This is a genomic window from Shimwellia pseudoproteus (genome assembly GCF_016415625.1).
Taxonomy (GTDB): domain Bacteria; phylum Pseudomonadota; class Gammaproteobacteria; order Enterobacterales; family Enterobacteriaceae; genus Shimwellia; species Shimwellia pseudoproteus.
Window position 1 is genome coordinate 1 of sequence record NZ_WBXP01000028.1, and the last position, 51,145, is coordinate 51,145.

The following is a 51,145-nucleotide window of genomic DNA, read 5'->3' on the forward strand; positions in this document are numbered from 1 at the left end:
TTCGATGTGTTTGCGGGAAAAAAATCGGCCCAGATCCGCGAAATTTTAATCAGCGAGTCAGCTTGGGAAGAAATGACCTGCTTATTCGCACCTTCCCTAGATGAAAGTAAAGGGAAAAAATTAAATTTTCCCACTAAATTTCGCTATAAAAAATAACAACCCCTAAAGCGATAAAATTATTATGCAAGAGGGTTAATTTTTTTATTAAAAAATACTCACTAAAGGGTAGATTATCGGTTAATACCGCCAGATTTGATTTCGCGCAAGGTCCCCACTCTGCTGACTGTTATTTTCGCTGCGCTCAATGTAAATAAAAATGAGGTAAGCAATGGACGTCAGCCGCAGACAGTTTTTTAAAATCTGCGCCGGCGGGATGGCAGGTACAACGGTTGCCGCACTCGGGTTTGCGCCGAAAACGGCACTGGCAGAGGTGCGTGAATACAAATTACTGCGGTCTAAAGAGACCCGTAACACCTGTACCTATTGTTCCGTAGGCTGTGGATTACTGATTTATAGCCTGGGAGACGGGGCGAAAAATGCCCGCGCCACCATCACCCATATTGAAGGGGATCCTGACCACCCGGTAAGCCGGGGGGCACTCTGCCCGAAAGGCGCCGGTCTGCTTGACTATGTACACAGTGAGAACCGCCTGCGCTACCCGGAATACCGCGCGCCGGGGTCCGATAAATGGCAGCGTATCAGTTGGCAAGAGGCCACCACCCGCATCGCCCGCCTGATGAAACAGGACCGCGACAGCAACTTTATCGAAAAAGACAGCCAGGGCACCACCGTCAACCGCTGGCTCTCCACCGGGATGCTGTGCGCCTCTGCCGCCAGCAATGAAACCGGCCTGCTGACCCACAAATTTGCCCGCTCCCTCGGGATGCTGGCGGTAGATAACCAGGCGCGCGTCTGACACGGACCAACGGTAGCAAGTCTTGCTCCAACATTTGGTCGCGGTGCGATGACCAACCACTGGGTTGATATCAAAAATGCCAACGTCGTCGTCGTGATGGGCGGTAATGCCGCTGAAGCACATCCGGTGGGATTCCGCTGGGCGATGGAAGCCAAAAATAACAACGATGCCACGCTTATCGTGGTCGATCCGCGCTTCACCCGCACGGCTTCCGTGGCGGATATCTATGCCCCGATCCGTTCCGGCACCGACATTACGTTCCTGTCCGGGGTGATCCTGTATCTGATTAACCATCAGAAAATTAACGCCGAGTACGTTAAAAACTACACCAATGCCAGCCTGCTGGTACGGGACGATTTTAGCTTCGAAGACGGCTTATTCAGCGGGTATGACGCCGACAAGCGCCACTATGATAAAACCAGCTGGAATTACCAATTCGGCAGCGACGGTTATGCCCTGCGTGATGACACGCTCCAGCACCCGCGCTGCGTATGGAACCTACTCAAAGCGCATGTCTCTCGCTATACCCCGGACATAGTGGAAAAAATCTGCGGTACGCCACAGCAAGACTTCCTGAAAGTGTGCGAAGTGCTGGCCTCGACCAGTGCCCCGGATCGCACCACCAGCTTCTTGTATGCCCTGGGCTGGACCCAGCACAGCGTCGGTTCGCAGAATATCCGCACCATGGCGATGATCCAGCTACTGCTGGGGAATATGGGGATGGCCGGGGGTGGCGTTAACGCCCTGCGCGGCCACTCAAATATCCAGGGGCTGACCGACCTTGGCCTGCTCTCTACCAGCCTGCCGGGTTATCTGACCCTGCCCTCGGACCAGCACACCACTCTGGAAAGTTATCTGGCGGCCAACACGCCGCGGGCCACGTTACCCGGCCAGGTAAACTACTGGGGCAACTACCCGAAATTTTTCGTCAGCCTGATGAAAAGCTTCTATGGCGATCAGGCCCGCAAAGAGAACCAGTGGGGCTTTGACTGGCTACCGAAGTGGGATCAGTCTTACGACACGCTGCGCTACTTCGACATGATGGATAAGGGCCAGGTGAATGGCTATCTTTGCCAGGGCTTCAACCCGGTAGCCTCCTTCCCGGACAAAAATAAAGTGGTGGCCACCCTCAGTAAGCTGAAATACCTGGTCATCATCGATCCGCTGGTAACGGAGACCAGTAACTTCTGGCAGAACCACGGCGAGATGAACGATGTCGATCCGTCCGCCATCCAGACGGAGGTCTTCCGCCTGCCCTCTACCTGCTTTGCAGAAGAAGACGGCTCTATTGTTAACTCCGGCCGCTGGCTGCAGTGGCACTGGAAAGCGGCAAGCGCCCCGGGGGAAGCCCTCAACGATGGCGCAATCCTCGCCGGGATCTACCACCAGTTGCGCACCCTGTACCGCAATGAAGGCGGCCGCGGCGCAGAACCGCTGCTCAACATGCGCTGGGATTATCATCAGCCGGACAGCCCGGAATCTGAAGAGATAGCCAAAGACAACAACGGCTATGCGCTGGCCGACCTGTATGACACCAGTGGCGCACTGGTGGCGAAAAAGGGCCAGTTGCTGGACAGCTTCGCCCTGCTGCGTGATGACGGCACCACTGCGTCATCCTGCTGGATCTGGACCGGGAGCTGGACCGAAAAAGGCAACCAGATGGCCAACCGCGACAACAGCGACCCTTCCGGGCTGGGTAACACCCTCGGCTGGGCCTGGGCCTGGCCACTGAACCGTCGGGTGCTGTACAACCGTGCCTCAGCGGATCCACAAGGGAAACCCTGGGATGCCAAACGGATGCTGATCCAGTGGAACGGTAATAAATGGGTGGGCAACGATATTCCCGACTACAACACTGCCGCGCCGGGGAGTGGCGTCAATCCGTTTATTATGCAGCCGGAAGGGCTGGGCCGCCTGTTTGCCATCGACAAAATGGCGGAAGGGCCGTTCCCGGAACACTATGAACCCTTTGAAACGCCGGTCGGTACCAATCTGCTGCACCCGAACGTTATCTCGAACCCGGCGGCCCGGGTATTTGCCGACGATGCGAAACGCCTCGGCAGCGCCGATGAGTTCCCCTATGTCGGCACGACGTATCGCCTTACCGAGCACTTCCACACCTGGACCAAAAACGCCCGGCTTAACGCCATCGCCCAGCCGGAACAGTTTGTCGAGATAAGCGAATCCCTCGCCCGCGCCAAAGGCATTGCCAACGGGGATCGGGTACGGGTTAGCAGTAAACGTGGGTTTATCCGCGCCGTGGCGGTGGTAACCCGCCGCCTGCAATCCCTGAATATCAACGGAAAAACCGTGGAAACCGTCGGCCTGCCGCTGCACTGGGGGTTTGAAGGGGTCGCCCGTAAAGGCTACCTGGTGAATACGCTGACCCCGGGGGTTGGGGATGCTAATTCACAAACGCCGGAATATAAGGCGTTCCTGGTAAACCTGGAAAAGGCATAAGGAGCCCATATTATGTCCATGCAATCCCAAGACATTCTTAAACGTTCCGCCACCAACGGGTTTACCCCCCCGGCCCAGGTGCGGGATCACCAGACCGAAGTCGCCAAGCTAATTGACGTCTCCACCTGCATTGGCTGCAAAGCCTGCCAGGTGGCCTGTTCGGAATGGAACGATATCCGCGATGAGGTTGGCCACTGTGTGGGGGTCTATGACAACCCGGCGGATCTGAGCGCCAAGTCCTGGACCGTGATGCGTTTTTCGGAAACCACCCAGAATGGAAAACTGGAGTGGCTTATCCGCAAAGACGGCTGTATGCACTGTGAAGATCCGGGCTGCCTGAAGGCATGCCCGTCTGCCGGGGCCATTGTCCAGTACGTGAACGGCATTGTGGACTTTAAATCCGAGCACTGTATTGGCTGCGGTTACTGCATCGCCGGGTGCCCGTTCCATATTCCGCGGCTAAACCCCGACGATAACCGGGTCTATAAATGTACGCTGTGTGTGGACCGGGTCAGCGTGGGTCAGGAGCCAGCCTGTGTCAAAACCTGCCCCACCGGCGCTATCCATTTTGGCAGCAAGCAAGAGATGCTGGAAATAGCAGAACAGCGGGTGGCAAAACTGCGCCAGCGCGGCTACCCCAACGCCGGGGTCTATAACCCGCAGGGCGTGGGCGGCACCCATGTGATGTATGTCCTGCATCATGCGGACCAGCCGGAGCTGTACCACAATCTGCCGAACGATCCGCAGATTGATGTGCCGATTAATCTCTGGAAAGGCATCCTGAAACCGCTGTCCGCTGCGGGCTTTATTGCCACCTTCGCCGGGTTAATCTTCCACTACATCGGCGTGGGGCCTAATAAAGAAACCGATGATGATGACGAGGAGGAACATCATGACTAAGCAGAGCAAGATGATTGTCCGAACCACGTTTATTGATCGGGCCTGCCACTGGACAGTGGTTATCTGCTTCTTTCTGGTGTCGCTGTCCGGCATTGCGCTGTTCTTCCCCACCCTACAGTGGCTGACAGAAACCTTCGGCACCCCGCAAATGGGCCGCATTCTGCATCCCTTTTTTGGGGTGGTTATCTTCTTTGCCCTGATGTTTATGTTTGTCCGCTTTGTGAAACACAACATCCCGGATAAAGAGGATCTGCCGTGGCTCAAAGGCATTGTTGAAGTACTGAAAGGCAACGAGCATAAGGTTGCCCGGGTAGGAAAATACAATGCCGGGCAGAAAATGATGTTCTGGAGCATCATGAGCATGATTTTCGTGCTACTGGTGACCGGGATTATTATCTGGCGACCTTACTTTGCGCCGCTGTTCCCCATCAAACTGGTGCGCTGGTGCCTGTTGCTCCACGCCACGGCAGCCATTGTGCTGATCCACGCGATACTTATCCATATGTATATGGCGTTCTGGGTGAAAGGCTCCATTACCGGGATGATCGAAGGGAAAGTCAGCCGTCGCTGGGCCAAAAAGCACCACCCGCGCTGGTATGACGAGGTCGAAGCGCAAGAGCAGCAACAGCAACAGCAACAGAAATAACCCGCCTCTGGCGTTAATACCGGAACAGGCACCCCGGCGACGGTGCCTGTTCCTGCCACCGCCCTTCTTTTTACCTTCTCTGGCACCACCGTCTTTCTGGCACCACACATCGGGTATTTGCACAACCGCTTAGCATTCTGGACAATAGCGTTTTAACCAGAGAGTAACATCATGATCCGCCATCCCCTCGAAACCCTGGTCAGCGCAGGAGGCATTCTGTTACTGGCCCTGTTATCCTGCCTGCTGCTCCCAGCCCCGGCCCTGAGCCTCGATCTGGCCCGCTGGCTGATAAACACCTTTCACCTCCAGGATCTTAACCAGCTCTACACCCTTATCTTCTGTCTGTGGTTTCTGCTGCTGGGTTGTGCCGAATACTTACTGATCCGCTTTATCTGGCGGCGCTGGTTTTCTCCCGGGCACCACTGACTGCCCTATCCCCCCTGATGCGCGGTATCTCGTGTCGGTATAACGCCACATCCCGAACCGGTCGCGCATCGCGGGATATTTCCTGCCTGAATAATACGTACAGATGCAATCACACCGTGGAAAATTGCGAGGTGTATCACCCATTATGAGATACCGGTACGTCGTTTTGTGAAGTCAGTGAAAATTGCGGGCGATAAAATATTAAATATGAATACAGCCTAAATAAATAATCACTATCCTGGAAAATAGTAAATTCTATTATTGACGCTTGCACAGAAGATGATTGTCAGCCGGGGAACTATCCCCACCAGACTGATAATGCGGTTTATCATTTTCACAAAAACCCAGGCAATGGATTAGCACCCTTTAATAAATCGCCAACTAACAAAATACACTAAAAATATTATCTATATTTAGAGAATAATGTTTGTAAATTGTTCTAAAATCGTTGCGATACCAAATAAAAACACGCCTAACCCACAAGCAAACCACAATCAACCAATTGATAAATATAGATAAAAAATAAAAAACCTCAAAATGACATTATTCTTGATTGTACAAAATAACGCCATAATACCAATGGCGATTATATTAAACTACGTTACTGTTTCAGCATTTAGTTTTATTTCCCACGGTTCTATACATAATAAAAATTATTTCTTTACATAAAATTAACCATTAATCGTTATTAATATCGCCATTTTGTTTTATGTGATTTTAATCACGCAAGAAAATGAACTTTATATTGATCGACGAAAGGTTATTGGTAGTATTCAGGCATCGGCCAAAAGTTAATACCGATGATAGCAACAATGGCGACAATAAATTACAGCCAGTCTTAATATCAATAACTATAAGCAGAGTGTTATTCCTGCTCTGGATTAATTACGGGTAATCGAATGAAATATAATAAATTGGCAGTGGTTGTTTCATCCCTCCTGTTAGTCTCTGCTGGCGTTGGCGCGGCGGAAATTTATAACAAAGACGGCAACAAGCTGGATTTGTACGGCAAAGTTGATGCGCGTCATCAGTTCTCTGACAACAAAGGCGCCGACGGCGACCAGACCTACGTTCGCTTAGGTTTCCGCGGTGAAACCCAGATTAACGACCTGCTCACCGGCTACGGCCAGTGGGAATACAACATCCAGGGCAACACCGATGAAGGTAACTCCAATACCGCAACCCGTCTGGCATTTGCCGGGATGCGGGTCGGCGACTACGGCGCCTTCGACTACGGCCGTAACTACGGCGTAAACTACGACATCGAAGCCTGGACCGATATCCTGCCGGTGTTCGGCGGTGACTCTTACTCCGGTTCCGATAAATTTATGACCGGCCGCGGTAACGGCATGGCGACCTACCGTAACAATGGTTTCTTTGGCCTGGTTGACGGCCTGAACTTTGCCCTGCAGTACCAGGGTAAAAATGAAAAAGGCAGCGGTGCGGAAAACAAACGCGGCACCAGCACCCAGAACGGCGACGGTTACGGCTTGTCCACCACCTACGAATTTGACGGCTTTGCTATCGGGGGTTCCTACGCGAACTCTGACCGTACTGACGACCAGGTGCGGGTAAAAAGCGGTGACCACGCAGAAGCCTGGAACGTGGGTCTGAAATACGACGCCAACAATATCTACCTGGCGACCAACTATGCGGAAACCCGCAATATGACCGCCTACGGCACAGACTCCCTCATTGCGCCGAAAACCCAGAGCATTGAGGCGGTTGCCCAGTATCAGTTTGACTTCGGCCTGCGTCCGTCACTGGCTTATCTGCAGACCAAAGGCAAACACCTGGCCTCCGGTAAGAGCTCCGAGGATCTGGTGAAATATATCGAAGTGGGCGCCAGCTACTACTTCAATAAAAACATGGCCACCTACGTGGACTACAAAATTAACCTGCTGGACGACAACGACCTGGGTATCAATACTGACAACGTGGTCGGTGTTGGCATGGTTTACCAGTTCTAATCCCGCGCGCATCCTGCGCAGCAACACAGGCCCCCGCCCCGGCATTCCGGTGCGGGGGTTTTGCATTATTAACAATGGTTATCATCATCATAACGATTTATTACTTCCCCCGGCCCGCTAAACCCCGCAGGATACGCCGGGACACCCGGCAACCGCCGGAAAGATTGCCACATATCAGGAAACGCTATGCTACCAGCCACTTATCGCGCCTGGGTATGGACCGGGGGCGCACTGCCATCGGGCCTTGAATTACACACCCGCCCCATGATAACCGCCGCCCCGGGGGACGTTATTGTCCGCCTCAGTACCATTGGCCTGAACCCGGTGGACTGGAAACTGCTGGATATAAAACAACAGCACATCCCCGGGGTGGACGGCAGCGGTATCGTGGTGGCCTGTGGCCCGGGGGTCGACAATCACTGGCTGGGGAAACGCGTGGCCTGGCACCAGAGCCTGCTGCGGGACGGCAGTTTCGCGCAGTACACCACGCTACCGGCCCGGGTGCTGATGACGGTGCCCGATCAACTGGATGATACCCAGGCGGCGGCATTCCCCTGCCCGGGGCTCACCGCCTGGCAGTCACTGGATAAAGTACCTGCCCGGGCCGGGGAAACCGTGCTGATCAGCGGGGCCGGCGGCTCCGTGGGCCATTATCTGCTGCAAATGGCCGTCCGCCGTGGTTTTACCGTGCATACCCTGAGCCACCGCCGCCACTTTGCGCGCCTGAGCGCCCTTGGCGCGGCGGTTACTCTCGAAGAGCCCGCCGTGGCCGGTGGTGATGTCCCCTGGGGTGAGCGTTACTATGCTATCTGGGATGCGGTCCACGAAAGCCGTGCCGCCTGGCTGGGTGAGCACTTACGGGCCAATGGCCATCTGGTCACTATCCAGGGCCGGGCAACCCTCTGGCCCTGGGCGCCGTTTGCTAAGGCTATTTCACTGCACGAAGTGGCGCTGGGTGCATTGCACAGTGCCGGTGACAACCACGACTGGCAGCGGCTAACCCAGGATGGTGATGCGCTGTTACAGCAACTGGCCAGTGGTCAATTAGCCACCGAGCCGCTGGTCACCAGCGCCTTTGAGGCCCTTGACACGGCACTGTTTCGCCTGAAAAACCGGGATTTCTCCGGCAAAATGGTTATCCCACTGGGCTAATGCTGCGCCGGGCAGAGGCAGACCGCTTCTGCCCGGTAACGCTGCCACCGGCTCAGCCGCGGTAAAAGGGTTTATCCCCCAGCACCGTTGCCCGGTGCATAATACGCCGCTGGGGCAGATAGTCGGCATTAGCATAATGCTGGGTAACCCGGTTATCCCAGATAGCCACATCCCCCACCTGCCAGCGCCAGCGCACCTGAAACGCCGGCTGGGTAATATGCGCAAACAAAAAGCCCAGCAGCGCCTCGCTCTCTTTCGGGGTCACCCCCACCAGCCGGGTAGTAAAACCTTCATTCACGAACAGCGCCTCCCGGCCACTCACCGGGTGAGTACGCACCACCGGATGCAACTGCGGCGGATGGTCAGCCACCGCCCGCAACCAGCGCTGATGCTCCTGCTCACTGTGGCGATAGTTGTGCTCCGGGAACGATTTACGAAAGTCATGCTCCCCCTGCAGGCCGCGCAGCAGCGCTTTTACCCCGTCGGATAACGCCTCCCAGGCGGCAATGCCGCTGCTCCACAGCGTATCGCCACCGGTTTCCGGGAGCTGTTTTGCCGCCAGAATAGCCACCGCGGGTGGGGTATCAATAAAGGTGACATCGGTGTGCCAGTTATCATTATCCGGCGGATTATCGTTATGGGTATCGAGCACAATAATCTCATCAACCCCGGGGGCATGAGGATAAACCGGGTGAATATGCAGATCCCCAAAGCGCCGGGCCAGATCCCGCTGCTGTGTCGGCGAGATATCCTGGCCCTTCAGGAAAATGACCTGGTGGCGTAACAGCGCATGGTATAACTGCTCAAACTGGTTATCGCTCAGGGCGCGGCGCAGATCCAGCCCTCCAATGCTGGCGCCGATAGCCGGGCCCAGTGCGTCAATATGGATACGTTCGTTCATTGCATTTCTCCCCGCCAGGGGGTCAGACGGCGCTGTAGCGCCCGCAGCCCCAGTTCCAGAATAAAAGCGATAATCGCAATCACCGCGATCCCGGCCAGCACCACATCGGTGGCCAGGAACTCACCGGCGGACTGCACCATAAACCCCAGGCCACGGGTGGCGGCAATCAGCTCCGATGCCACCAGAGTTGACCAGCCCACCCCCAACCCGATACGTAACCCGGTGAGGATCTCCGGCAATGCGCCGGGCAAAATCACCAGCCACAGGATCTGCCAGCGGCTGGCCCCCAGGGACTGCGCCGCCCGGATACGTACCCGCTGGGCATTTTTTACCCCGGCAAGGGTCGACATCGCCACCGGGGCAAAAATGGATAAATAAATCAGCAGAATTTTGGCGGTTTCACCGATACCGAACCAGATAACCATCAGCGGCAAATAGGCCAGCGGCGGCACTGGGCGGTAAAGCTCAATCAGCGGGTCCAGTACACCGCGCACCGTGGGGCTCAGGCCCATCACCAGCCCCACAGGAATGCCGATAGCCGCGGCAGCCAGCAATGCCACGGCGATGCGCCCCAGGCTGGCGGCCAGATGCTGCCACAGGGTGGCATCCATAAAACCCTGGGGCCCGGCAATCACCACCAGTTTCGCCAGTACCTGCTGTGGCGCAGGCAGAAACAGCGGCGAGATCCATCCCGCCGCGGTCACCCCCCACCAGAGCGCGACCACCGCCAGCAGCGTGATCACACTGATCCGCCCCTGGCGGGAAACGCGCCCCCACAGCAAGCGCTTACGCCCCCGGGCCAACTTGCTTTCCGGTAATACAATACTCATGCGAACGCCTCTCCTTGATCAAATACCCGCCCCAGCACATATTCACGCATGGCAATAAATGCCGGGTCCGACTTTATTGACCGGCAGGGTTCCCCGGCCACATAACGGCGGCCAAAATCAAGGGATAGCCGCTCCTGTACCGTGCCCGGTCCGGCAGACAACAACAGCAGGTCCGTGGCCATAAACAACGCTTCTTCAATATCGTGAGTGATCAGCAGCATCTGCTTGCCGGTGGTATGCCACAGGCGCAGCAACAGGGTCTGGATCTGTTCCCGGGTAAACGCATCCAGCGCCCCGAGTGGCTCATCGAGCAGTAACAGCTGTGGGTCCGCCGCCAGCGCTCTGGCAATACCCACCCGCTGGCGCTGGCCGCCGGAAAGCTGCCAGACAAAACGCCGTTCGGCCCCGGCCAGCCCCACTTTTCTGAGCATGGCGCTGGCGGTCTCCCGCCGTGCAGCCTTGTCTACCCCGGCCAGCTGCAGCCCGAGGGCCACATTGTCCTGTACCGTGCGCCAGGGCAGTAATCCATCATGCTGGAAGACCACCCCGCGATCGGCCCCGGGCCCCTGTATCGCCGCCCCGTTCAGGGTAATACTCCCGGCTTCACAGGGCTGGAACCCGGCAATGATGTTCAGCAAGGTGGTTTTCCCGCTCCCGGAAGGGCCAAGCACCACCAGCAATTCCCCGGGGTTCAGGGTCAGGCTGATATCGTTCAGGACCGGTTTACCGTCATACCAGGCGCAGAGCTGTGAAATGGCTAACATAACAACCTCCGTTTACCGGGCCGCCCCGGGAATAAACTCACCGGTAACAAACTGGCTGTAATCCGCGGCCACGGCGGGCACCTTGCCCTGCGCCTTCAGGAACGCGGCTGTGTCAGCGATGGCCTGGCTCACCGGGCCGGACAGCTGCGCCAGTTGTTGTCTGGCGTCCAGATAGGTGTTGCCCTTCACCAGCAGCGGAATATCCCCCTGGGGCACCCCGCTCAGGCGCGACAACTTATTCAGGTTATCCGGCTGGGCCAGCCAGCCCTGGGGGTTGGCCAGATAGGCTTGCTGGGCATCCAGCGCACTGCGTACAAAAGCGCGGACAATATCCGGGTGCTGGCGGGCGAAATCTTTGCGCACCACCCAGACATCCAGGGTCGGCGAGCCCCACTGGCCCACCTGGCCGGAATCTGTCAGCACACTGCCGCTTTTGGCCAGCTCATTCACTGCCGGGGCCCAGACATAGGCGCCGTCGATATCCCCCCGCTGCCAGGCGGCAATAATCGCCGGGGGCTGCAAGTTGACTATCTCTACTTGCTTCGGGTCTATCCCCCAGTGCTTAAGGGCAGCCAGCAGGCTGTAGTGGGTGGTGGAGATAAACGGCACGGCAATGCGCTTGCCGATCAGATCCTGCGGTGAGGTGATATTTTTCTTTACCACCAGCGCTTCGGAGCTACCCAACTGCGAGGCCAGCAAAAATACCTCAATCGGCACCTGCTGGCTGGCAGCCACCGCCAGCGGGCTGGAGCCAATGTTGCCAATCTGCACATCCCCGGAGGCCAGCGCCCGGACAACCCCGGCACCGCTGTCAAACTTTCGCCAGTCAACGCTGGCACCACTCAGGCGGGCGAAGGTGTTATCGGCCTGGGCCACTTTGGCCGGCTCTGCGGAGGTCTGCCAGGCGACGGTCACGGTAGTGGCCTGGGCCTGGGCCGCCAGCAATGCGAATACAGCCAGCAATGTTGTGGTAAATGCGGTGATTCTTGCCATCTCTCTTCCCCTCTGATTGTTATCGGGGAAGTATTCCGTGGAACCGGGGTGGCAATGAAGGAATCAATATTTATGACTCATAGCCATTTGTACTTAGATAAATTACGCAATAACAAAGTGATTTTTGGTGAATGGGACAGCCCGCTTTTTTTTTCACAACGCCAGCGGATCCGGCACCATTAGCAGCACATTATGAAAGCCGGGCGCAGCGGAGATACGCTATGATTCCCGCTTCCCCGCTGGCTGTCCCTGCAAATTATCTGTTCCGACGTGCCGCCTGCTCCCGCAATGTCCTCCACTGGCCGTGATGCCAGTGCATCGTCATGGCGTGCAGCCCGGGCCGCCACGCCAGTACCACCCGCCAGGACAGCAGCGCTGCCAGATTATGATTATGTTGTGCCGGTGACATGGCAATTCACCGCATTATGCACATGCCAGGGGTAAGCCGTTTATGTTTCGAATGAGTCTGTTATTTCTCTCTTTACTGACCGCCGGTTGCGTGTCACTGGATCCCGACTACCACAAACCGGCCCCGCCGATCCCGGCGGTCTGGTCCGGCACGCAAAACGGCGCGGCGGCCCCGGCAGTACTGCGCGACTGGCAGGAAGTGGTCACCGATGCGCGGCTCAAAAGCGTGGTGCAGACCGCCCTGACCAATAACCGGGATGTCCAAAAAGCCATTGCCGATATCGATGCCGCCCGGGCCTTATATGGCGAACAGCGATCCGACTTGTTCCCGTCCCTCGATGCCGGCCTGAGCACCACCCGCAGCCGCAGTCTGGCCGCCGGTTATGGCACCAGCAGTAGCGCGGTGGGTACCGCCAGCTTCGAACTGGACCTGTTTGGCCGTAACCAGAGCCTGTCCCGGGCCGCAAAAGAGGTCTGGCTGGCCAGTGAATTTACGGCACAAAATACCCGCCTCACTCTGGTGGCCGAAATTACCACCGCCTGGGTCACCATGGCGGCGGACAACAGCAACCTGGCGCTGGCCCAGGAAATCATGAACAGTGCGCAGGACTCCCTGAACATCGTTAAACGCCAGCAGCGCGTTGGTGTGGCCTCGGTGACGGATGTCAGCGAAGCGATGAGCGTTTACCAGCAGGCCCGCTCGGCAGTGGCCAGCTACCGCACCGTGGTGATGCAGGATAAAAACGCCCTCGATCTGCTGGCCGGGCAATCGCTGCCCGCCAGTGTGCTGCCGGGCACCCTGGAAAGCCTGAACACCAACACCATTGTTCTGGTCCCGGCGGGGGTGTCCTCCTCAGTGCTGCTGCGCCGCCCGGATATTCAGGAAGCGGAGCATCAGTTAAAGAGCGCCAATGCGGATATCGGTGCCGCCCGGGCTAACTTCTTCCCCAGCATCTCGCTGACCGGGACAGCCGGCTACGCCAGCGGCCCCCTCGGGCAGCTGTGGGGCCACGGGATGAATATCTGGTCATTTACGCCGTCAATCTCACTGCCTATTTTCAATGGCGGCCTGAATGAGTCCCAGCTGCACTACGCTGAAGCCGAGAAAAAAGCCATGGTGGCCAGCTATGAAAAATCCATTCAGAGCGCCTTCCGTGACGTGTCCGATGCCCTGGCGCGCCGCTCCACGCTGGATGAGCAGCTGGATGCCCAGCGCCAGTACGTTGCCGCAGAACAGCAAACCCTGGATGTCGCGGAACAGCGCTATAAAGAAGGGGTGGGTGATTATCTGACGGTACTGACCGCCCGGCGCACCCTGTGGAGCGCCCAGCGGCAGTTAATTGCCCTGCAACAAACTAACTTTGATAACCGCATTACCCTGTGGCAGTCCCTTGGGGGCGGCGTCAACTGATCGGGCTATCTCTGGCGGTGTCGCGCCCGGTCACGGCCTGCATTCAGGCCGTGATATCAGGCGCCAGGTTCAACTGAGTTTGTACCCCGGCTGGCTCACCTCGGCACATAATGCCCTGATCCACTGGTGGGCCGGGTCCCGGTGGACACGCTCATGCCAGGCCATACTTTTGGTAAAGCCCGGCACCGCCAGCGGTGTCTCCATAATCACCATATGATCGTGGCGGCAGGCCAGGCGGCGCGGCACCACCGCCACCATATCAGTGACCCGTAAAATTTCCGGCAAGACCAGGAAGCTATTCACCGTTAACCCTACCCGGCGGCTGCGCCCCATCGCCGACAGCGCATCATCGGTTGGCCCCCGGAAACTGCCGTGGCTGGACACCAGCACATGTTCCAGGGCGCAGAACGCATCCAGCGTCAGCGCGGCGGCCCCGGCCTGGGGGTGGCTGGCGCGCATCATGCAAACATACTCTTCCTGGTACAGGGCCTGGCCGTGTAAATCCTCCGGGGTGGTCTGTGGGGTAACCAGCGCCATATCCACCTCCCCTTGTTCCAGCTGGCGCGCCAGCCGCGGATGATCCACCGGCACCACCGCCCCCCGGATCCCCGGCGCCTGTTTTTTCAGGGCCGCCATCAGCGGCACCACAATCGTCTTCAGGGCGTAGTCCGTGGCGGCAATGGTGTAGGTCATCCGGGCCTCCCGGGGCGCGAATACCGCCGGTGCCAGCAACACGGAAATATCGTTCAGCACCTGTTTAACCGGCCCGGCCAGGGTCAGCGCCCGTGCGGTTGGCACCATGCCGCGCTGGGCGCGGATAAACAGCGGATCGTCAAAAAAATCCCGCAACCGGGTTAACATCGCGCTCACCGCAGGCTGGGTCAGCGACAACCGCTGGGCAGCCCGGGTCACACTGCCTTCATCCAGCAGGGCATCCAGGGTTTTAAGCAAATTAAGATCGAGGGTTCTGATATCAGAACGCATGATAGGTACCGTGCAGGCTAATAAAAATATGATATGGCTATGCTAGCTAGCTCCGTCTGGCTTGTCCACAACGGGCCCCCTAAAGCGCCCGTTGTGCTACCAGGCTAGTGATGGGCATTGCGGGCGATAGCCACCAGCAGTTTCAGGCTGGCAGAATAGTAATCATCCCCCGCTGTCACCGCCACATCGCCGCTAAGGCTGGCATCCTCCATCACCAGATCACGCACCGCCAGCAGGCCACCCGCCATCATATAAGGCGCGCGCTGATTATTGCTGACATCAACCCAGGCCGGGGTGTGTTCCCGGTCGGTTTGTGACCACCACTGGTGCCAGACCGCCAGGTTGCTATTGGCGGGATCGGCCCACCACAGGTAGAGCGGCACGCGGATGGCATCATAGCTGGACCGGGCAGGCCAGGCTTTTGCCGGTGAGGTATTCCCTTGCGCAGACAGGTAGACCCAGTCACTGGGTAAATGCGGCGATCCGAACTGCATCTTTGCCAGCAGGCGCTGGCTATCGGCAATCAGTTTTTGCCATACCGCCAGGTGGGTATGCCGGGCAAAATCCTGCCAGGCGGGCAGGACAAAATAAGACGGGTTGAGCACAATACCGTTTTGCCGCTTAAACCCTTTTTCGCCGGGTAGCATCACCGTATAACCCGCATAGTTGATCACCATGGATTTGATCAGCGCGGCCTGGATAGCGTCAGAGGCCTGCTGGTAACCCGGCTCCCGCCATTTATCCGCCGCCTGCATCAGCGCCCAGGCAATCAGCGTATCACCGTCGGTGGCGTTGTTTTTATCCGCCACCGGGTCACTGGCCACCGGGTTAAACTGCCAGTAAAACAGACCATTTTGTGGGTTACGCAGATTGTCACGGGTCCAGTTCCAGATGGCATCAAACGCCGGCTTATCATTCGCCTGGAGGGCAAACAGCATCCCGAACCCCTGGCCTTCGGTATGGCTGATATTATGATTACCGCTGTCCACAATGCGGCCATCCGGCATCAGAAAACGCACTTTAAAGTGCGGCCAGTCAACGGTCTCGCCCCAGGAGACAGGGCTGAATAACGCCGTCATCAACAGTGTCAGTAACAATAAAGCCCGTGGCAGCATCTGGCTCTCCTTCAGTGATCAATAGCGTTACCCCTGGTAACGAAACTGGATATCGGAAACCCCGTAGATATGGTCCCGTCGTAATCGCACGTGTGGTGCCGCGCGCAGGGTTGTCAGCCACGCCCCGTACATCCCCTCAAGGATGGCGCTGAAGGCATTACACCAGCGGTGCTGTTCATGGGAGTCCTGCTGCGCCCGGGCCACCGGTAACCCCCGGTGGCGCAGTAACATCCCCTGCCCGGCCAGGTCAATTTCAATGGTGCCCCAGTTAAAATGGGCCAGCAGGCGGTTAATGGCATCCTCCAGATCCCCCACCGTTTCGCAGGCCGGTAGCGGATAGCGGGACGCCATCTGGCAGCCCATGTCCTGTAAAAACGGCCGGCATTCCTGCTCGCCAACATTGCCTATCATCCCGTCGACCATAATGGTCAGCAAATCAAACCAGCCCTCTGGCGTCTGCTGCTGTTGGTAATAGCGCAATAAGGTCCCGTGCAGTGCGTCTGTTGTCATTATTAACGATCCCCGAACATATAGCGGAAATAAACCTGGGCAGCACTCTCGTTGTAATCCCCAAAGGTGTCATAGGTCACTTTGCCGCCGACCATCAGATCTTTATTCACGTTGTAATCGACGTTAGCGTGCAGGTTATAGCCGGTGCCGTTCTCGCTTTTACCGTCGTACCACGCCTCTTTAGCTTGCCCGGCATTGACATAATCCTCCAGCTGGGACTGCAACGATGAATTCCCCGGGAAGTACGGGGCCGAATCCTGGCTGTAGGACTGGTAGCCCAGCGCGCCGCCCACGGACATTTTCCAGTTCGAGAAGGTCTGGCTGTAGTCCACCGGGAAAGAGACGCTGACATAGTTTTGCGGGCTGAAATAGCCCCCGTGGCCATAACTGAAGTTGCTAAGATTTTTCGAGAAATCCATATAGCTGAGGCTAATCCCGGTTTTCAGCTCCCGATCATCTGAACGCAGCGGCCGCAGGTAGAACCCCGCGGACCCGGTGACGCTGCTGTTGCTCTGGATATTGTCACCAATATAGCTCCAGCCGCCGCCCCCCAGATAAAAGCCCGCATCGCCGTCATCGTAACTGAGCTGAACGCTGCCCCCATTACGGGTCACCTGGCCCCAGTGCTTACCGGTAAACTTATCAAACGCCCCCACGTAGCTGAGCAGGCTGTCGGTCACCGCCCGACGTTCACCAGTGAAAATCAGCTTCACATAGTCGGTTAACTGCGGTGACCACTGGACCCCGCCCACCACACTGCTGAGATCCGGCCCCAGCGGGGTAGTACCGATATCCAGTTTATAACTGTCCCCGCGCAGGGTGGCCCCGACCTCCACACCGGACTCATTCTGCGAGCCCTGGGAGGGCGCATCTTCCAGTTGGTCGTTCGCATAGGTGGAGTGCCCAAGGGCGGCGGTATTTTGCCCCTGCATAATCGCCCCGGTGCCGAACCGCCGGCTGGCATCCCCGGACGGGCTACCGGCGCTGAGGGTGACCGGGGTGACGTTCAGCTCAAGCCGCGCATCACCAAAGGGCACCGTTGACCACTGGAGCGGTACCCGCCCTTCGGTAAGTTTGCTCAGGCCGTTTTCCCCGTCCCGGCCCCGTACCGACATGTCGCTGCGCACCCAACTGGCGGTTTTCTCATCCAGTTGCTGGATCATCTGGTCAATCTGGCGCAACTGACTGCTCTGGGCGGTTTCCACCGGAATATCCGGCCGTACGGTGCCCGGCGGCGCGGTTTGCGGGTCCCTGGATTGTTGATCCACCTGCCAGGGCATCGATATGCCATAAACAGAAGCACTCGGGGTCGTCCGGCTGGTGGTGGACGTGGTGCTGAACGGGTTGTCCGCCAGCACCATACCGCCAATAACCGGTGTACTGCCGGGGCCGCTGCCAACGCTGGCAGACTGTAAGCCCAGCACCTGGCCACGGGCGCTACGCAACAGCGCCAGTGCCTGCTGATGATTACCGTCCGCCTCTTCAATGCGGGCCAGCAATATTTTGCGCTGTGGGGTACTGGTATCGCGCAACCCGGCCGCCAGCTGGCGGGCCCGCTCAACATTATCGGCCGCCAGCGCCACATCAATGGCCCCGGCCCGGGCATCCTGGGTGGGGGTGTCCCGGGTCATCAGGTAGTCATACACCACCCCGGCTTCTTTGTTCATCTTGCCGGACTGGTAGAGCCGGGCCATAGCGAACATCAGATCGGTATTTTGCGGGTCCTGCTGCATGGCGCGGATCAGCCGGTCATACGCGGCGGCATAATTGCCGGACTCACGCAGCCGGTCGGCCTCATTAATCACATAGCCATTTTGTAGCCCCGCCAGCTGGGTTGGGGTACTGCGGGCCTGCAATTCAGGATTTGCCAGCCACTGGCTGGCCTGGGCATTCATCCCCGCCTGGTTAAGTACCGCTATCTGATCGGCATAATCCCCGGCATTGCCCTGGACCCCCCGGGCCATATTGCGCTGTACCACCGCAACCGCCCCGCTCAGATCCCCAGACTTGGCCAGCAACTGCGCCAGTTTACCGGCATCCGCCGGGCTATCCGGGTTACTGTCCCCCATCGCCCGCAGCGTATTACGCGCCGCGTTGATATTCCCGGTTGCCAGATAACTTTCCGCCGTAGCCATTTGGCCGTTAAACGTGATCCGCCGGGCGAGGCTGTTCATATCCCGGTTACGGCTGGCGGGCGGAATACGCGCCAGCACCGCGCCGGCCTGTTGCCAGGCCCCGCGATCGCTGAGGAATAACGCCGCCGCATACAGCGAGCTGGCCCCGGCGCCCGGCCGGTAGAGCGGTTCAATAACCGAGGTCGCCTCAGCGCGGTTGCCGTTTTTATCCAGCTGACGGGCCAGATCCAGCCGCAGCCACGGATCCCCTGGCACCCGGTTGACCCCCTGGCGCAAGAGCGCAATAGCCTGTTCAGTATCGCCGCGATCCGCAGCCTGCTGGGCCTGGCGGCGGAGAGGGTCCCCCGGAGATCCGCCCCCGGCACGGGGCTGTAACCGGGCCTGAAGCGCGGGCGATAACGTCCGCAGCACGCTCTGGGCCTGGTCGGTTTTGTTCTGCTCCCGCAGCACATAGTAGAGGTTTTCTTTCGCCGCGGCGTTATCCGGTGAATCCTGGAGCAGTGCGCGCAGGGTTTGCTCTGCCTGGGGGTAATCTTTGTTATGGCGCAGGACATCCGCCCGGAACAGTTTTGCCGCATTGCCGCGCTCGCCGGTCTGGCCCGCCAGCGGCGCACTCAGGGCCAGCGCCTGGCTAATATTGCCCTGTTTATACGCCTGCTGGGCCTGGGATAGTTTGCCATAAAAATCCGCATCCGCCGCCTGGTTCTGGCGGCTGGCAGACTGCTCGCCCCCCTGGCTGGCAGAGCGCTGTAAGTATTGCGCGGCCCCGGCGTAATCCCCCTGGCGCTGGGCAATATAGCCCATACCGGCCAGGGCATCGGGGTCATTGGGGTTACTTTGTAATACCTGCTCAAAGCGGGCCTTCGCGGTGGCCAAATCCCCGCTGTTCAGCTCGCTGAACCCCGACTGCATAGCGGCGCCTTCCGCACTCTGCCGGTAGCGGGCCAGTACCGCGGTATCTTTGGGGTGACGCTGCATCCAGTTGGTGTAGCTGGGTTCATCCTGGGTCTGTGGTGAGAACCACAGCAGCGCCTGGCGTAGCGCGGTATCGGCTTCCTGGTTGCCGGAGGCCATCTGCTCCAGCAGCCCGATCCCCTCCCGGCGGGTACCTTCGCGGTAGGTCAGCACTTTCCCCAGCGCCACCCGGGCCGCATTGTCCTGCGGGTTCTGGGCCACCGCCTGGCGTAAGCCGCTTAATGCCTGATCATAACGGGCAGTGTCACCGGCCATGGTGAGGTAATACTCCGGCGCCAGTCCCGGCGGGGGCGTGCCGCCGTTAAACAGCGACTGCCAGGTCTCCAGCGCCGCGTTAATGTTGCCACTGCGGGCCTGTTGCCGGGCGAGACTAAGCCGGGATTTCGGAATTTGCGCCACCTGGCTGGCATTGCTCAGGGCCTGCAATTGCGGTGCCTGCGGGTTGGCTTTCGCCAGCCGATCCCGCCACTGGGCCGCCCCGGTCAGATCCCCGGACTGCTGGGCCCACAGCGCCATCAGATAGAGAGCCTCGTTATTATTAGCATCCACCAGCAGCACCTTTTTCAGTGCTTCGCCAGCCAGATCATTATGGGACTTTTCATGCCAGTAGCGCGCTTGCTCAAACAGCGCCGTAAAGGCCGGATTATTGTCTGCCGCCAGCGCATTTCCCGCAGCCAGGCTGAGGGTCAAGATCCCGGACGCACAGACAGCGGGCAGTAACCTGGCGGTTTTATTATTTATCATGGCCCCACCTTATTCTTTTTCTTTTGATTCGGGATCAAGACGCCGACGAACCCGGCGGCGCAGGTAGCTGCAAAAACCCAGCCCCACCACCAGACACATCAGGCAGGCGACAATCGCCAGCGTGGCGGAGTGCTGGTTGGCATACCAGACCACCATCATGTACCAGGGCATCTGCCCGCTGGGGTATTGCGGCCCGACCCGGAAGCTGCGCACGCCGTTTTCATCGGTAATGATTGCCGCATCACCGCGGATAGCCGCATTGATGCGGATATTGTCCAGGTCTTGCGTCAGCCGGGAGAGCTGCGCATTATCACTGCCGGTGGCCATCACCACGGTTTTGCCGTTGCCCCAGGGGGAGGCAAAACTGATAAAACCTCGCCAGTCACTGTTAGACGAAAAGTAGCGATCCGCATCAACGGTGGAGACATTCCACTCCCCCATGGCCCAGCGCCGCAGCGTCTGACCCAGGGTCACCTCACGCACTCCCAGGGACTGGTTATCGCTGACAAAAGGCGAGCCCGCCAGCATGCGCTGGTTAAACGCCTGCTGGGCCATACTGGAGACCACGAGAATATCGCGGTCATTGACCAGCAGGCTGTTCGCCCCCCCTTCCGGGATCCCGAACAGTACATTGCTGTTCGCCAGCACCGTGCCGGTGGCATTACCCGAGCGGGCGGCCAGGTCGAGCAGTGTGCTGATTTCCGCCGGGGATGGCCGGGGGGGTAATAGCATCAGCGCCCCGGAGTAATCCGCCAGCCGGGAGAACGGGAACGCCGCCCCGACAAAGTAGGAAAGGTTCGGCAACAGCGTGAAGTGCCGGGTGTGGCTCAGGTCTATCCAGGAGTCGTCTTTGATCTGGCTTTTAATGTTGTTATTCAGCAGCACGCTACAGGGTGCGTCCGCCTTGGGCACAATATTAAAATAGAGCGACAGCTGGTTATCCCCATAAATCATATAGGGCTGGAGGGGGATCTGGGCGCTCTCCTGGCGAGCATCGCCCCCCAGCTTGTGCCAGATCTTCTCCAGGATACCGATTTTATTAACCGGTAAATTGCGCAGGAACGCACCGTTAAACACGATATTCAGCCAGGATTTCTCTTCGTCGATCCAGCTTTCGGACGGGAAGCGATAATTCACCTGTAGCGGGATAGTTTTCCCGTCCCAGAGGAACAGATCCGGGGCCGCCCGGAATGAGACATTCAGCGGCTCGTGCCAGATCCCGGCGGCGGTCATCGATTGATCCCCGCGCACCAGATCCGCCAGCCGCACCGGTTTGGTGGTATCAATCCAGCGCGGGGCGTCATAAGGCGTACTGCGCGGAATAGCCTGCGGGCCCACCGCCACTTGCCCGGTTTGCAGCGGGAACTGGCCCCGGGTCAGCCGCCACGCCGCAGCCCGCAGCCCGGCGTCATCCCGGGCAACAATCAGCAGCAGTTTCCAGGCCGGGTTAGCCGGGTTATCAATAATTTGCAGCAGTGGCCCCTGGGTCTGCGGTAGCGTGATACCGCCAATTTGCTGGCCGGGTGCGCCAATCAGTATCCCGTGATGTTCCGGCAGGGTGTTGGTCAGCGCATCAAACCGGATCCCCCGGTAACCGGCCTGCATCCCCAGCCAGGAGGCCACCAGCGCCGCGCTGTTCACCTGCGCCGGGGAGATAGCTGCCGGGAAGGCAAAGGTCAGCCGGGTGTCCGCCATCTGCTGGCTGTCGAAAAACGGCCGCGGGAAATGGCTCAGATCGGCACTGATATTCAGTTGTTGCCCGGCCAGCTCAACACTGGAGTCCGGCAGTACCGTCACCTGATATTTATCGGTCAGATCCCGCAGGCACAGCAGCGCATCACCGTCATTAATGGTCACGCTGAGATTGTTGTTTGAAACCACCATCGGCCCGGGGATATCAAGCTGAAAGTGCGCATTATTGCTCTGGGCGCTTCCCAGGGGCACGGTGCCCAGCGGCTGGCCGTTCATCATCAATAACAGACTGGCACCCCGCGCCGCCAGGGCCGGGGAGACACTCAAGTTAAGCGAGAGCTGGGCGTGGGTGATAACCACATCGCCCGGCACAGAAAAACTGACCCCGGACTGAAGCTGGCCACCGCGCAGCACCATCCCCTGGGGCATCCCCATCTGGGCGAGGGTTATCTTACTGGCCACCTCGGGTGTCAGGCTGTTCGCCCCGGACAGCGGCGCCAGAGCAGGTGTACTGGTGTCGGTCTCTGGCACCGTAGCGGTGCTCTCTGGCCCGGCGTCAGTTGCCGGCGGCGCGTCCGGGGCGGGCGGTGGTGCCGGGAACGCCGGGGCGGCGGCGCTGTTATCTGCCGCCGTCTCCGGGGGCTTATCGGGGGCCGGTAGTGGGTCCGCCGCATACAGCGGTACAGCCGCACCGATAATAAACACAAGCAGCAGTGGCAGGATCCGTCTCATACTGCTTTTTCCTCGTCATCTTTACGGGGGGGTGTGGCGTGACGCGCGCGGGCGGCGGCGCGCCACTCCCGCCAGGAACGGACAAATACATCAATAATGCAGCGGCCGATGGTAAAGAAAGAGACCAGCGGATTATCCTGGGCCCGGACAGGCTGGATCCAGGCATCGGCCCGGGACAGGACCACCCGCACCAGTTCCCGGCGCAGCGGCAGTGGTAACTCGGCAAACATCAGCCGGATATCGTCCTCACTGGCCCCCACCATAGTCACCGGGAGACAAATCGCCCCAGAGCTCAGCTCCAGTTCTATCTCTTCTATCTCATCGGTCAGGTGGCGGTTATCCGGCAGCGTGATCCGGCAGCCCCCCATCGAGAGATCCCGGGTAACGCTGCGGGACGCAATACCGCTGGCATAGTGGATAATCACCGGAAGCTCGACATCAATACGGATGGTTTTGCGCACCTGTCGCGTTTCCCGGGCAACGGCAATCGCCCCCAGCAGGAAAAACAGACAGTACATGGCCCAGCCGACGTTAAGCGCGATAACCCCCGGGTCCACCGCAAAGTAGTCATGGCCCACCGCCCGCACAATGCCGCTGATAATGGCTATCAATAGCAGGCTGGCGACAATAATATGCGGGCGCACGATGGCGAAGTCGAAATACCCGGCGTTGAGCAGGCCGCCCTTGTCGGTGACATTGAATTTACCGCGCTTGGGAAACAGCATGGTCACCATGGTCGGCAGGGCAAGGTGGAACGCCAGTAACAGGTCGTAAATCTCTCCCCAGAAGCTGTAGCGGTAGCGGCCATTTAACCGTGAGCCGACAATAATCGACATCAGCAGATGCGGCAGCGCATAGGCAAATACCAGGCTGGCGGATGAATGAATGATATTGAGGTTAAACAGCAGGTACGCCAGCGGGGCGGTGAGAAAGACGATGCGCGGCAGGGCAAACTGGAAATAGAGCATCGCGCTGAGGTAGCACAGCCGCTGGGGAAAGGTCAGCCCCCGGCCCCACAGCGGATTATCGACCCGGAAAATTTGCGTCATCCCGCGCGCCCAGCGGTTACGCTGAATAACGTGCAGCACTACGCGCTCAGTAGCCAGCCCCGCCGCCAGCGGGATCCCCAGATACGCGGTGCGCCATCCCAGGCGCTGCAATTTCAGGGCGGTATGGGCGTCTTCGGTGACTGTTTCCACGGCAAAACCGCCAATCTGCTGCAATGCGCTGCGGCGGATCACCGCACAGGATCCGCAGAAAAACGTGGCATTCCAGTTGTCGTTGCCCTTCTGGATCGGGCCATAAAATAGCGCCCCTTCATTAGGGATACTGCGCCCCCGGGTCAGGTTGCGTTCAAAAGGGTCCGGGGAATAGAAATAGTGCGGCGTCTGTAACAGCGCCAGCCGGGAATCTTTCAGAAATGCCCCCACCGTGGCCTGGAGAAAGACCCGGGTGGCCACGTGGTCACAGTCAAACACGCAAATTAACTCTCCCTGGGTTAATTCCATCGCGTGGTTCAGGTTGCCTGCTTTGGCGTGGGCATTATTAGTACGGGTGATATAACCGACCCCGACATCGGCGGCAAATACCGCAAATTCACTGCGTTTGCCGTCGTCCAGTAAATAGATTTTTAATTTGTCCTGGGGGTAATCAATACACTGGGCCGCCAGCACGGTATCGCGCACCACATCGAGGCTTTCGTTATAGGTCGGCACATAAATATCGACAGTTGGCCACAGCCGCTGATCTTCCGGCAGAGGATCAATTTTACGTTCAAGGGGAAATAACCCCTGAAAATAACTCAGCAGCAACATTACCCAGGTGTAAAGTTCCGCCAGGAACAACCCGGTGCCGAGAATCGCCTCAATCTCTGAATTAAAATACAGCGTCTGGGTGGCGCGGAAATAAATATAGCGGGTGGACATCAGCGCAGAAATCAGGATCAACACTACCGACACCGCGCGCGTTTTACTGAAGTTCAGTAACACTAAACACAAAATACTGATCAGCGCGAAGATATACTGCTTTTGGCTGTCCATCGGGGTAGTGATGATAAGTACAGCAATGGGTGCCATTACCAGCAGTAATAGCCAGAACAAGGTCTTTTTCATAGCTGCATTCCGTCCGTATCAGAAACCCGTAGCGCCAGGGCTGTGATGAACCGCCCCATCACCCACAGTAATACCCAGCAAACTGGTCACTTTTTTACTGAGCAGTTCAATATCAAAGGCCGCCGCGGAGGCGGGGCTGAAATCAAAAACCGCTTGCTGAGACGCATTGGCCTCCACCACGCTTTCGTCGTAATGGATACTGCCAATCAGACGATGGTCCAGACGCCGGGCCATGACGTCCGCCACCTCCCGGCTGATCCGCCGCCGGTTATTGGTCTGGTTCAGGACATAGCGGATATCGGAACCGCTGATATCGGCACCGCCAAACAGCGCACCGTTCTCCACCCGCGGCAACAGGGTGAGCGAGGCGGTATCCGCCAGGAAGGTCACCAGGTGCATATCAGCCATACGCGACACGGCACTGAGCGCTGCCCCGGGCCCCGGCGGGAAATCCGCCAGCACAATCAGCCCCGGGTAATTGAGCAAGGTCCCCAGCCCCCGGCTGAGAAAATGGCTGTCGCTGGTCATCCGGGCGTCAAAATCAGCCTGCTGCTGGGGGGTAGCATCACCATAGGGCAGCACAAACAGGTTGCCCCCTGCCGACATCACGGACTGGCTCCAGTCTGCGGATTCGGTGGCGTTGGCCACATACCCCCGCCCGTCGGTGAGCGGGACACCAAAATGAAGCCGCAGCGCATTTTGTACATCAAAATCAATGGCCAGCACTTTACTGCCCCCCCGGGCCAGGCAATACGCCAGGTTAGCCACCAGGGTGGTTTTCCCCACTCCGCCTTTGGGTGAACAGACACAAATTAACGGCATGACGCTATCCTTTCCAGCACGGACTGTAACGGCAACGCCCGCACGGCGGCACGATCACTGGCGGGGGCCGCTGCGGGGGCAAACATAGCACTATAATCGGTCACCGGCGGCTTCCCGCCGGAGGTGGCTTGCGGTGCCTGCGGGCGGGCGGCCTCAGTAGCAAGACGGTGCGCCGCTGTTATTTGCCCGGCATCGCCAGCGCTGGCCGGGGCCGCGGGCCTGACGGGCTCTGCGGGCTGGGCTGACGCGGGAATATCCGCCATGGCTTTCAGTAACGCCGGAGGCGCCGCTGCGGGTCCCCCCCCTCCGGGGCCACGCCGCTGGGCTGGTCCGGTGTGCGGGGTTCCTCCCGGGCAGCAACCGGCGCTGGCGCAACCGCCGGGGCGCTGGCGAGGGTAAACATCCCCGGCGCCACGGTTTGCGGGGTTGCCCGGCTGGTATTCACCGTGGCGGGAAAAGGCGAGCTCTCCTGTTCCCCGGCGAGCACCTGGTTAATCATATTCCAGTCGCTCCTGGTGGAACGGGCCTTCGGCGTGGCGATTTCCTGAAAAGGGATCGCATTGGTCTGTGTTTTATCCCTGAAACGCTGCAGATCATCGTAGCTACTGCTCATAAAAGCACTCCATAGCGGATAAATTACTGTTGGCAAAACACGGGCCCGATTGATATTCCAGCCTGCTCAGGCGCAGACATAGCGCCCACGATATATTCACCGGCACGTTATTTTCCAGATAGCGACAGTTCCCGATCAGTGGCATGACAATAAGCACTGACAGCTCTTATTATGGGCAGGTGCCCACTTATTTTTACTATATTGCTGACAACTATAGGATTATGTTGCTCAGGCTGCCAGTCGCCCGCTGATTAAAATAGTTCCTGGCAAGCAATTGCTGGCAACAGCGTCGCCCCGGTAGCAGGACGAGAACGCTAAAAATCTAACACTCCCGGCCATATAACCACAATATAGCCATCAGAAAATAGCTCGAAATAACACTGTCTTTTTCATAACAAAAAATCATACATTTATTATGCTATCCCACTGGTTTATGTTGGTTTTAACAACTGCAGCGGCTATGGAGAAAACACCGGTTGGATAACCAGTAGAGAACGCGATTGATCGCTAATGCGCGGGCAGGTACTGGTCGTCACAAGCCCCACAAGGTTGCCGCATAATATAATGAAGAAATATTATTTCCCGGCATAACCCACATTAATAACAGGGGGTCTATTGCACTCGTCACAATTATCAAAATAATCCCAGGAATATTGTCAGGTGAAGTGAGACAAACGTGGCCAGATGATATTTATTTTTACCACACTGCTTTACCAGGCCAGAGTGCCGTGGGTTAACCCGGGCAATCGCCCATCTGCCGCTTGATGGCCAGACACAGACTGATTTACAGAGCCGGGTAATTAATAACACTGGCGGGGAGTTGCAAGGACAGATTTGAGTAATATTAACCCCTCCTGACATAACATTACCATTAAGGTGGTTATATGGTTCCATTACCCTGATGTAAGCGTAAATGCCTTTGCCGCCAGTCTCTCCGCTGTGCGGCATTTTTTTGATCTCCCTTGCGCACTCCTCTACAGTTAGCCCATCGTTTCCCCGGTGTGAGGATCTATGGAGCTGCGCCATTTGCGTTATTTTCGGGAGCTGGGCCGCACCCTGAGTTTTTCCCGGGCGGCAGAAAATCTGCATATTGCCCAGCCCCCGCTAAGCCGCCAAATCCAGCAACTGGAAGCGCTGCTGGCGGTAAAACTCATCCAGCGTACCCGTCCACTGGCCCTCACCGAGGCCGGGCAACATCTGTATCAGCACCTGGATCCGCTCTTTGCGCAATTAGAAAACCTGATCGCTGAAACGCGCAATATCGCCGGGCACCGCCAGACATCCCTGACCATTGGTTTTGCGCCGTCGGTCCTGTTTGGCGAGTTGCCGGATGTGATTCGCGCCCTGCATAGCGATGGCAATACCCGGGTCGCCATGCAGGAAATGGTCACCGTCGCCCAGATTAACGCCCTCAAAACGGGCCAGATCGATATTGGCCTCGGCCGGATTTCCCTTACCGACCCGGAGATTGAACAGCAGGTTATTGTGCTGGAGCCACTGATCGCCGCCCTTCCGGCCCCCCAGCCGCGCCGGGCAACCACCCTTGCGGCGTTAAGCCAGTGGCCGCAAATTCTCTACCCGGCCCAGCCTCGTCCGGGCTATGCCGATCATGTGCTGGGGCTATTCCGCCAGCACAACTTACAGCCGGGTGACATCCACTGGGCCAGCGATATGCAAACCGCCCTTGGTATGGCCGCCGCCGGGTTAGGGGTGACGCTGGTGCCTGCCGCCGCCCGGCAAATCCAGCGCACCGGGCTGCATTACCGCAAAATCACCGATGCCGCCGCCACCTCACCCATTATTTTAAGCCACCGCAAAGGGGACGACAGCCCTGCCCTGCACCGCTGTATAGCCTTACTTACCCGGCAATATCCACCGAACCGTTAGTGACCGGCAACGGTTACAGCCGCTTCCCGGCGATAGCGCTTACGGATCAATAACACGCTCAGGCTGGAGAGCAATAACGGCACCACCAGCAGGGCGAAGAAGCCCGCCGCCCCAAACTGGCTGAGGATAACCCCGCCAATGGCAGAGCCGAATATCGCCCCCAGCCGGCCAATGCCGATGGCCCAGCCCATGGCCGTGGCCCGTACCCGGGCCGGATAAGTGGCTACCACCAGATAGTTCAGGGCCAGTTGTTGCCCGCCGATACCAAACCCGGCCAGCGCAACCAGGGTGAACACCAGCCACCATTGCTGGCCCGATACGGTGATACTCAGCCCGGCGGCCACCACCACTCCGGTAGCAAACATGATGCCAAGGATAGTCAGGGTGTTCACCCGGGGGAGAAACCACGACAGCGGCAAGGCGAATAAAATAAAGGCGGCATTGACCGTTACCGACGCCAGCGGAGCGTCAGCCGGGTTAAGCCCTGACTGCTTAAGCAGGGTCGGCAGCCAGGAGAGCAACATAAACCACGCCACCCAGTTAAAGAAATAGACACTCCAGACCCCGAACGTCGTGCGTTTCAGCGCCGGGGTAAACAGATCCCCCAGCCGGGATTTCACCGCCGTCACCGGCACTTGCCCCGCAGCGGTTGCCCGGGGGGTAACGGTTTGTCCAGGGGCGATATAGCGCAGAATCCGCGCCATACGCGCCTGGTTTTTCGCCCCAGGACGGGTGCTGAGATATTCCAGCGAATCCGGCAAGGCGAAGACCATCACCACCAGCAGCACTAACGGGCAGAGACCGCCAATCAGGTAAATGCTCTGCCAGCCCCACATCGGCAGTACCCAGGCCGCCAGCAAACCACCGGACATGGCTCCGGCCGGTAACGCCAGCAGCACGCCGGTGGTCACCAGGCCCCGGTATTTATGGGGGGCGTACTCCGCCGCCAGGGCCAATAGTACCGGGGTCGCCCCGCCCATACCAAACCCGGCAATCACCCGTAAGGTAAATAAGGTGCCCAGACCCGGGGCAAACGCGGTCAATAACGTGGCGCAGGCAAAGATAGCCACACACAATAATAAGGTGTTACGCCGCCCGAGACGGTCCCCCAGCATCCCCATAACCATGGCGCCCACGGTCATCCCGGCTATCCCTGCGGTCATCACCGGTGCCAGTTGGGCAACATCGGCCCGGAAGGCATCAATAATGGCCGGGCCGGTAAACGCCACGGCCTGGGTATCGAACCCGTCAAACAGCGCCACCAGAAAACATAATCCGATAACCAGACACTGATAACCGGAAAAGCGGCTATCAATAATCGACTGGAAAGTATGACGACTCAGTTGTGCCATAACGTGATCCCGCATCCTAAGTAAACCTGACAGATAGCGACACTTATAGGTGAGCGCGGGTTGAAAAACCAATACCTTAGGCGCATAGGCGCGATACCGGAAAGGTATAGCGCCAGCGGGCGTGGGGGTTGTCTGTTAGCGGGGGGATGCTCTATAACATAGGCTGCTTGTTCATGCCCGCGCACATCCTGCCGGTTACTGCTGCACGAGAATCATAAAATATGCTCCCATCCAGAAAAGGGATTATCTGCGTATTGCTGGCCGCCATTCTGTGGGGAAGCTCCGGGGTGTGCGCCCAGTACATTATGGAAAATAACCAGGTCTCTGCTGGCTGGTTAACCATGTTGCGCCTGCTGTTCTCCGGGGTGATTATCCTCGCCCTGGCCTTCTTTCAGGGGGAGAAGCTGTGGCACATTTTTAGCCACCGCCGGGATACCCTGCGCCTGGCGGCATTCTCACTGTTTGGCGCTCTGGCGGTCCAGCTGACATTCCTCGCCACCATCGCGCATACCAATGCCGCCACCGCCACGGTATTGCAATTCCTCTCCCCCACCCTCATCGTGGTGTGGTTCGCCCTGAGGCGTAAACAGCTTCCCGGTATACGGGTCGCCAGCGCCGTGGCGGTGTCGCTGATCGGGACCTTTCTGCTGGTCACCCACGGGGCGCTGAATGCGCTGTCTATTTCGGTGACGGCCCTGGTGTGGGGGATAGCCTCCGCCATTGCTGCTGCCTTCTACACCACTTATCCCTCCCCCCTGATTGCCCGCTATGGCACCTTGTCGATTGTCGGCTGGAGTATGCTGCTGGCCGGGCTGATGCTGGCGCCTTTTGCCCTGCAGGGAAGCCAGCATATCGCCCCCAACGGCGGCAATTTATTCGCCTTTCTCTACCTGATAGTGATTGGTACTGCGGTCAATTTCACCCTGTATCTGAAAGGTGCCCAACTGATTGGCGGCCAGAAAGCCAGTATTTTGAGTTGTGCCGAACCGCTAAGCAGTGCCCTGCTGTCCGTGGTATTGCTGGGGGTCAGTTTCACCGTTCCGGACTGGCTGGGTACGTTATGTATTGTCGGCTCGGTGGTGCTGATTGCGCTGGAAGGCCGTGGCCGGTTGCACCACGGCAACCGGAAAAATGCCGCCGGGAAATAAGCACCACAACGCGGATCAGAGGTGTTTTTTCAGCGGGGCTTCACGTAACAGCCAGGAGAGTAAGAACGCCCCAACCATTAACACCGCCGCCATCTGGAAGGCCGCATGGATAGCCGCCCCGAACGCCTGGAGGTAATCATCCAGCAGCCCGGCAGGCAAATGGTGAATAGCCACCGGGTTCATGCCCTGCGGCAGGGTGGCACCATCGGGGATCAGCGCCTGTAAGCGATTTTGCAGCACGTGGGTGAATACCGCCCCAAACAGCGCCACCCCGATAGACCCGCCAATGGAACGGAACAGGGTCACCCCGGAGGTGGCGACCCCGGTAAGATTGGCAGAGACGGTATTCTGCACCACCAGTACCAGCACCTGCATTACCAGGCCCAGCCCCATCCCCAGGCATGCAGTAAACAGATATAAATGCCAGGTAGGCGAGGCGGTGGTGATGGTGGTCAGCAAAAACATCCCCAGCACCGCCAGCAGGGTCCCCAGAATCGGGAATACCCGATACTTCCCGGTGCGGCTGATGATCGCGCCACTGATAATAGACGTCAGCAGCAGCCCGCCCATCAGCGGAATAAGCTGCAAACCGGCCTGGGTCGGGGTGGCCAATTTCACCACCTGCAAGTAGAGCGGCAAAAAGGTCACCGAGCCAAACAGCGACATACCGATAATAAAACCTATCATGCTACACAACAGAAAACTGCGATCCCGGAACAGGGCCAGGGGAATAATCGGCTCAAAGGCCCGCTGCTCTTCATAAACAAAACCGATAATACCGACAATACCAAACGCCAGAATGCACCACAGTTGTGGATCGGACCACGCCATCACGGTGCCCCCCTGACTGGTAAACAAGATGATGCACAGCAGCGCCAGGCTGAGGTAAAACGCCCCGAGAATATCAATCTGATGACGGGTACGCTGGCCGGTCGTGGTAAACACGGTACCGATAACCAACAGAGCAAACATCCCCAGCGGCAGGTTGATATAAAAGATCCAGCGCCAGGACATATGCTGGACTATAAAACCGCCGATTAATGGCCCAATTACCGTTGCCAGACCAAACACCCCGCCGAACAGCCCCTGATAGCGGCCGCGTTCTGCCGGGGGGATCACATCGGCCACGGCGGCCATACTGATAACCATCAGCCCGCCGCCACCCAGCCCCTGGAGGGCGCGCATCAGCACCAGTTGGGTCATATTCTGGGCCAGGCCACAGAGGGCAGACCCCGCTAAAAACAGCAGAATGGAGACTTGCAGTACCGGTTTACGGCCAAAGAGATCACCAAACTTGCCATACAGTGGCACCACAATCGTGGAGGAGAGAATATAGGCCGTCACCACCCAGGAGAGCTTATCAAGCCCACCCAGTTCACCCACAATGGTGGGGAGCGCCGTGGAAACGATGGTCTGGTCCAGGGCAGAGAGCAGCATCACCAGCAGCAGTGCACTAAACAGCAGGCGTACGGATACAACCGCACCATCAGTATCCCGTGCGTTACCTGAACGTACAGAAACCATAAGATAAGCTCGCTTGAAATTAATTAACTATATAATTAATATTAATGCAGCCATCAGCATAGTCAATGGATCAACAGAACATGTCAGCCCAAAACAGCCAAAATCCAGAAAAATCTCGTCGCCCGGGTCGGCCCAAAGGGGCTGTCGCCAGTGCAGAAACCCGGGAGCGGTTGATCGATACCGCCCTGGAGATCTTCTCCCATCAGGACGTGGCGGAAACCTCGCTCAACGCCATTGCCAAAGCCGCAGGGGTGACCCCGGCAATGTTGCATTACTACTTTCACTCCCGGGAGCAACTGCTGGATGAGATTGTCGAACAGCGCTTTATGCCGCTACGCCGCCAGTTGGCCGACATTTTTATCAACCACCCGGATGACCCGCACAGTGCCTTACACCAGATGGTGAAAACCCTGGCGCACCTGGCGGATAAACACCCGTGGTTCCCCCGCTTGTGGTTGCAAAATATCGAGGGCGGGGCCCAATTATTACGCCAGCATATGTGCGCCCGGGTCGGTGATGTCACCCAGTCCCCGGCAATGCTGGCCGTACGCCGCTGGCAGCAGGAAGGTAAAGTCAATCCGGCGCTGGTGCCGGAACTGATTATGCCTACGCTGCTAAGTCTGATTCTGATCCCGCTCACCCGGATAAGCCAGGCGCCCCGCGGGTCTGCATTTCCCGCCCTCACCCAGGACCAGGTGGTTGATCACGCCCTGAGCCTGCTGGATAGCGGGATGTTTGCCCAACCGCCGTCCCGGTCAACGCCCTGACATAACGCGGGCAGCACCGGTTGCCCGCCCTCCTCTCACCGCGCGTGTTACATTAGCGTTACCTGCTGGTCACACGGGTGGACAACATCCTGGAAACAATACGCACAATTATCGAGCGCAATGTGCTTAACCTCACCGGTATGGCGCTCAACGAGATTGATTTCGAACAGCCCGCCGGGGACCCTGGCTGGTATGGGCCGGACTCGGCCATCTGGCAAGTACACGGTGATTTTAGCGCCATGTTATGTGGTGGGATCAGCGCCCTGCTGCTGCAAATGCTGCATCCGCTGGCCCTGGCCGGGGTTTGGGACCATTCGCGGTTTCGGGAGGATATTTATGGCCGCCTGCGGCGTACCAGCCAGTTTATTTCCGCCACCACCTTTGGCCCTGCCGGGGTGCCGGAACAACTGGTGGCGCGGGTAAACGCCATTCATCAACATATCACCGGCACCGACAACACCGGCGCCCCCTATGCCGCCAGCGATCCCGATTTACTGACCTGGGTCCATGTGGCGGAGTGCAGTAGCTTTATGGCGTCCCATTTGCGCTACCGGCGGCGGGTGGTCTCGGTAGCCGGGCAAGACCAGTACTATCGGGAAGCGGCCCGGGTGGCGCTGGCGCTAGGGGCCCGCAATGTACCGACCTCCTGCGCGGATATTGCCGATTACTTGCACCAGATGCGCCCGCAACTACGCTGTGACGAACGCACCCGGGAGGTTGCCCAGGTACTGTTCAGCGCCCCGGCCCCCTCCCGCCTTGCCCGGCCTGCCGCCGCCATCATGATGCGCGCCGGTGTTGACCTGCTCCCTGAATGGGCCAGTACTATGCTCGGGCTCTACCAGCACCCGTTCCAGCGCCGGATGGTGCGGGCCGGGGTCCATACTCTGGCGGCTATCATCCGCCGCTCAGTACGTCATGGCGCCTACCACTGCGCTATGCGCCGAATGCGCCCCCCGGTGAACGCCGGAGATAACATTTCCCCTTGACTTCGAGCGCACTCAAACTGCCAGGATATCCCCATGAGCACCACACTGACTATCGACGAAATGGCAACCCGTACCGGCCTCACAGCCCATACGTTACGTTATTACGAGCGTATCGGGCTTATCGGCCCGGTAAGCCGGACGCCTGCCGGGCACCGTTGCTATAGCGCGGCGGATTTACGCTGGCTGCATTTTTTACTGCGCCTGCGCGCCACCCAGATGCCTATTAGCCAGATGCAGGCGTTTGCCCGGCTGCGGGCTGCCGGCGATCACACCGCCCGTCACCGTCGCCAGATGCTGGAACAACATCTGGCGCAGGTAAATGCTCAGATAGCCACTTTACAGCAGGCTGCTGCTGTTCTGGGGGATAAAATCATCTATTACCGGGAACTTGAGCAGGCACAGCCTGCTGGCCTGCCGGGCCCCGGACACTCTGGAGAACAGGATGAACAGCACACGTTATCAACGGGGAATGGCAAAACTACGGGAAATCGACGGCGAAGCCGGTGAGCACGTCGTTGCTAGCCTGGCGGACATCGCCCCGGATTTCGCCCAGTACCTGGTGGAGTTTCCTTTCGGCGATATCTATTCCCGCCCGGGCCTGGATCTGCAACACCGGGAGATGGCCGTGGTCGCCGCGCTTACCGCCATGGGTAACGCCGCCCCTCAACTACGGGTACATATTCAGGCGGCCCTCAATGTGGGTGTCAGCCGCCAGCAGATTGTCGAAATCATCATGCAGATGGCGGTGTACGCCGGGTTCCCCGCGGCCCTGAACGGGTTAGCCGCCGCCCGGGAGGTGTTCCACCAGCCCCCGGCGCAACCGATGATGCCCGGATAGCGCTGGCATTCTGCGGGGCTTGGGTTATGGTTAATGCCGTGCCGCCGGGAAAATACCCGGCGCATGACCCTTACTGACTATCTGTATCTCCCAGGGAGACACCATGACTGTGCCCTATTCACTGATCGACCGACTGGGGATCCTGCCCATTATTCAGGCCCCTATGGCGGGGGTATCAACACCGGCGCTGGCGGCTGGCGTCTCTGAGGCCGGGGCGCTTGGCTCGCTGGGCATCGGTGCCAGCACGCCCGACCAGGCCCGGGAGATGATCCTCGCCACCCAAGGGCTGACCCGTCGGCCATTTAACGTTAATGTCTTTTGCCATGCCCCCGCCCGCCGCCACCCCGAACAAGAAGCCGCCTGGCTTGCCTGCCTGGCGCCGCTGTTTGAGGAATATGGCGCCGCGCCACCGGCGCAGCTGGCGGAGATCTATCCCAGCTTTCTGTCCGATCCGGCCCAGTTCGCCGTCCTGCTGGAAACCCGCCCGGCGGTGGTGAGCTTTCATTTCGGTTTGCCTCCCGTGGCGCAACTTCTCGCCCTGCAGGACGCCGGGATCTACACCCTCGCCACGGTAACATCCCTGGCAGAGGCGCAGCTCGCCGAACGGTCAGGCATAGACGCAGTAGTAGCCCAGGGGATTGAGGCCGGGGGGCACCGGGGGATTTTTGCCCCGGACGCGCCCGATGAACAGCTCACCACCCTGGCGCTGGTTCATCAACTGGTCAGCCAGACATCCCTGCCGGTGATTGCCGCAGGCGGGATCATGAACGGTGATGATATCCACCGGCTACTCAGCGCCGGGGCGGTAGCCACACAACTGGGCAGTGCGTTTTTACTCTGCCCGGAAGCGGCCACCACCGCCAGCTGGCGGGCAAACTTACAAAGCCCCCGGGCGCACCACACCCGGCTGACCCGTGTCTTTTCCGGGCGACCGGCCAGAGGGATGGTCAACCGGATGATGGACTGGGGGGAAATACCTGATGCACCGCGCCCGGCGGACTACCCGCTCGCCTATGATGCGGCAAAACAACTTCATGCCCTGGCCTGCCGTGCCGGTGACCATGAGTTTGCCGCCCAGTGGGCCGGGCAGCGGGCATTTCTCGCCCGGGAATATCCGGCGGCGCAGCTCATCGGCCAATTGATGGCAGAGCTACAACAAGCCCGTCAGCGCGCCTGATACCAGGGCTATCCCCTGGGATCCAGTCCCGGTTAGCGGGGCTGGAACATGATTATCGCCATACCACTCAGCGCCACGGCACCGCCCAGCAGATCCCAGCGAGTCAGCCCCACGCCATCAACCAGCCGCAGCCAGGCCAGCGCCACGCAAATATAGGCGCCGCCGTAGGCTGCATAAATACGCCCGGCGGCGGACGGGTGCAAAGTCAACAACCAGGCAAATACCGCCAGGCTCAGTACGGAAGGCAGCAACAACCAGGGTGATTTTTCCATTTTTACCACCAGCCAGGTCAGATAACAGCCGAGGATCCCCGCCACTGCCGTCAACCCAAATAGCAGGGTCACATTCACAATATTCATCAATTTACACTCGCGCTAACGGCACGCCCGGACACCCACCCAGGGCGGTGTTTTGTGGTTTATCACGCAACAATACCATATCAACGGCAATATTTTATCCTATTACCATGGGACAAATAATATAAATGTTATATTTTATTTTCCACTATGTAATAAATTTCGCGCAGTACTATCATCAACAAAAATATATATTGCGTACTTCTACAACAGTTGCCTTATTTTTTGTGATCGGTACTTCAATAATCAGCATAAAAATGTTCAGCAATTCACTTTCAGTGTAATGTTTTGTCAACGACAACGGAAACATAACCATAAGATACTAAAAAACATAATGAAACATCTTCTGCTGAGTTTATGTTTTTTTCTGACGTGCTGTGATAATACAGACATCGAGAAACAAACAATAAAGTGCGGGCTGGCCATCTCAGAATTAGGTAATGCACAGGCCAGAAGCAATTTCCGTATTCGGGAAAATATCCCACATATCATGGCAGATATTTATCTTATTGAAGAAGAGGCGAAGGATGAGCTGGGGATGTACAGCACAGATCGCCAGCGACAACACCGCTTAATGATTGATGAATATAACTCCTGGTTCTGCCGTGATATCCATAGCCAGGCGAAAATAGAGCCAAAAACGCCGGTAACCTCGCAACCCCATACCATGATGGCACACCGTAAATAATTATATCGCCTCCCACATCGCGGGAGGCGGCACAATACCATAAGATGCTTCACTCTTTGTCCACTCCGCGACGTGGAACACAATAAAAGACCGGTAGATCACCAAAGGTTAATAGTCGATTATCATATTGATCGCGATCCATGGCGAGGGTCAGAAAGCGTCCGCCGGTGGAGAAAAAAGACGGTAATAGTTCTGTCACTGGATGTGACTCCGGTATATTTTCATGCAACCGTTCTATCTGGGTACTCTCCAGGGTAAACCCCTCCCCGCTGTGGCGATAGATAAAATGCACCTGGCGGCTAATCATTTGCTGCTGCGCACCGTCACTGGCGACACCATTAATACTAAACATTCCGCTACCGTGATTAAATAGCACAATATAACGCGCACTCACTGAGAGCGTTCCCTGAACGAAACGGCTTTCGCTGCTGCAATATACGGGTAACGGATTCTTTTGAGTAGCATAATAGCGCCAGATAGCCGTTCCCATAACCAGGGAGAGTAAACAACATAACACGGTCAGCACGGTATATTTCATTTTGCATTACTCCTGTTCACCAGCAACACATGGCACAACTGGCGCTGGGGAGTGTAGCGCTGACAAATTAAAAATGAGGTCCGCATAATGCGCGCATTCAGCGTGACAAAAATAGCATTGTTATTGTCACAACTCACATTGTTATTACGCATCTCGCGTAAAATATTATCCGCGTTATCGCTGCCGCGATAACGAACCTCACAGCCCTGATCGGGTAATAGCTGCCAATGGGCAAAAATATCATGTCGGCTGGCCATTATTCCCCCAATACTGAGCGGGAGAGTAAATAGCACAACACACAGAATAATAAGATATATCGGTTTTATTACCCGCCGCCGACGCGGTGGGGGATCGGACTGCGGGCGTGGCGCTACGCCGGCAGAGGTATCAGCATGCTGTAATTCAATGCTGTGCTCCTGGCCGATAGTTAAGCCAATCCGCGGAATAGTGGTCACCATATTGCCACAGTCCACTGCATCCAGCACCTTGCGTAAATGGGAAATGGTCTGGTAAAACGTATTATTCGTTACGTAGGTAATAGCCCCTTCCCCCCAGGCAAAAGTAATTAATTGCTCTCGGGTAACGACATTCCCCTGGTGGCGCAACAGAAAGACCAGACACAGGCACGCCGGCGTCTGAATACTGTATTTCTTATCCTTCTTGACAACATATAACACCCGCTGTAACGGGCTAAACATAATGCTTTCATTAATTAGATAAACTTCATTAGTAATTTCAATCATAATTTCTCACACAGCGCCTCCGTCTGAATGAAAATGACCACCCGTCGATATCTTTCAGATAAGTACAGGTTCTGATATAACTGATCGCATTAAATATAACTGTTACACAACAACTAACAGCCTCCCTGCTATCTGTCCTGGATGAAATTCGATAAAGCAGCAATGACATGTTATTTTACTATGCACTTCACGCCTTATCTCACTACTTATCTCACCGCTTATCTCACACGTTACGCCATATCATAACGTGGTGTGGCGTGATGAAGTTCACTGCATCGTCTTACTTTAATATCGTTTAGGTAACTAACCAGACAACTAACTCTCGCATGGTGTTAAGTAATACTCCCTAATAGATACGATAATTATTTATCGATAACAGAGAATAACAGTACTCATTAAACAAAAGATATACAAATAACATAATACCTGCAATCACCGGCGCCCGTATAAAAACCAAAGATAAATTAACCTATAAATTCCGTTGCCGGATCGTGATTGCCAATTAAATTACTTGTCCAGAGCGTCACAGTGTGATAATAGCGCCTCAACGGTTAATCCCCGTTATACGTTATTCTATTACCACCGTACAGGGCGCCATTACTGGTGGTGAATAGATGACGATACGATCTCTGGCGTTACGGTGTCGGCTTTAATAGTGGGAAGAAGAATAAGTAAATAGCGTTTTTATCCATTGTACTGGGCGACCACTATTTTACGGGTAACGTCGTAATATTAAGTTATTACCCAACATCCATTATCTGAACTTCAGCCAACTTCATTTACGGTGGAGTTTTATTAAGTTGAGTGCCGTTCGGGCGGTTCGCTACAGTCAGCCCACTCGCGGTTGTCCCACCCGGGTCTATACCGTACTTCACAGCCCGCATTCCCCCTATTATCTGGAGTATTTATGCTGAATCGTATTACTGAATCTGTCCATCGCCCGGATGCCGCCCGCCTGTTGCTGCGTTTAACCCTCGGCGGGTTGATGCTGTTCCACGGCATCCATAAGGCGACCCATGAAGACAGTATGATTTTTGTACAAAACAAATTGCTTAACGCCGGGCTGCCTGGATTTATCAGTTGGGGCGTGCTTGTGGGCGAGTTGCTCTGCCCAATCCTACTGATACTGGGTATTTTTACCCGCTGGAGCGCCCTGGTAGTCTCTTTCACCATGGTGATGGCCGTTTACCTGGTGTACAGCGATCGGCTATTTACGCTGGCCCCCACCGGGGCATGGATTATCGAATCTGCCGCACTCTATTTCCTGATGGGCATTGTTATTTTCTTACAGGGCCCGGGCCGCTATAGCATTATAAAATACTGTGCCTGGCGATAACCACAACGATCGGGCACGCCCCTCTCCGCTGAGGTGCCTATCCTGTGCACCTCAGGCCCCTTGTCCCGCCGCCCCAACACGCGATCGATCGCACAAAAACCATCGTTACTTTTGCATTACCACCAATCTTGTATTACAAGAATATGGTTCATGTGGTACCACTGTATTCTCCCGCGTTAGCTGTGCCGTAAACGCCAATACTGGCGGCGACAAACGCCAGACCGCCGCCATACCATTCGCGCACTAAGGGACACGACCATGACCACGATGATTGCTGCCTCCACCATGAAGGCGATTAACGGGAAAATAATTCCGTTTTTAATTATTTGTTATTTCATGGCAAATCTGGATAAAACCAATATCTCTATTGCCGCCCTGCAAATGAATGCCGACCTCGGATTAACCGCCAGCATGTATGGCTTTGGGGTGGGCATTTTCTATCTGTCGTATATTATTTTTGAAATCCCCAGCAATATTTTTATGATGCGGGTCGGCCCGCGTATCTGGCTAATGCGCATTATGCTGACCTGGGGCATGATCAGTGCCGGAATGTCGCTGGTTCAGACCCCCACTCAACTGTATGTAATGCGCTTTTTACTCGGGATGGCGGAGGCGGGCTTCACCCCCTGCGTTATCTGGTATTTGTCCGTCTGGTTTCCGAAAAGCCACCGGGCCAGGGCCATGTCGTTATTTTTTATGGGATCGGTACTGGCTTCAGTTATCGGGCTACCGGCCTCTGGCGCCATCCTGAATATGCACGGCATTGCCGGTGTCCCCGGCTGGCGCTGGCTGTTTGCCATTGAGGGCATCCCGGCGATTTTACTCGGGCTGGCGGCGCTGCGTTATGTGGCAAACCGGCCGGACCACGTGACCTGGCTGAGCGGCGAACAAAAACAGTGGCTCAATACCACCCTCGCCAGAGATAACGCCAGCGTAGAATTAGATGACCGCCAGCGCTGGTATACCGTATTGTCCAACAAAATCGTCATTCTGTTGAGCCTGGTCTGGTTCCTTCAGGCGTTTGGCACTATTGGCATCACGCTATTTCTGCCACTGATCCTCCAGGGGATGGGGGTCGCCCAGAACCACTTTATTATCGGCCTGCTTTCTTCCCTGCCTTTTGCCCTCGCCTGCCTGTTTATGTACCTCAACGGCCGCCATTCGGATCTCCAGAAAGAGCGGCAATATCACCTGGGCTTACCGCTGATCATCGCCGGGGTCTGCTTAACTGCCGCTATCTACAGCAATAATCACTGGATCTCATACGGGCTACTGGTCTGCGCGGTGGGCTGTAATTTTGCCCTCGCCCCGGTGTTTTGGGCGGTCACCACGGAAAAAATCTCCGGGGTTGCCGCGGCGGCATCCATCGCACTGATTAACACCATTGCCAATTTTGCCGGGCTCGGGCTGCCGCCGGCATTTGGCAAGATAAAAGATCTTACCGGCAATTATGACTATGGCCTGCTGATGGTGGCCTTCGCCCTATTACTGGGCGGGCTGCTGGGTATTCTGGTGGCCAGACCGGGGAAAATGCTCAGACCACCACAACCGGAGACCACACCATGAAGACCCCCTTGCTGCAATACGGCGATCTGCCCGACATGTTGGTTCAACAGCTTGAGGCTGAATGGGGCCTGATAAACGCCCGGACCACCCCACATGACATCCTGGCCGGTGACGGATCGCTCATTACCTGCCTGGTCACCAATGGCGAAACCTGTATCGACGCCCCCCTGATGGACCGGTTACCGGGGCTAAACCATATTGCGGTCTTCGGGGTCGGTTACGATCAGCTGGATATCGCCGCCGCCTGCGCCCGGAATATTGCCGTCTCTCACACCCCCGGGGTGTTAACGGATGACGTTGCCGATATGGCTCTCGGCCTGATGCTCGCCTGCGGGCGGCACATTGTCGGCGCACAGAAATTTATTGAGGCCGGCCGCTGGGCAACGGCGCGCTATCCCCTTACCCGGGGGTTCAGCGGTGCCCGGCTGGGGATAATCGGTATGGGGCGCATTGGCGAGGCCATTGCCGAACGTGCCAGCGCCCTGAAAATGACCATTGGCTTCTTCGATCCCGGCGCCCGGCCGCCGCACCGCTGGCAACCCCATGACACGCTCACGGCCCTTGCCAGCGCCAGCGATATTCTGATGGTCTGCGTACCCGGCGGGGAGAGCACCCACAAGCTGGTCGATAAACACGTCCTCACCGCCCTGGGCCCGGACGGGCTGTTGATTAATATCTCCCGGGGCAGCGTAGTAGATGAAACCGCGCTGATCTATGCCCTGGATAACCAGTTGATCGCGGGCGCCGGGCTGGATGTGTTTGCCGATGAACCCCAGGTTCCCCCGGCGCTGTACGGCAGGAACAATGTGGTGATCACCCCCCATATGGCCAGCGCCACCTGGCAAACCCGCCGGGCGATGTCACAACTGGTGGTGGCGAATATTCGCGCCGGCCACGCCGGGGAACCGCTGGTCACCCCGGTGGCGCAAAGCAGCCGCTATCTGGTGCAGAAAATGTTACGCCCGGGATAACAAACTGCGAAGCGTGAGCTGGGTCACTTCCCTGAGCCCTACTGAGCCAGTATTATCACAGGACCAGGCCCTCATCGTTTACGGTGAGGGTTTTTCTTTATGGGTTGCCAGACCGGGGTAATCTGGCCCCGCCAGTCGACTATGCGAGTATTTGTTTTTCATGGAGAGAGTAATGTCCAGACCAGCCATCATCATTAACGAACTTGATGCCGAGCGCCTTGACCAGCTACTGGAGCAGCCGCAATACGCCAAAGCACCGGTGGCCGATGCGCTGAATGCCGAACTGGATCGTGCTCAAATGTGCAGCCCGGAATCCATGCCGGCCGATGTAGTCACCATGAACAGTCAGGTTAAATTCCGCGATTTGTCATCCGGTGAAGAGCGCATTCGCACCCTCGTCTACCCGGCCAACCTGACAGACAGCGAACAGCAACTTTCGGTAATGGCGCCGGTAGGGGCGGCCCTGCTTGGCCTGCGCGTTGGCAGCACCATCCACTGGTCGCTGCCAAACGGTAACCAAACCAACCTGGAAGTGCTGGCGCTGCTTTATCAGCCTGAAGCCGCCGGCGATTACCACCGCTAATTCTGCCCGCAACGCACCGGCACAGCGCCGGTGTGTCTCTTAGCGCACATTGACACCGCCCGATACCCGCACGACGCCCACACAACACCATCACCACCGCCACTGCGGCGGCGCATCATTGCCGGGGATATTGTCTGCCCGGGGGTGGCCCGCAAGCAAATATTGGCCAGAATTCAAAACAGGGCGCAAAATAATACCTGTGATTTATGATAACAACGTGTCAGTTACATGACGAAAACATTAAATAAACAAATGTTAAACATTCTACTCGCCGACCAGAATGATGGCAGGTAACATGCCTCAATACAGCCATTATTGACCGGGCATGTACCGCCAGGAAACATATTATCGGGTTATCATCCTGTACTGCCCTGCGCAGGACCACCAGGGGATGTCCCTTCCCGGCAATTAGCAAAATGGAGTCGCTGTCGTAATGAGTCAGGATAAGTTGTACATAGAAAAAGAACTAAGCTGGTTATCCTTTAATGAACGCGTCCTGCAAGAGGCTGCGGACAAAAGCAATCCGCTGATTGAGCGCATGCGCTTTCTGGGTTTCTACTCCAGTAACCTTGATGAGTTCTTTAAAGTCCGCTTTGCGGAGCTGAAACGCCGCATCCTGATCAACGAAGAACAAGGGGGCAGCACTCAGGACCGCCATTTATTAAGCCGGATCCAGAGCCGGGTGGTTAAAGCCGGTCAGGAGTTTGACGCGCTTTATAATGAATTGCTGCTGGAAATGGCCCGCAACCAAATATTCCTGATTAATGAGCGCCAACTCTCCCCGGCCCAGCAAGAATGGCTGTATCACTATTTCAAACATGAATTGCGCCAGCACATCACGCCAATATTGCTGATGCCGGAAACCGATTTGGTGCAATTCCTGAAAGACGATTATACCTATCTGGCCGTAGAAATTATCCGCGGCGAAACCATTCGCTACGCCCTGCTGGAAATACCGGCGGATAAACTGCCGCGCTTTGTTAACTTACCGCCTGAAGCGCCGCACCGGCGTAAATCAATGATCCTGCTTGATAATATTCTGCGCTTTTGTCTGAATGATATTTTTAAAGGCTTCTTTGATTACGATGCGCTGAATGCCTATTCGATGAAAATGACCCGGGACGCAGAATACGATCTGGTCCACGAAATGGAATCCAGCATGCTGGAGCTGATGTCTTCCAGCCTGAAACAGCGGCTCACCGCCGAGCCGGTGCGTTTTGTCTATCAGCGCGATATGCCAGAGGCCCTGGTCGAGACGCTATGCCGTAAGCTGGGCATTTCCAATTTCGACTCGATTATTCCCGGCGGCCGCTACCACAACTTCAAAGACTTTATCAGCTTCCCGAATGTCGGTAAGGCCAACCTGGTCAACCGGCCGCAGTCGCGCCTGCGCCATATCGGGTTTGATAACTTCCGCAACGTGTTTGATGCCATTCGGGAGCGGGATATCCTGCTGTATTATCCCTACTACACCTTTGAGCACGTACTGGAGATGCTGCGCCAGGCCTCTTTTGATCCCAGCGTTATCGCCATCAAGATCAATATTTATCGGGTCGCCAAGCACTCACGCATTATTGACTCAATGATCCACGCCGCCCACAACGGCAAAAAGGTGACCGTGGTGGTCGAGCTCCAGGCCAGGTTTGATGAAGAAGCCAATATTCGCTGGTCCCGGCGGCTGACAGAGGCCGGGGTACATGTGGTGTTCTCGGTGCCGGGCCTGAAAATCCACTCCAAGCTGTTCCTGATCTCCCGGCGTGAAAACGACAAAGTGGTGCGTTATGCCCATATCGGTACCGGCAACTTTAATGAAAAAACCGCCCGCTCTTATACCGATTACTCCCTGCTGACTGCCGATGCCCGCATCACCAATGAAGTCCGCCAGGTGTTTAATTTTATTGAAAACCCCTACCGCCCGGTGAGCTTTAAGCATCTGATAGTTTCCCCGCAAAACTCACGCCAGATCCTCTACCAGCTGATCGACAATGAAATTACCGCCAGCCAACAGGGGCGCCCGTGCGGTATCACCCTGAAGCTTAACAATCTGGTGGATCGCGGGCTGATCGAACGGCTGTATGCCGCCTCGGACGCGGGGGTGCCGGTTAACTTACTGGTGCGCGGTATGTGCGCCCTGGTGCCGCAACTGCCCGGGTTTAGCGACAATATTCACGTGATCAGCATCGTTGACAACTTCCTTGAACACGACAGGGTCTATATTTTTGAAGATAACGGCGATAAGAAAGTTATCCTTTCCTCCGCCGACTGGATGACCCGCAATATTGATTACCGGATTGAAGTTGGCGTCGCCCTGCTGGACCCGCGCCTGAAACAGCGGGTGCTGGATATTATCGGGATCTTGTTCAGCGACACCACCAAAGCCCGCATCATTGATAAAGAACTCAGTAACCGCTATGTACCGCGAGGCAACCGCCGTAAGGTGCGGGCACAGCAGGCTATTTACGATTATATCCAATCACTGGAGCAGCCTGAATAGACTATGCCAATCGCCACAAATACCCCCCGCCCCCAGGAGTTTGCCGCCATTGATCTTGGCTCAAACAGCTTCCATATGGTTATCGCCCGCCTGGTTGACGGCGCCCTGCAGATCATTGGCCGCCTTAAGCAGCGGGTACATTTGGCGGATGGCCTGGACAGTAATAACCAACTGAGTGAAGAGGCTATCGAACGCGGGCTGGCGTGCCTGGCGCTGTTTGCCGAACGGTTACAGGGCTTTCCGGCGGCCAATGTCAGCATCGTGGGCACCCACACCTTGCGCCAGGCCCGTAATGCCCAGCAGTTTGTTAAACGGGCAGAAGCGGTGATCCCCTACCCCATTGAGGTGGTGGCCGGTAACGAAGAAGCGCGGCTGATTTTTATGGGGGTGGCCCACACCCAGCCGGAGAAAGGCCGCAAACTGGTTATTGATATCGGTGGTGGTTCAACAGAGCTGGTGATCGGCGAGGATTTTACCCCGCAATTGGTTGAGAGCCGCCGGATGGGGTGTGTCAGTTTTGCCCAGATCTATTTTGCCGGGGGTGTTATCACGCCCCAGAGCTTTCAGCGGGCCAGGCTGGCGGCGGCGCAAAAAGTGGAAAGCCTCGCCTGGGAATACCGGCTCCACGGCTGGAATGTTGCCCTCGGCGCCTCCGGCACTATCAAAGCCGTCAACAACGTATTACTGGAGAGCGGTGCCGCTGATGGCATCATCACCCCGGAGCGGCTGGAGGATTTAGTCCAGCGGGTGCTGAAATACGACAATGTTAGCGCGCTGGATCTTCCCGGCCTGTCCGATGAACGTAAAACCGTCTTTGTGCCGGGGCTGGCTATCATGTGCGGCATTTTTGATGCGCTGAATATCAAAACCCTGCGCCTGTCTGACGGCGCCCTGCGCGAGGGGGTACTGTATGAAATGGAAGGCCGCTTCCGCCATCAGGATATCCGCAGCCGCACCGCAAAAAGCCTCGCCAGCCAGTATCATATCGACAGCGATCAGGCCCGCCGGGTGCTGGAGACGACCCTGCGGCTCTATGACCAGTGGCAAGCGCAGCATCCTAAGCATGCTAATCCCCAGATGGAGGCGCTGCTGAAATGGGCCGCGATGCTGCATGAAGTGGGGCTGAATATTAACCACAGCGGTATGCACCGCCACTCGGCCTATATTCTGGAGCACAGCAACTTGCCCGGTTTTACCCAACAGCAGCAGAGCCTGATGGCCAGCCTGGTGGGCTACAGCCGTAAATCCCTTAAAAAAGAACCGCTGCCGAACAAGCCCGAAGCCCTGCTGGCGATGATTCGGGCATTACGCCTCGGGCTGTTAATGAATAACCAGCGCCAGGCCAGCAGCCGGCCTGAAACCCTCGACCTCAAGGCGGGCAAACACCACTGGACACTGCGTTTCCCGCCTCACTGGCTGGAAGACAATGCCCTGGTCTTGCTGGATCTGGAGCGGGAACAGCAATACTGGAACGAACTGGACGGCTGGCAGCTCTCTTTTGAGCAAGCGCCCGCCGGAGAATAACCCGGCCGGCAGACGCCATCGGGTTTGATTTCCGAAGGCACTGCATCGCGCAGTGCCGATAACCACGATTGTTAACTGCCATATTGGCAGGGCTGGCGCACGCCTGTAATCCGTTAACGGTGACCAAATAGCTGTTACCAAATGAGTAAGGGGAAATATGACGATGAATACCGCCGTATTACGCGTTCAACTTGATGAAACGCTGAAAGAAAAAGTCCGCGAATATGCTGAATTACATAGCCAAAACTTAAGTCAGGCTACCGGAATATTACTCGGGCTGGCATTTCAGCACCTCGATAGTCTGCCGATTGCCGAAAGCGACATTGATAATCAGCATACCCAGGAAGCCATCGTTGAGGACGCCGGTCCGCTGACCTCGAAAGAGATCAAATCATTACGTAAATTACTCAAGAGACGAAAATGAAAACACAACCTGCTATTGCCGCTAACTACCAGGAAGCCTGTGAATTACTGCGCTCCGGTTATACCCAACAGGTACGCCTGAACTGGAATATTGGCAGCGATGAATTCTTCCGTATTGCCTCCGACTGGTGCGACGCCGGGGCCCGGGTAAATAAAGACCAGCATGGCTTTGTTATTTCACTCAAAGGGTTTGCGATTCCCCGCCAGCACTGAAGCCAGAACATCGCGGCCTTCGGGGAAGTGTTATTTCTGGCAGGAATATTGCTTCCCCAGTGAATACCTTCATTCGCTGTGAGCGCATAATGAAATTTATTCACGGGCACGATCTTCAGCAACACGCCAGCGCACTTGATGGCTGGCAACAACATTACCAACAGCTGACGCCGGGGAAATTTATGGGGGCGCTATTTGATATTTGGCTCGCTGATGTGCGGTTATTTCGCGAATACCTCAATCTAAAAGTTGTCCAGCATATGAGCCTGGCCGCCCCCAACGTAAATCTGGTGATCCCGCTGCAAAATGATATTCTCCTGGGTAATATCCCCACCTGCAGCGGTATTGCCGTATTACCCTATGGCGTACAGCATTTTTCACTGATTTCTGGTAATCAGATGGACGTGCTGTGTATTTCACTGCCGCCCGCGCGTTTCCTGTCGCTGATGCCCGGCGGTGCCGCCTTGCTGACCCCAACCGGGTACCATATTACGCTGCCCCCGCTGATGCTGGATAACCTGCGCCGCCAGTGCAACGCCATGATCCATTACCTGCAACACCTGCCCGCCAGGCAACACACCGATAGCCTGATGGCCCTGCTGCGCGATCAGCTGCTGGACACCCTGCGGGAAACCCTGGCCAGCATCCCGCCCGCGGCGGTTGCGCGGCTCGGCTACACCACCCGGCACTATATCGTCGCCCGCTGTCACCAGTGGGTCCAGGATGGCCAGCCCGGAGAGATAACCCCCGACATGTTGTGCCGGCAACTGAAGATTTCCCGCCGAACCCTGCAATACAGTTTCCAGCAGGTGACCGGCCTCTCTCCGGTAGCCTACCTGCGCGCCATCCGGCTGAACCTCGCCCGCAGTAGCCTGTTGAACACCCCGGCCGAACCGGTGGCAGCCATCGCCCGCCGGGCGGGATTTCACCACTGTGGTTACTTCGCCAGTGAGTATGGCGCCCTGTTTGGTGAAACCCCTTCCCAGACCCGGGCCCTGGCGGCACATCGCTAGCCACTGCCCCGGCTAACACTGGCCGGGGGGCTATCCCTCTGGTTATCCGCCGATGACCAGCGCGGATCGGCTTTGCTGCCTGGCCGCCCACAGCCAGCCACCCAGCAGGGTCGCCAGAATAATCGCCGGCCAGGCAATACTCACCCAGTTCCCGGCATTGCTCATCACTGACAAGTTATTCACCGCCAGCATAAAACAGCCCGCCAGCATCACCGCACTCAGGGTTGGCGCGTAGCAGGACGCCCAGCGGGTAACCTGCTGCGGGTGGGCCCGGAACCACGTGATAATCGCCAGGCACGCCAGTATCTGGATGGCCAGCATTGCCAGTGACGCCAGGGATGACAACCAGGTGAACACCACGTTGTACGGGTCTAGGCGCAGCAGCGCCGCCGCTAACGTCACCCCCAGCGCCACGGCAGTCTGCCCACGGCTGGCCACCCAGGGGGAGCGATAGCGCCCGTGTACCTGCGCAAAACCACGCCAGATAATGCCATCCCGGGCTAACGCCAGCAGATAGCGGGTAATCGAGTTATGGAACGCCAGCACACAGGCAAACATACTGGTGACCACCAGCACATTGAACACCAGGGTCATCTGGTTACCCAGCAACTGACGACAGGCCAGCAACCAGAAATCCGCCGGGTGCGCCAGCGCCGCCGCTACCACGTTGGCCTCCCCGTAATACTGAATAATCGCCCAACTGGTGAACACGTAAAACAGGGTTATCAGCCCCACCGCAGTCCAGGTGGCCCGGGGGAGCGTTTTTTTACGATCCCGCGCCTCTTCCGAAAAGATAGCCGTCGCCTCGATACCGATAAACGCGGCAATCACAAATACCGTGGAGATCCCCAGCCCGGGGGTAAAAATATGGGCTGGCGCAAAACTGCCGTAACTCAGCCCGCCGTGCGCTGCCCGCCAGTATATCGCCGCCAGAGAGATAGCCAGCACAATGGCGATTTCAGCCATCAGCAGCGCCCCGAGGATACGCCCGCTCAGCCCGATATCCCGGGCGCCAATCCACTGGACCAGGAAAATAGCAATCACCGCCACCGCCCACCAGGGCACCGCCACGCCAATACTCTGGCTGAGGGTCTGCTCAACAAAATACCCCAGCGCGGCATATACGCTAATCTGCACCGCGTTATAGGCCAGCAACGCCACCATGGCCACCCCGCCACCGGCTTTACTGCCCAGCCCGCTGGTCACAAAATTATAAAATGCACCGGTGCCCCGGGTAAAACGGCTCATGGCCGCATACCCCACGGCAAATAACAGATAAATGATGCCGGAAAATAAAAACACCCCCGGTACCCCCGGCCCCACACCTAATGACACGGTCACCGGTAATGCGCCCACCACCACAGTAAGCGGTGCCGCTGCCGCAATAACAAACAGAACAATATGCCACATACCCACGGCATTAGATCGTAAGCAACCCGCCTCAGTATGTGAGGGTAATGCGTTATCAATATTCTGGCTCATAGTGATACCCTGTTAATTGTTATCATGCAGGTGGGCTATAACATGTGTATCGACAAGAAACGTTTTACTGGCAAATCGGCGGCGCGTCGAGCCATCCGCGTGCAAATTGCCGAATAGTGATAATACGCGCCCCGTAAATATAACCCGCTGAAAAATAGCTATTTCACCGGCACTATTTATGCTACTAAACGGTGCAGCACCACATTACGCCATTCATTAATCACCGCTGCCCCAAAATAGATCATCCGCACCATTTTATGGCGTCGGTTACTCCGCCCCGTAATGAATACGATTAAAAAATTCATCGCTATTAATTTGCCGCTGATACGTACGCGGGGTAATACTGGTCAGGGTTTTAAATTCGGTTAAAAAATGGGACTGGTCAAAAAACCCCAGCTCCAGCGCTAACGCGCTACATGAATCCTCCCCCTGCTGTAACAGACGTTTTAACGCCTGCTGGCAGCGGGTAATCCGGCAAAATGATTTCGGGGTCATCCCGGTATCCTGGCGGAACTGGCGCTGAAGCGTACGGCAGGTATAGCCGGAGAGGCGCTCCAGCTCACCCAGCCGAATATTCCCCTGATGGTGCTGGATCAACTGGATCAGGTTATGGGTCAGGGCGGTGCCGTTATGCTGGAGGCGGGAAATAAGACCGTGCTCAATAATCGCAATCTGGCGGGAGAAGGCGATATCCGGGGCGACAATTTGCTCAAACACCGCCGCCGAATCCGGCACCGCGTCTGCCAGTGAAAATTCATGGTTAATCATCGTCAGCGCATCGGGCTGAATAAAACCCGGCACCACCCCCGGGGCAAAGCGCACCCCAAAATAACGGTTGCCCGGGGTCAGGGAAAATTGCCTGGCCTGCAGCGGCGAGCCATAAACCCCCGCCGTCGGGCGGCTTGCGTCACAGTCGAACAAAATATCAATACAGCCATCCGGCACGGCCAGGGTGGCTAATGCCGTGCTGGCGGCCTCAAAACGGTAATAATGGGAAATCCCGGTCATGGCCGGGCGGTGAACCGAATAATGCCGGGCAGCATTAACCACAAACCACGGCTGTTCAGGTTTTACCGATCTATTACTGGCAAGCGACATAGTAACCTCCGGGGCAGATGAACGCGGGGATATCGCGATAACAACGCTGGATGCTGCAATGTTTATGCCACCCGCTTTCCTGGCGGCTATTAGCCCCGGTTACCGGGCTCCGGTAATAGGGCCCTGGTTAGGCTTTGTTGAATAAATCAGATTTCGGGTAAGTCTCCCCCGTAGCGGGTTGTGTTTTCAGGCAATACGCACACTTTCAGGCATACCTGCTTTCGTCAT

The 51,145-nt window shown here is 57.1% G+C and carries 45 protein-coding genes; 24 read left to right on the plus strand and 21 right to left on the minus strand.

The annotated features are described in order from the left end of the window. The first annotated feature begins 328 nt into the window (after positions 1–328). The 6 genes from fdnG to F9C28_RS12910 all read left to right on the plus strand — a co-directional run bounded on the left by fdnG (position 329) and on the right by F9C28_RS12910 (position 8,470). The gene (fdnG, locus tag F9C28_RS12885) at positions 329–3,376 is read left to right on the plus strand and encodes a formate dehydrogenase-N subunit alpha (protein WP_199015769.1); all 3,048 of its coding nucleotides are present in this window, start codon (positions 329–331) and stop codon (positions 3,374–3,376) included. A 12-nt stretch (positions 3,377–3,388) separates the two neighbouring features. Further along, on the plus strand, positions 3,389–4,276 hold the full coding sequence (gene fdxH, locus F9C28_RS12890; protein ID WP_199015770.1) for a formate dehydrogenase subunit beta: 888 nt from the start codon (positions 3,389–3,391) through the stop codon (positions 4,274–4,276). Then, the gene (gene fdnI, locus F9C28_RS12895; RefSeq protein ID WP_199015771.1) at positions 4,269–4,922 is read left to right on the plus strand and encodes a formate dehydrogenase-N subunit gamma; all 654 of its coding nucleotides are present in this window, start codon (positions 4,269–4,271) and stop codon (positions 4,920–4,922) included. Before fdxH ends, fdnI begins: the two co-directional genes overlap by 8 nt. Positions 4,923–5,096: 174 nt before the next feature. After that, entirely contained in the window at positions 5,097–5,348 is a 252-nt protein-coding gene (locus F9C28_RS12900) for a DUF1158 domain-containing protein (protein ID WP_199015811.1), read from the plus strand. 899 nt (positions 5,349–6,247) lie between these two features. Beyond that, positions 6,248–7,318 (plus strand): porin OmpC, encoded by a 1,071-nt coding sequence (gene ompC / locus F9C28_RS12905; RefSeq protein WP_199015772.1) that lies wholly within the window; start codon positions 6,248–6,250, stop codon positions 7,316–7,318. A gap of 186 nt (positions 7,319–7,504) precedes the next feature. After that, on the plus strand, positions 7,505–8,470 hold the full coding sequence (locus F9C28_RS12910) for an alcohol dehydrogenase catalytic domain-containing protein (RefSeq protein WP_199015773.1): 966 nt from the start codon (positions 7,505–7,507) through the stop codon (positions 8,468–8,470). Positions 8,471–8,522: 52 nt separating this feature from the next. On the opposite strand, the gene tauD is transcribed toward F9C28_RS12910, so the two are convergent. The 5 genes from tauD to F9C28_RS12935 form a co-directional block, all read right to left on the minus strand. Further along, positions 8,523–9,371 (minus strand): taurine dioxygenase, encoded by an 849-nt coding sequence (gene tauD, locus F9C28_RS12915; RefSeq protein WP_199015774.1) that lies wholly within the window; start codon positions 9,369–9,371, stop codon positions 8,523–8,525. Further along, positions 9,368–10,201: a taurine ABC transporter permease TauC gene (tauC, locus tag F9C28_RS12920; RefSeq protein ID WP_199015775.1), complete on the minus strand. Its 834-nt coding sequence runs from the start codon at positions 10,199–10,201 to the stop codon at positions 9,368–9,370. The genes tauD and tauC overlap by 4 nt, the downstream gene beginning before the upstream one ends. Next, entirely contained in the window at positions 10,198–10,965 is a 768-nt protein-coding gene (gene tauB / locus F9C28_RS12925; protein ID WP_199015776.1) for a taurine ABC transporter ATP-binding subunit, read from the minus strand. Before tauB ends, tauC begins: the two co-directional genes overlap by 4 nt. A 12-nt stretch (positions 10,966–10,977) precedes the next feature. Next, positions 10,978–11,958, minus strand: coding sequence for a taurine ABC transporter substrate-binding protein (gene tauA / locus F9C28_RS12930; RefSeq protein WP_199015777.1), 981 nt, complete (start codon positions 11,956–11,958; stop codon positions 10,978–10,980). A gap of 256 nt (positions 11,959–12,214) precedes the next feature. Beyond that, positions 12,215–12,367, minus strand: coding sequence for a hypothetical protein (locus F9C28_RS12935; protein WP_199015778.1), 153 nt, complete (start codon positions 12,365–12,367; stop codon positions 12,215–12,217). 42 nt (positions 12,368–12,409) lie between these two features. Here F9C28_RS12935 and F9C28_RS12940 point away from each other — a divergent pair, with 42 nt between their 5' ends. Next, a complete protein-coding gene (locus F9C28_RS12940; RefSeq protein WP_199015779.1) occupies positions 12,410–13,777 on the plus strand; it encodes an efflux transporter outer membrane subunit in 1,368 nt (455 codons plus the stop codon). A 69-nt stretch (positions 13,778–13,846) separates the two neighbouring features. On the opposite strand, the gene F9C28_RS12945 is transcribed toward F9C28_RS12940, so the two are convergent. The 9 genes from F9C28_RS12945 to F9C28_RS12985 form a co-directional block, all read right to left on the minus strand. Then, positions 13,847–14,761 (minus strand): LysR family transcriptional regulator, encoded by a 915-nt coding sequence (locus tag F9C28_RS12945; RefSeq protein ID WP_199015780.1) that lies wholly within the window; start codon positions 14,759–14,761, stop codon positions 13,847–13,849. Between the two features lie 104 nt (positions 14,762–14,865). Further along, complete coding sequence (locus F9C28_RS12950; RefSeq protein WP_199015781.1) at positions 14,866–15,876, minus strand: glycosyl hydrolase family 8; 1,011 nt, start codon at positions 15,874–15,876, stop codon at positions 14,866–14,868. Positions 15,877–15,903: 27 nt separating this feature from the next. Continuing rightward, entirely contained in the window at positions 15,904–16,386 is a 483-nt protein-coding gene (gene bcsD / locus F9C28_RS12955) for a cellulose biosynthesis protein BcsD (protein ID WP_199015782.1), read from the minus strand. A gap of 2 nt (positions 16,387–16,388) precedes the next feature. Beyond that, on the minus strand, positions 16,389–20,240 hold the full coding sequence (locus F9C28_RS12960) for a cellulose biosynthesis protein BcsC (protein WP_199015783.1): 3,852 nt from the start codon (positions 20,238–20,240) through the stop codon (positions 16,389–16,391). 9 nt (positions 20,241–20,249) lie between these two features. Then, the gene (bcsB, locus tag F9C28_RS12965; RefSeq protein ID WP_199015784.1) at positions 20,250–22,664 is read right to left on the minus strand and encodes a cellulose biosynthesis cyclic di-GMP-binding regulatory protein BcsB; all 2,415 of its coding nucleotides are present in this window, start codon (positions 22,662–22,664) and stop codon (positions 20,250–20,252) included. Beyond that, positions 22,661–24,775 (minus strand): UDP-forming cellulose synthase catalytic subunit, encoded by a 2,115-nt coding sequence (gene bcsA, locus F9C28_RS12970; protein ID WP_199015785.1) that lies wholly within the window; start codon positions 24,773–24,775, stop codon positions 22,661–22,663. Before bcsA ends, bcsB begins: the two co-directional genes overlap by 4 nt. An 18-nt stretch (positions 24,776–24,793) precedes the next feature. Continuing rightward, the gene (gene bcsQ, locus F9C28_RS12975; RefSeq protein ID WP_199015786.1) at positions 24,794–25,597 is read right to left on the minus strand and encodes a cellulose biosynthesis protein BcsQ; all 804 of its coding nucleotides are present in this window, start codon (positions 25,595–25,597) and stop codon (positions 24,794–24,796) included. Beyond that, the gene (locus tag F9C28_RS12980) at positions 25,588–25,860 is read right to left on the minus strand and encodes a hypothetical protein (protein ID WP_199015787.1); all 273 of its coding nucleotides are present in this window, start codon (positions 25,858–25,860) and stop codon (positions 25,588–25,590) included. The genes bcsQ and F9C28_RS12980 overlap by 10 nt, the downstream gene beginning before the upstream one ends. 5 nt (positions 25,861–25,865) lie before the next feature. Next, entirely contained in the window at positions 25,866–26,210 is a 345-nt protein-coding gene (locus F9C28_RS12985; RefSeq protein WP_199015788.1) for a cellulose biosynthesis protein BcsO, read from the minus strand. A gap of 1,011 nt (positions 26,211–27,221) precedes the next feature. Here F9C28_RS12985 and F9C28_RS12990 point away from each other — a divergent pair. Further along, a complete protein-coding gene (locus F9C28_RS12990) occupies positions 27,222–28,097 on the plus strand; it encodes a LysR family transcriptional regulator (protein WP_199015789.1) in 876 nt (291 codons plus the stop codon). On the opposite strand, the gene F9C28_RS12995 is transcribed toward F9C28_RS12990, so the two are convergent. After that, positions 28,094–29,449, minus strand: coding sequence for an MFS transporter (locus tag F9C28_RS12995; RefSeq protein ID WP_199015790.1), 1,356 nt, complete (start codon positions 29,447–29,449; stop codon positions 28,094–28,096). The genes F9C28_RS12990 and F9C28_RS12995 overlap by 4 nt on opposite strands. A 221-nt stretch (positions 29,450–29,670) precedes the next feature. Between F9C28_RS12995 and F9C28_RS13000 the strand changes: the two genes are divergently transcribed. Continuing rightward, positions 29,671–30,597, plus strand: a complete 927-nt coding sequence (locus F9C28_RS13000) for an EamA family transporter (RefSeq protein WP_199015791.1) — start codon at positions 29,671–29,673, stop codon at positions 30,595–30,597. 15 nt (positions 30,598–30,612) lie between these two features. Here F9C28_RS13000 and F9C28_RS13005 read toward each other — a convergent pair whose 3' ends face one another. Beyond that, complete coding sequence (locus tag F9C28_RS13005; RefSeq protein ID WP_199015792.1) at positions 30,613–32,121, minus strand: MDR family MFS transporter; 1,509 nt, start codon at positions 32,119–32,121, stop codon at positions 30,613–30,615. Between the two features lie 80 nt (positions 32,122–32,201). On the opposite strand from F9C28_RS13005, the gene F9C28_RS13010 reads away from it, so the two are divergent. From F9C28_RS13010 to F9C28_RS13030, 5 genes are all read left to right on the plus strand, one after another. Then, positions 32,202–32,888 (plus strand): TetR/AcrR family transcriptional regulator, encoded by a 687-nt coding sequence (locus tag F9C28_RS13010; RefSeq protein WP_199015793.1) that lies wholly within the window; start codon positions 32,202–32,204, stop codon positions 32,886–32,888. Between the two features lie 140 nt (positions 32,889–33,028). After that, positions 33,029–33,874: an oxygenase MpaB family protein gene (locus F9C28_RS13015; protein WP_408641524.1), complete on the plus strand. Its 846-nt coding sequence runs from the start codon at positions 33,029–33,031 to the stop codon at positions 33,872–33,874. Positions 33,875–33,907: 33 nt separating this feature from the next. Beyond that, a complete protein-coding gene (locus tag F9C28_RS13020; RefSeq protein ID WP_199015794.1) occupies positions 33,908–34,381 on the plus strand; it encodes a MerR family transcriptional regulator in 474 nt (157 codons plus the stop codon). Then, on the plus strand, positions 34,317–34,712 hold the full coding sequence (locus tag F9C28_RS13025; protein WP_199015795.1) for a carboxymuconolactone decarboxylase family protein: 396 nt from the start codon (positions 34,317–34,319) through the stop codon (positions 34,710–34,712). Before F9C28_RS13020 ends, F9C28_RS13025 begins: the two co-directional genes overlap by 65 nt. 103 nt (positions 34,713–34,815) lie before the next feature. Further along, positions 34,816–35,889, plus strand: coding sequence for an NAD(P)H-dependent flavin oxidoreductase (locus tag F9C28_RS13030; RefSeq protein ID WP_199015796.1), 1,074 nt, complete (start codon positions 34,816–34,818; stop codon positions 35,887–35,889). 32 nt (positions 35,890–35,921) lie between these two features. Here the strand turns inward: F9C28_RS13030 and F9C28_RS13035 are convergent, their stop codons facing one another. Beyond that, a complete protein-coding gene (locus tag F9C28_RS13035) occupies positions 35,922–36,242 on the minus strand; it encodes a YnfA family protein (RefSeq protein ID WP_456299968.1) in 321 nt (106 codons plus the stop codon). A 337-nt stretch (positions 36,243–36,579) separates the two neighbouring features. On the opposite strand from F9C28_RS13035, the gene F9C28_RS13040 reads away from it, so the two are divergent. After that, on the plus strand, positions 36,580–36,933 hold the full coding sequence (locus F9C28_RS13040) for a hypothetical protein (protein ID WP_199015798.1): 354 nt from the start codon (positions 36,580–36,582) through the stop codon (positions 36,931–36,933). 49 nt (positions 36,934–36,982) lie between these two features. Here the strand turns inward: F9C28_RS13040 and F9C28_RS13045 are convergent, their stop codons facing one another. Continuing rightward, complete coding sequence (locus F9C28_RS13045) at positions 36,983–37,471, minus strand: hypothetical protein (RefSeq protein WP_199015799.1); 489 nt, start codon at positions 37,469–37,471, stop codon at positions 36,983–36,985. Further along, positions 37,468–38,169, minus strand: a complete 702-nt coding sequence (locus F9C28_RS13050; protein ID WP_233149064.1) for a transcriptional regulator — start codon at positions 38,167–38,169, stop codon at positions 37,468–37,470. The genes F9C28_RS13045 and F9C28_RS13050 overlap by 4 nt, the downstream gene beginning before the upstream one ends. Before the next feature lie 952 nt (positions 38,170–39,121). Between F9C28_RS13050 and F9C28_RS13055 the strand changes: the two genes are divergently transcribed. The 9 genes from F9C28_RS13055 (at position 39,122) to F9C28_RS13095 (ending at position 48,337) form a co-directional block, all read left to right on the plus strand. Continuing rightward, complete coding sequence (locus F9C28_RS13055) at positions 39,122–39,550, plus strand: DoxX family protein (protein ID WP_199015801.1); 429 nt, start codon at positions 39,122–39,124, stop codon at positions 39,548–39,550. A gap of 258 nt (positions 39,551–39,808) precedes the next feature. Further along, on the plus strand, positions 39,809–41,116 hold the full coding sequence (locus tag F9C28_RS13060; RefSeq protein WP_199015802.1) for an MFS transporter: 1,308 nt from the start codon (positions 39,809–39,811) through the stop codon (positions 41,114–41,116). Further along, the gene (locus F9C28_RS13065; protein WP_199015803.1) at positions 41,113–42,087 is read left to right on the plus strand and encodes a 2-hydroxyacid dehydrogenase; all 975 of its coding nucleotides are present in this window, start codon (positions 41,113–41,115) and stop codon (positions 42,085–42,087) included. Before F9C28_RS13060 ends, F9C28_RS13065 begins: the two co-directional genes overlap by 4 nt. Before the next feature lie 172 nt (positions 42,088–42,259). Continuing rightward, on the plus strand, positions 42,260–42,670 hold the full coding sequence (gene rnk / locus F9C28_RS13070) for a nucleoside diphosphate kinase regulator (protein ID WP_199015804.1): 411 nt from the start codon (positions 42,260–42,262) through the stop codon (positions 42,668–42,670). 433 nt (positions 42,671–43,103) lie between these two features. Beyond that, positions 43,104–45,164: a polyphosphate kinase 1 gene (ppk1, locus tag F9C28_RS13075; RefSeq protein WP_199015805.1), complete on the plus strand. Its 2,061-nt coding sequence runs from the start codon at positions 43,104–43,106 to the stop codon at positions 45,162–45,164. 3 nt (positions 45,165–45,167) lie between these two features. Beyond that, on the plus strand, positions 45,168–46,688 hold the full coding sequence (gene ppx / locus F9C28_RS13080) for an exopolyphosphatase (protein WP_199015806.1): 1,521 nt from the start codon (positions 45,168–45,170) through the stop codon (positions 46,686–46,688). Between the two features lie 163 nt (positions 46,689–46,851). Beyond that, positions 46,852–47,112, plus strand: coding sequence for a hypothetical protein (locus F9C28_RS13085; RefSeq protein WP_199015813.1), 261 nt, complete (start codon positions 46,852–46,854; stop codon positions 47,110–47,112). Beyond that, a complete protein-coding gene (locus F9C28_RS13090) occupies positions 47,109–47,324 on the plus strand; it encodes a hypothetical protein (protein WP_199015807.1) in 216 nt (71 codons plus the stop codon). Before F9C28_RS13085 ends, F9C28_RS13090 begins: the two co-directional genes overlap by 4 nt. Before the next feature lie 89 nt (positions 47,325–47,413). Further along, entirely contained in the window at positions 47,414–48,337 is a 924-nt protein-coding gene (locus F9C28_RS13095) for a helix-turn-helix domain-containing protein (protein WP_199015808.1), read from the plus strand. A 42-nt stretch (positions 48,338–48,379) separates the two neighbouring features. Here the strand turns inward: F9C28_RS13095 and F9C28_RS13100 are convergent, their stop codons facing one another. Both F9C28_RS13100 and F9C28_RS13105 read right to left on the minus strand, forming a co-directional pair. Next, on the minus strand, positions 48,380–49,819 hold the full coding sequence (locus F9C28_RS13100) for an APC family permease (RefSeq protein WP_199015809.1): 1,440 nt from the start codon (positions 49,817–49,819) through the stop codon (positions 48,380–48,382). Positions 49,820–50,086: 267 nt separating this feature from the next. Next, the gene (locus tag F9C28_RS13105; protein WP_199015810.1) at positions 50,087–50,917 is read right to left on the minus strand and encodes a helix-turn-helix domain-containing protein; all 831 of its coding nucleotides are present in this window, start codon (positions 50,915–50,917) and stop codon (positions 50,087–50,089) included. Positions 50,918–51,145: the final 228 nt, after the last annotated feature.

Coding starts and splice junctions, on each gene's coding strand:
- bcsQ (WP_199015786.1), bottom strand. CDS start 25,597: ATGCCGTTAATTTGTGTCTGTTCACCCAAAGGCGGAGTGGGGAAAACC.
- F9C28_RS12945 (WP_199015780.1), bottom strand. CDS start 14,761: ATGCGTTCTGATATCAGAACCCTCGATCTTAATTTGCTTAAAACCCTG.
- bcsD (WP_199015782.1), bottom strand. CDS start 16,386: ATGACAACAGACGCACTGCACGGGACCTTATTGCGCTATTACCAACAG.
- fdnI (WP_199015771.1), top strand. CDS start 4,269: ATGACTAAGCAGAGCAAGATGATTGTCCGAACCACGTTTATTGATCGG.
- ppk1 (WP_199015805.1), top strand. CDS start 43,104: ATGAGTCAGGATAAGTTGTACATAGAAAAAGAACTAAGCTGGTTATCC.
- rnk (WP_199015804.1), top strand. CDS start 42,260: ATGTCCAGACCAGCCATCATCATTAACGAACTTGATGCCGAGCGCCTT.
- F9C28_RS12935 (WP_199015778.1), bottom strand. CDS start 12,367: ATGTCACCGGCACAACATAATCATAATCTGGCAGCGCTGCTGTCCTGG.
- tauB (WP_199015776.1), bottom strand. CDS start 10,965: ATGTTAGCCATTTCACAGCTCTGCGCCTGGTATGACGGTAAACCGGTC.
- F9C28_RS13065 (WP_199015803.1), top strand. CDS start 41,113: ATGAAGACCCCCTTGCTGCAATACGGCGATCTGCCCGACATGTTGGTT.
- F9C28_RS13090 (WP_199015807.1), top strand. CDS start 47,109: ATGAAAACACAACCTGCTATTGCCGCTAACTACCAGGAAGCCTGTGAA.
- bcsA (WP_199015785.1), bottom strand. CDS start 24,775: ATGAAAAAGACCTTGTTCTGGCTATTACTGCTGGTAATGGCACCCATT.
- ppx (WP_199015806.1), top strand. CDS start 45,168: ATGCCAATCGCCACAAATACCCCCCGCCCCCAGGAGTTTGCCGCCATT.
- F9C28_RS12985 (WP_199015788.1), bottom strand. CDS start 26,210: ATGAGCAGTAGCTACGATGATCTGCAGCGTTTCAGGGATAAAACACAG.
- F9C28_RS13040 (WP_199015798.1), top strand. CDS start 36,580: ATGAAACATCTTCTGCTGAGTTTATGTTTTTTTCTGACGTGCTGTGAT.
- F9C28_RS12960 (WP_199015783.1), bottom strand. CDS start 20,240: ATGATAAATAATAAAACCGCCAGGTTACTGCCCGCTGTCTGTGCGTCC.
- F9C28_RS13085 (WP_199015813.1), top strand. CDS start 46,852: ATGAATACCGCCGTATTACGCGTTCAACTTGATGAAACGCTGAAAGAA.
- tauA (WP_199015777.1), bottom strand. CDS start 11,958: ATGGCAAGAATCACCGCATTTACCACAACATTGCTGGCTGTATTCGCA.
- ompC (WP_199015772.1), top strand. CDS start 6,248: ATGAAATATAATAAATTGGCAGTGGTTGTTTCATCCCTCCTGTTAGTC.
- fdxH (WP_199015770.1), top strand. CDS start 3,389: ATGTCCATGCAATCCCAAGACATTCTTAAACGTTCCGCCACCAACGGG.
- F9C28_RS13025 (WP_199015795.1), top strand. CDS start 34,317: ATGAACAGCACACGTTATCAACGGGGAATGGCAAAACTACGGGAAATC.
- F9C28_RS13105 (WP_199015810.1), bottom strand. CDS start 50,917: ATGTCGCTTGCCAGTAATAGATCGGTAAAACCTGAACAGCCGTGGTTT.
- F9C28_RS13095 (WP_199015808.1), top strand. CDS start 47,414: ATGAAATTTATTCACGGGCACGATCTTCAGCAACACGCCAGCGCACTT.
- F9C28_RS13050 (WP_233149064.1), bottom strand. CDS start 38,169: ATGTTTAGCCCGTTACAGCGGGTGTTATATGTTGTCAAGAAGGATAAG.
- F9C28_RS13045 (WP_199015799.1), bottom strand. CDS start 37,471: ATGAAATATACCGTGCTGACCGTGTTATGTTGTTTACTCTCCCTGGTT.
- F9C28_RS13055 (WP_199015801.1), top strand. CDS start 39,122: ATGCTGAATCGTATTACTGAATCTGTCCATCGCCCGGATGCCGCCCGC.
- F9C28_RS13010 (WP_199015793.1), top strand. CDS start 32,202: ATGTCAGCCCAAAACAGCCAAAATCCAGAAAAATCTCGTCGCCCGGGT.
- F9C28_RS12940 (WP_199015779.1), top strand. CDS start 12,410: ATGTTTCGAATGAGTCTGTTATTTCTCTCTTTACTGACCGCCGGTTGC.
- tauD (WP_199015774.1), bottom strand. CDS start 9,371: ATGAACGAACGTATCCATATTGACGCACTGGGCCCGGCTATCGGCGCC.
- tauC (WP_199015775.1), bottom strand. CDS start 10,201: ATGAGTATTGTATTACCGGAAAGCAAGTTGGCCCGGGGGCGTAAGCGC.
- F9C28_RS12910 (WP_199015773.1), top strand. CDS start 7,505: ATGCTACCAGCCACTTATCGCGCCTGGGTATGGACCGGGGGCGCACTG.
- F9C28_RS13000 (WP_199015791.1), top strand. CDS start 29,671: ATGCTCCCATCCAGAAAAGGGATTATCTGCGTATTGCTGGCCGCCATT.
- F9C28_RS12980 (WP_199015787.1), bottom strand. CDS start 25,860: ATGGCGGATATTCCCGCGTCAGCCCAGCCCGCAGAGCCCGTCAGGCCC.
- F9C28_RS13060 (WP_199015802.1), top strand. CDS start 39,809: ATGACCACGATGATTGCTGCCTCCACCATGAAGGCGATTAACGGGAAA.
- F9C28_RS13030 (WP_199015796.1), top strand. CDS start 34,816: ATGACTGTGCCCTATTCACTGATCGACCGACTGGGGATCCTGCCCATT.
- F9C28_RS12950 (WP_199015781.1), bottom strand. CDS start 15,876: ATGCTGCCACGGGCTTTATTGTTACTGACACTGTTGATGACGGCGTTA.
- F9C28_RS13020 (WP_199015794.1), top strand. CDS start 33,908: ATGAGCACCACACTGACTATCGACGAAATGGCAACCCGTACCGGCCTC.
- F9C28_RS12995 (WP_199015790.1), bottom strand. CDS start 29,449: ATGGCACAACTGAGTCGTCATACTTTCCAGTCGATTATTGATAGCCGC.
- F9C28_RS12990 (WP_199015789.1), top strand. CDS start 27,222: ATGGAGCTGCGCCATTTGCGTTATTTTCGGGAGCTGGGCCGCACCCTG.
- F9C28_RS13100 (WP_199015809.1), bottom strand. CDS start 49,819: ATGAGCCAGAATATTGATAACGCATTACCCTCACATACTGAGGCGGGT.
- bcsB (WP_199015784.1), bottom strand. CDS start 22,664: ATGAGACGGATCCTGCCACTGCTGCTTGTGTTTATTATCGGTGCGGCT.
- F9C28_RS13015 (WP_408641524.1), top strand. CDS start 33,029: ATGGCGCTCAACGAGATTGATTTCGAACAGCCCGCCGGGGACCCTGGC.
- F9C28_RS13005 (WP_199015792.1), bottom strand. CDS start 32,121: ATGGTTTCTGTACGTTCAGGTAACGCACGGGATACTGATGGTGCGGTT.